This is a genomic window from Microbacterium sp. 11MF (assembly GCF_000383475.1).
GTDB classification, from domain to species: domain Bacteria; phylum Actinomycetota; class Actinomycetes; order Actinomycetales; family Microbacteriaceae; genus Microbacterium; species Microbacterium aquilitoris.
On the sequence record NZ_KB911461.1, the window covers coordinates 164,591 to 221,447 of the forward strand.

The 56,857-nt window shown below is 71.3% G+C and carries 49 protein-coding genes (2 of these 49 cut by a window edge); 16 read left to right on the forward strand and 33 right to left on the reverse strand.

Annotated features, from left to right (window positions below; translation table 11 throughout):
• The 3 genes in view from H286_RS0112890 to H286_RS0112900 are tightly spaced (at most 49 nt apart) and all read left to right on the forward strand, a layout consistent with a single transcriptional unit that may run on beyond the window.
• A protein-coding gene (locus tag H286_RS0112890; RefSeq protein WP_020098479.1) for a GlxA family transcriptional regulator crosses the window boundary here: on the forward strand, nt 1-824 show its 3' portion. Its footprint begins 145 nt before the window's first position; 824 of the gene's 969 nt are visible here — the last part of the coding sequence; its start codon lies beyond the left edge, outside the window; the stop codon is at nt 822-824.
• Nucleotides 825-873: 49 nt separating this feature from the next.
• A complete protein-coding gene (locus tag H286_RS14640; protein WP_020098480.1) occupies nt 874-3,087 on the forward strand; it encodes an ATP-dependent Clp protease ATP-binding subunit in 2,214 nt (737 codons plus the stop codon).
• Nucleotides 3,087-3,626: a GNAT family N-acetyltransferase gene (locus H286_RS0112900; protein ID WP_020098481.1), complete on the forward strand. Its 540-nt coding sequence runs from the start codon at nt 3,087-3,089 to the stop codon at nt 3,624-3,626. The genes H286_RS14640 and H286_RS0112900 overlap by 1 nt, the downstream gene beginning before the upstream one ends.
• Before the next feature lie 141 nt (nt 3,627-3,767).
• Here H286_RS0112900 and H286_RS0112905 read toward each other — a convergent pair whose 3' ends face one another.
• Nucleotides 3,768-5,084, reverse strand: a complete 1,317-nt coding sequence (locus H286_RS0112905) for an HNH endonuclease signature motif containing protein (protein ID WP_020098482.1) — start codon at nt 5,082-5,084, stop codon at nt 3,768-3,770.
• Between the two features lie 165 nt (nt 5,085-5,249).
• Between H286_RS0112905 and H286_RS0112910 the strand changes: the two genes are divergently transcribed.
• Nucleotides 5,250-6,080, forward strand: a complete 831-nt coding sequence (locus tag H286_RS0112910; protein WP_020098483.1) for a UbiA family prenyltransferase — start codon at nt 5,250-5,252, stop codon at nt 6,078-6,080.
• 29 nt (nt 6,081-6,109) lie between these two features.
• Here H286_RS0112910 and H286_RS0112915 read toward each other — a convergent pair whose 3' ends face one another.
• From H286_RS0112915 to H286_RS0112945, 7 genes are all read right to left on the reverse strand, one after another.
• Nucleotides 6,110-7,237, reverse strand: a complete 1,128-nt coding sequence (locus H286_RS0112915; protein WP_020098484.1) for an FAD-dependent oxidoreductase — start codon at nt 7,235-7,237, stop codon at nt 6,110-6,112.
• A complete protein-coding gene (locus tag H286_RS0112920; RefSeq protein WP_020098485.1) occupies nt 7,230-7,922 on the reverse strand; it encodes a methyltransferase domain-containing protein in 693 nt (230 codons plus the stop codon). The genes H286_RS0112915 and H286_RS0112920 overlap by 8 nt, the downstream gene beginning before the upstream one ends.
• Nucleotides 7,919-9,040, reverse strand: a complete 1,122-nt coding sequence (locus tag H286_RS0112925; RefSeq protein WP_020098486.1) for a type III polyketide synthase — start codon at nt 9,038-9,040, stop codon at nt 7,919-7,921. Before H286_RS0112925 ends, H286_RS0112920 begins: the two co-directional genes overlap by 4 nt.
• 56 nt (nt 9,041-9,096) lie before the next feature.
• On the reverse strand, nt 9,097-10,734 hold the full coding sequence (locus H286_RS0112930) for a sensor histidine kinase (protein WP_020098487.1): 1,638 nt from the start codon (nt 10,732-10,734) through the stop codon (nt 9,097-9,099).
• Nucleotides 10,735-10,803: 69 nt separating this feature from the next.
• Nucleotides 10,804-11,520: a hypothetical protein gene (locus H286_RS0112935; protein WP_020098488.1), complete on the reverse strand. Its 717-nt coding sequence runs from the start codon at nt 11,518-11,520 to the stop codon at nt 10,804-10,806.
• 71 nt (nt 11,521-11,591) lie between these two features.
• Nucleotides 11,592-12,164 (reverse strand): nitroreductase family protein, encoded by a 573-nt coding sequence (locus tag H286_RS0112940; RefSeq protein ID WP_020098489.1) that lies wholly within the window; start codon nt 12,162-12,164, stop codon nt 11,592-11,594.
• A gap of 46 nt (nt 12,165-12,210) precedes the next feature.
• Entirely contained in the window at nt 12,211-13,584 is a 1,374-nt protein-coding gene (locus H286_RS0112945; protein ID WP_020098490.1) for a glucose-6-phosphate dehydrogenase, read from the reverse strand.
• Nucleotides 13,585-13,653: 69 nt separating this feature from the next.
• Between H286_RS0112945 and H286_RS0112950 the strand changes: the two genes are divergently transcribed.
• Nucleotides 13,654-15,456 carry a glycoside hydrolase family 15 protein gene (locus H286_RS0112950; protein WP_020098491.1) on the forward strand — a complete coding sequence of 601 codons (1,803 nt, stop codon included), beginning with the start codon at nt 13,654-13,656 and terminating at the stop codon, nt 15,454-15,456.
• A gap of 104 nt (nt 15,457-15,560) precedes the next feature.
• Nucleotides 15,561-16,958: a serine/threonine-protein kinase gene (locus H286_RS0112955; protein WP_020098492.1), complete on the forward strand. Its 1,398-nt coding sequence runs from the start codon at nt 15,561-15,563 to the stop codon at nt 16,956-16,958.
• A gap of 55 nt (nt 16,959-17,013) precedes the next feature.
• Here H286_RS0112955 and H286_RS0112960 read toward each other — a convergent pair whose 3' ends face one another.
• Nucleotides 17,014-18,105 (reverse strand): ABC transporter permease, encoded by a 1,092-nt coding sequence (locus H286_RS0112960; RefSeq protein WP_020098493.1) that lies wholly within the window; start codon nt 18,103-18,105, stop codon nt 17,014-17,016.
• On the reverse strand, nt 18,102-18,986 hold the full coding sequence (locus H286_RS0112965; protein WP_020098494.1) for an ABC transporter ATP-binding protein: 885 nt from the start codon (nt 18,984-18,986) through the stop codon (nt 18,102-18,104). The genes H286_RS0112960 and H286_RS0112965 overlap by 4 nt, the downstream gene beginning before the upstream one ends.
• A 213-nt stretch (nt 18,987-19,199) precedes the next feature.
• Between H286_RS0112965 and H286_RS0112970 the strand changes: the two genes are divergently transcribed.
• Nucleotides 19,200-19,769 carry an NADPH-dependent FMN reductase gene (locus H286_RS0112970; protein ID WP_020098495.1) on the forward strand — a complete coding sequence of 190 codons (570 nt, stop codon included), beginning with the start codon at nt 19,200-19,202 and terminating at the stop codon, nt 19,767-19,769.
• A 54-nt stretch (nt 19,770-19,823) separates the two neighbouring features.
• On the opposite strand, the gene H286_RS0112975 is transcribed toward H286_RS0112970, so the two are convergent.
• The 3 genes from H286_RS0112975 to H286_RS0112985 all read right to left on the reverse strand — a co-directional run bounded on the left by H286_RS0112975 (nt 19,824) and on the right by H286_RS0112985 (nt 22,645).
• Nucleotides 19,824-20,495 carry a response regulator gene (locus H286_RS0112975; RefSeq protein ID WP_020098496.1) on the reverse strand — a complete coding sequence of 224 codons (672 nt, stop codon included), beginning with the start codon at nt 20,493-20,495 and terminating at the stop codon, nt 19,824-19,826.
• Entirely contained in the window at nt 20,492-21,739 is a 1,248-nt protein-coding gene (locus H286_RS0112980; protein WP_036324541.1) for a sensor histidine kinase, read from the reverse strand. The genes H286_RS0112975 and H286_RS0112980 overlap by 4 nt, the downstream gene beginning before the upstream one ends.
• Nucleotides 21,740-21,805: 66 nt before the next feature.
• The gene (locus tag H286_RS0112985) at nt 21,806-22,645 is read right to left on the reverse strand and encodes an exodeoxyribonuclease III (protein ID WP_020098498.1); all 840 of its coding nucleotides are present in this window, start codon (nt 22,643-22,645) and stop codon (nt 21,806-21,808) included.
• A 52-nt stretch (nt 22,646-22,697) separates the two neighbouring features.
• Here H286_RS0112985 and pyrE point away from each other — a divergent pair, with 52 nt between their 5' ends.
• The gene (pyrE, locus tag H286_RS0112990) at nt 22,698-23,276 is read left to right on the forward strand and encodes an orotate phosphoribosyltransferase (RefSeq protein ID WP_018187566.1); all 579 of its coding nucleotides are present in this window, start codon (nt 22,698-22,700) and stop codon (nt 23,274-23,276) included.
• A 5-nt stretch (nt 23,277-23,281) separates the two neighbouring features.
• Here pyrE and H286_RS15070 read toward each other — a convergent pair whose 3' ends face one another.
• Entirely contained in the window at nt 23,282-23,428 is a 147-nt protein-coding gene (locus H286_RS15070; protein WP_020098499.1) for a hypothetical protein, read from the reverse strand.
• Nucleotides 23,429-23,487: 59 nt separating this feature from the next.
• Here H286_RS15070 and H286_RS0113000 point away from each other — a divergent pair, with 59 nt between their 5' ends.
• Entirely contained in the window at nt 23,488-24,441 is a 954-nt protein-coding gene (locus tag H286_RS0113000; protein WP_020098500.1) for an SDR family NAD(P)-dependent oxidoreductase, read from the forward strand.
• A 3-nt stretch (nt 24,442-24,444) separates the two neighbouring features.
• Here the strand turns inward: H286_RS0113000 and H286_RS0113005 are convergent, their stop codons facing one another.
• Nucleotides 24,445-25,083, reverse strand: a complete 639-nt coding sequence (locus H286_RS0113005) for a metal-dependent transcriptional regulator (RefSeq protein ID WP_018187563.1) — start codon at nt 25,081-25,083, stop codon at nt 24,445-24,447.
• A gap of 10 nt (nt 25,084-25,093) precedes the next feature.
• A complete protein-coding gene (locus H286_RS0113010; RefSeq protein ID WP_020098501.1) occupies nt 25,094-25,864 on the reverse strand; it encodes a TetR/AcrR family transcriptional regulator in 771 nt (256 codons plus the stop codon).
• 93 nt (nt 25,865-25,957) lie between these two features.
• Here H286_RS0113010 and H286_RS0113015 point away from each other — a divergent pair, with 93 nt between their 5' ends.
• Nucleotides 25,958-26,980: an amidohydrolase family protein gene (locus H286_RS0113015; protein ID WP_020098502.1), complete on the forward strand. Its 1,023-nt coding sequence runs from the start codon at nt 25,958-25,960 to the stop codon at nt 26,978-26,980.
• An 18-nt stretch (nt 26,981-26,998) separates the two neighbouring features.
• On the opposite strand, the gene H286_RS0113020 is transcribed toward H286_RS0113015, so the two are convergent.
• Nucleotides 26,999-28,267, reverse strand: a complete 1,269-nt coding sequence (locus H286_RS0113020; RefSeq protein ID WP_020098503.1) for an Nramp family divalent metal transporter — start codon at nt 28,265-28,267, stop codon at nt 26,999-27,001.
• A 53-nt stretch (nt 28,268-28,320) separates the two neighbouring features.
• On the opposite strand from H286_RS0113020, the gene H286_RS0113025 reads away from it, so the two are divergent.
• Nucleotides 28,321-28,950, forward strand: a complete 630-nt coding sequence (locus H286_RS0113025; RefSeq protein WP_020098504.1) for a TrmH family RNA methyltransferase — start codon at nt 28,321-28,323, stop codon at nt 28,948-28,950.
• Nucleotides 28,951-28,960: 10 nt separating this feature from the next.
• On the opposite strand, the gene H286_RS0113030 is transcribed toward H286_RS0113025, so the two are convergent.
• From H286_RS0113030 to H286_RS0113040, 3 genes are all read right to left on the reverse strand, one after another.
• Complete coding sequence (locus H286_RS0113030) at nt 28,961-29,380, reverse strand: hypothetical protein (protein WP_020098505.1); 420 nt, start codon at nt 29,378-29,380, stop codon at nt 28,961-28,963.
• Nucleotides 29,381-29,441: 61 nt separating this feature from the next.
• Nucleotides 29,442-30,101, reverse strand: coding sequence for a response regulator (locus H286_RS0113035; protein ID WP_020098506.1), 660 nt, complete (start codon nt 30,099-30,101; stop codon nt 29,442-29,444).
• Nucleotides 30,094-31,722, reverse strand: coding sequence for a sensor histidine kinase (locus H286_RS0113040; protein WP_020098507.1), 1,629 nt, complete (start codon nt 31,720-31,722; stop codon nt 30,094-30,096). Before H286_RS0113040 ends, H286_RS0113035 begins: the two co-directional genes overlap by 8 nt.
• A 170-nt stretch (nt 31,723-31,892) precedes the next feature.
• Between H286_RS0113040 and H286_RS0113045 the strand changes: the two genes are divergently transcribed.
• Nucleotides 31,893-33,413: a CitMHS family transporter gene (locus H286_RS0113045; protein ID WP_020098508.1), complete on the forward strand. Its 1,521-nt coding sequence runs from the start codon at nt 31,893-31,895 to the stop codon at nt 33,411-33,413.
• 39 nt (nt 33,414-33,452) lie between these two features.
• On the opposite strand, the gene H286_RS0113050 is transcribed toward H286_RS0113045, so the two are convergent.
• Genes H286_RS0113050 through H286_RS0113075 form a run of 6 tightly spaced genes read right to left on the reverse strand, consistent with a single transcriptional unit; the run spans nt 33,453 to nt 40,093 of the window.
• The gene (locus H286_RS0113050) at nt 33,453-34,880 is read right to left on the reverse strand and encodes an AAA family ATPase (protein WP_020098509.1); all 1,428 of its coding nucleotides are present in this window, start codon (nt 34,878-34,880) and stop codon (nt 33,453-33,455) included.
• Between the two features lie 40 nt (nt 34,881-34,920).
• The gene (locus H286_RS0113055) at nt 34,921-36,240 is read right to left on the reverse strand and encodes an MATE family efflux transporter (RefSeq protein ID WP_020098510.1); all 1,320 of its coding nucleotides are present in this window, start codon (nt 36,238-36,240) and stop codon (nt 34,921-34,923) included.
• Nucleotides 36,241-36,284: 44 nt separating this feature from the next.
• The gene (locus H286_RS0113060) at nt 36,285-37,703 is read right to left on the reverse strand and encodes a rhamnulokinase (protein ID WP_020098511.1); all 1,419 of its coding nucleotides are present in this window, start codon (nt 37,701-37,703) and stop codon (nt 36,285-36,287) included.
• A complete protein-coding gene (locus H286_RS0113065; protein ID WP_020098512.1) occupies nt 37,700-38,557 on the reverse strand; it encodes an alpha/beta hydrolase in 858 nt (285 codons plus the stop codon). Before H286_RS0113065 ends, H286_RS0113060 begins: the two co-directional genes overlap by 4 nt.
• Before the next feature lie 7 nt (nt 38,558-38,564).
• Nucleotides 38,565-39,731 (reverse strand): L-rhamnose isomerase, encoded by a 1,167-nt coding sequence (rhaI, locus tag H286_RS0113070; protein WP_020098513.1) that lies wholly within the window; start codon nt 39,729-39,731, stop codon nt 38,565-38,567.
• The gene (locus H286_RS0113075) at nt 39,728-40,093 is read right to left on the reverse strand and encodes an L-rhamnose mutarotase (protein WP_020098514.1); all 366 of its coding nucleotides are present in this window, start codon (nt 40,091-40,093) and stop codon (nt 39,728-39,730) included. The genes rhaI and H286_RS0113075 overlap by 4 nt, the downstream gene beginning before the upstream one ends.
• Nucleotides 40,094-40,198: 105 nt before the next feature.
• On the opposite strand from H286_RS0113075, the gene H286_RS0113080 reads away from it, so the two are divergent.
• Nucleotides 40,199-41,200 (forward strand): LacI family DNA-binding transcriptional regulator, encoded by a 1,002-nt coding sequence (locus H286_RS0113080; RefSeq protein ID WP_028497521.1) that lies wholly within the window; start codon nt 40,199-40,201, stop codon nt 41,198-41,200.
• Nucleotides 41,201-41,218: 18 nt separating this feature from the next.
• Here the strand turns inward: H286_RS0113080 and H286_RS0113085 are convergent, their stop codons facing one another.
• Nucleotides 41,219-42,163, reverse strand: coding sequence for a hypothetical protein (locus H286_RS0113085; RefSeq protein WP_020098516.1), 945 nt, complete (start codon nt 42,161-42,163; stop codon nt 41,219-41,221).
• Nucleotides 42,164-42,338: 175 nt separating this feature from the next.
• On the opposite strand from H286_RS0113085, the gene H286_RS0113090 reads away from it, so the two are divergent.
• A complete protein-coding gene (locus H286_RS0113090) occupies nt 42,339-44,633 on the forward strand; it encodes a rhamnogalacturonan lyase (protein WP_442852497.1) in 2,295 nt (764 codons plus the stop codon).
• Between the two features lie 55 nt (nt 44,634-44,688).
• Here the strand turns inward: H286_RS0113090 and H286_RS0113095 are convergent, their stop codons facing one another.
• Together H286_RS0113095 and H286_RS0113100 are read right to left on the reverse strand one after the other, a co-directional pair.
• Nucleotides 44,689-45,993 (reverse strand): cellulase-like family protein, encoded by a 1,305-nt coding sequence (locus tag H286_RS0113095; RefSeq protein WP_020098518.1) that lies wholly within the window; start codon nt 45,991-45,993, stop codon nt 44,689-44,691.
• A complete protein-coding gene (locus H286_RS0113100) occupies nt 45,990-49,211 on the reverse strand; it encodes a DUF5107 domain-containing protein (RefSeq protein ID WP_020098519.1) in 3,222 nt (1,073 codons plus the stop codon). The genes H286_RS0113095 and H286_RS0113100 overlap by 4 nt, the downstream gene beginning before the upstream one ends.
• Nucleotides 49,212-49,304: 93 nt before the next feature.
• Here H286_RS0113100 and H286_RS0113105 point away from each other — a divergent pair, with 93 nt between their 5' ends.
• A complete protein-coding gene (locus H286_RS0113105; protein ID WP_020098520.1) occupies nt 49,305-50,168 on the forward strand; it encodes an AraC family transcriptional regulator in 864 nt (287 codons plus the stop codon).
• Between the two features lie 48 nt (nt 50,169-50,216).
• On the opposite strand, the gene H286_RS0113110 is transcribed toward H286_RS0113105, so the two are convergent.
• A complete protein-coding gene (locus H286_RS0113110; RefSeq protein WP_020098521.1) occupies nt 50,217-50,999 on the reverse strand; it encodes an alpha/beta fold hydrolase in 783 nt (260 codons plus the stop codon).
• Between the two features lie 256 nt (nt 51,000-51,255).
• Between H286_RS0113110 and H286_RS0113115 the strand changes: the two genes are divergently transcribed.
• Nucleotides 51,256-53,388: a beta-galactosidase gene (locus tag H286_RS0113115; protein ID WP_020098522.1), complete on the forward strand. Its 2,133-nt coding sequence runs from the start codon at nt 51,256-51,258 to the stop codon at nt 53,386-53,388.
• Between the two features lie 270 nt (nt 53,389-53,658).
• Here the strand turns inward: H286_RS0113115 and H286_RS0113120 are convergent, their stop codons facing one another.
• The 3 genes in view from H286_RS0113120 to H286_RS0113130 are tightly spaced (each overlapping or abutting the next) and all read right to left on the reverse strand, a layout consistent with a single transcriptional unit that may run on beyond the window.
• Nucleotides 53,659-54,618, reverse strand: a complete 960-nt coding sequence (locus tag H286_RS0113120; RefSeq protein ID WP_020098523.1) for a serine hydrolase domain-containing protein — start codon at nt 54,616-54,618, stop codon at nt 53,659-53,661.
• Nucleotides 54,615-56,063, reverse strand: a complete 1,449-nt coding sequence (locus tag H286_RS0113125) for an aldehyde dehydrogenase (NADP(+)) (RefSeq protein WP_020098524.1) — start codon at nt 56,061-56,063, stop codon at nt 54,615-54,617. Before H286_RS0113125 ends, H286_RS0113120 begins: the two co-directional genes overlap by 4 nt.
• Nucleotides 56,063-56,857, reverse strand: the 3' portion of a protein-coding gene (locus H286_RS0113130; RefSeq protein ID WP_028497522.1) for a mandelate racemase/muconate lactonizing enzyme family protein. Its footprint extends 294 nt past the window's final position; 795 of the gene's 1,089 nt are visible here — the last part of the coding sequence; its start codon lies beyond the right edge, outside the window; it ends in the stop codon at nt 56,063-56,065. The genes H286_RS0113125 and H286_RS0113130 overlap by 1 nt, the downstream gene beginning before the upstream one ends.

A 56,857-nucleotide genomic window follows, 5' to 3' on the forward strand; every position in this document is an offset into this window, starting at 1 on the left:
TCCCCAGCAACCTCGCGTTCTCCATCAACGTCGATCACGATCTGACGTTCGCGGACGAGGCGGACGTCGTCGTCATCACGCCGATCCCCCGGGAGGCGTGGGGCAGCGTGGACGAGCGGGTGCTCGACGTGATCCGCAGGGCGGTCGCGCGAGGCGCGTGGGTGCTGACGGTGTGCAGCGGGGCGTTCGCGGTCGCGGCATCCGGTGTCCTGTCGGGGCAGCGCGCGACGACGCACTGGCGCTACGCCGAGACCATGGCGAGCATGTACCCCGACATCGAGGTCGACCCCAACGTGCTGTACGTGCAGTCGGGGCGGATCATCACGAGCGCCGGGACGGCGGCCGGGCTCGACGCGTGCCTGCATCTTCTGCGGCTCGAGCTCGGGGCCGAGGCGGCGAACACGATCGCGCGGCGCATGGTGGTGCCCCCGCAGCGCGACGGCGGCCAGGCGCAGTTCATCGCGTCGCCGTTGCCGGTGTCGACCTCGCTCTCGCTGACGCCGGTGACCGAGTGGATGCTGGAGAACCTGCGGCGCGACTTGTCGGTCGACCAGCTGGCGGCGAAGGCGCACATGTCGCCGCGGACGTTCGCGCGGCGGTTCAAGGCCGACTACGGGACGACGCCGGCGGCATGGTTGGGGCGGCAGCGGATCCTCCATGCGCAGCGCCTGCTCGAACAGACCGACCTCGGACTGGACGCGATCGCGTACGAGTGCGGCTTCGGTTCGGCGGCCGTGCTGAGGCAGAACTTCGCGCGGGTGCTCGGGACGACGCCGACGGCATACCGGTCCCGCTTCGCCTGCGCCGCTGTCATGGCGTCGTGATAAAGTTGAGCCTGACGGACTCAACCTTTTATCGAGCTTTCAGGAGCAGATGATGAACGCACAACCGGCATCCGGCCAGGGCGATCAGGGCAGCGCCCTGGAGCAGTTCGGCATCAACCTCACCGACCGTGCGCGGCAGGGCAAGCTCGACCCGGTCATCGGACGGGACGGCGAGATCCGCCGGGTCAGTCAGGTGCTCACGCGGCGCACGAAGAACAACCCGGTGCTCATCGGCGAGCCCGGCGTCGGCAAGACCGCCGTCGTCGAAGGGCTCGCCCAGCGCATCGTCGCGGGAGACGTCGCGGAGTCGTTGAAGGGCAAGGAACTCATCGCGCTCGACATTTCCGCGCTCGTCGCCGGGGCGATGTACCGCGGGCAGTTCGAGGAGCGGCTGAAGAGCGTCCTCAAGGAGATCACCGACTCCGAAGGGCGCGTGATCACCTTCATCGACGAGCTGCACACCCTGATGGGGGCCGGCGGCGGCGAGGGTTCGGTCGCGGCATCCAACATGCTCAAGCCCATGCTGGCGCGCGGGGAGCTGCGCCTGATCGGTGCGACGACCCTCGACGAGTACCGCGAGTTCATCGAGAAGGATGCCGCGTTGGAGCGGCGCTTCCAGCAGGTGTACGTCGGCGAGCCGAGCGTCGAGGACACGATCGCGATCCTCCGCGGGCTCAAGGAGCGGTACGAGGCGCACCACAAGGTCGCGATCTCGGACGGCGCCCTGGTGGCGGCGGCGGCGCTGTCGAACCGGTACATCCCGGCGCGGCAGCTGCCCGACAAGGCGATCGACCTGATCGACGAGGCCGCCTCGCGCCTGCGCATGGAGATCGACTCCGCGCCGCTCGAGATCGACGAGCTGCGTCGTCACGCGGATCGGCTCAAGCTCGAGGAGCTGGCGCTCAAGAAGGAGAAGGATGACGCGTCGAAGGAGCGTCTCGCGGCGCTGCGCGACCAGCTCGTGAAGGTGCAGCAGCAGCTCGACGACCTGCAGGCGCGGTGGGAGCGGGAGCGCGCGTCGCTGAACGCGGTCGGTGATTACAAGACGCGCCTCGATGCCCTGCGCGTCGAGGCGGAGCGCGCGCAGCGCGAGGGCGATCTCGAACGTGCGTCGCGGCTGCTGTATGCGGAGATCCCGGCGCTCGAACGCAAGCTGGCCGAGGCGGAGATCGCGGAGGGCGCTGTCGGCGATGGGGCCGAGCGGATGGTGGGCGATCGGGTGACCGAGGAGGACATCGCCGAGGTCATCGCGGTGTGGACCGGCATCCCGGTCGGAAAGCTGCTGCAGAGCGAGAGCGCTCGACTGGTGCACCTCGAGTCGGAGCTCGGCAAGCGCCTGATCGGGCAGAAGCCGGCCGTGAAGACGGTGGCGGATGCCGTGCGTCGTTCGCGTGCGGGGATCAGCGACCCGAACCGGCCGACCGGGTCATTCCTGTTCCTGGGGCCGACGGGTGTCGGCAAGACCGAGCTTGCGAAGGCGCTCGCGGAGTTCCTGTTCGACGACGAGCGCGCGATGGTCCGCATCGACATGAGCGAGTACGGCGAGAAGCACGCCGTCGCGCGGCTCGTCGGTGCCCCTCCGGGGTACGTCGGGTACGAGCAGGGCGGTCAGCTGACCGAGGCGGTGCGGCGCCGTCCGTATTCGGTGGTGCTGCTCGACGAGGTCGAGAAGGCGCACCCTGAGGTGTTCGACGTGCTGTTGCAGGTGCTCGACGACGGACGGTTGACCGACGGCCAGGGGCGGACGGTGGACTTCACGAACACGATCCTGATCCTGACGAGCAACATCGGATCACCGGTGCTGATCGATCCGACGCTGACGGACGACACGAAGCGCGAGCAGGTCATGGCGATGGTGCGGCAGGCGTTCCGGCCGGAGTTCCTGAACCGCCTCGACGACGTCGTGATGTTCACACCGCTGACCGAGTCGGATCTGGCTCAGATCGTCGAGCTGGCGGTCGATGCGCTGCAGCGGAGGCTGCACGCTCGCCGGTTGACGCTCGCGGTGACGCCGGACGCGCGGGCGTGGCTCGCCGAGCGCGGCTACGATCCGCTGTTCGGGGCGCGACCGCTGCGGCGGCTGATCCAGTCCGAGATCCAGGACAGGTTGGCGATGGCGCTGCTGTCGGGCGGCGTGCACGACGCTGATGTGGTCCGGATGGATGTCGCGGTCGACGGCTCGCAGCTGGTGCTGACGAGCAGCGGGCCGACGCCGCCGGAGGAGTCGGGCGACGACACCATCGAGGCGGAGCTGCTCGACTGATGACGCCGGTCGCGCTGGGGCATGGCGTGGTCCTGCGCGAGGTCGTCGGATCGGATGCGGCTGCCCTCGCCGAGGCGTACCGCCGCAATCGAGAGCGGCTGGCGCCATGGGAGCCGGAGCGAGCCGAGCGCTTCTTCACGGATGCCGGTCAGGAGTCGGCGATCGAGGTGATGCTGCGCGAACGTGAGGCGGGGACCGGCGTTCCGTTCGTGCTCGAGGCGGGAGAGTGGATCGTGGGGCGGGTGAACCTCTCGGGCATCGTGCGCGGACCGTTCCAGAGCGCGAACCTCGGGTACTGGATCGACGGCGAGCTGGGTGGACGAGGTGTGATGACCGCCGCGGTGGATGCCGTGGCTCGAGTCGCCGCTGAAGATCTCGGCCTGCACCGCATCCAGGCGGCGACGCTGCTGCACAACGCGCCGTCGCAGTCGGTGCTGCGCCGGTGCGGCTTCGCGGAGATCGGCGTCGCGCCGAGGTACCTGCGGATCGCGGGGCGGTGGCAGGACCATCTGCTGTTCCAGCGGATCCTGGAGGGCTGAGCCGGTCGCATGTCGGTTCGCGGCGGTGTCGGTTCTGAGCGGTGTCGGTTCGTGGACGTGCCGGTTCGCGGGCGAGAGGCCCGTGCGCGAGCTGGGGTAGGCGCCCGCGGTCCACGCAGTGCGGGGCCGGGGAGCGGCGGTTCAGAACGGAGCGGGGTCGCCGGGCGTTGTTTCGGCAGGGGTGAAGGCGACGGCCGGGGTGGGTGCGTCTTCTCTGTAGGTCCTGCCGAGGGGTGAGGTCCATTCGAGGACTCCACCCGACAGTTGTCGGACTCTCCAGGCGGTGAACTGCTTCATCGAATGGTGTCGTTGGCATAGGTGGGCGAGGTTGGAGAGTTCTGTCCCACCGCCGAGGGCGTGGTCGTGGGTGTGGTCGACTTCGCAGCGGATGGCGGCGACGCGGCATCCGGGGAACCGGCAGTGCTGGTCGCGGGCTTGCAGGAACCGTCGCATCCCGGATGGGACACGGTACGAGTCGGTGGCGACGGTGACTCCGGTGGTGGGGTCGTGAAACAGGCGCTCCCACACGTGCGTCGCGCCGGCGAGTGTGCGAGCGGTGGCCGGGTCGATGGGCGAGCGGCCGGTCAGGTCGCACGGCCCGTCGTCGACACCGGTCAGGGTCGCCGCGGGGATGAGTACTTGCACGCGTGCGCGGATCGCGCCGAGCGGTCCCGCCGTCGTGTCGCGCGTGTCGTCGAGCGCCGGGGTGCCGGCGAGGAGGAGATCGGCGAACACGTCGGCGCGGACCTGATCGATCGAGCGCGCATCGGTCGCGACGATTTCTGAACCTGTCGCGCGTTCGCCCCGGGTGTCGATGATCGCTCGTGCCTGCTGTGTCAGCCGGTCGTGGATGCCCTCCGCGATCACCGTCGGCAGTGTCGCGATCACGTCCGACATCCCATCCCGTCCTGGCGTTAGTCGCACGCACCGGCCCGCCGCAGCTTCCTCGTGTCGTTCCGCGAAGGTCCGGGGGTGCATCCGGTGGGCGAGGATCTCGAGCTCGCCTCGAACCCGGTTCGGTGTGTCGCCTTCGCACCGTTCGATCGCGACCTTCTCGAACTCCGCCCACATCTCGGCGGGCAGGTTCAGCCCGGTCTCGACGATCGCCCTCACGTGCGCCTGTACGATCCGCCCGGACTCCCACGCGGCCACCGCCGCCGGGAACCCTTCGATCGTCACCCGGGCTTCCCTGATCCGGCGTTGCACCGTCCGGTCGGTGATGCGCATCGCCCCAGCGACCTCGGCCGAAATGGACCGCAGCACCATGTCGTGCAGGGTGACTTTCGCGTTCGGGGGCGCGCCCTGCTCCTCCGCCAACCGGCCCGCGGCAGCGAGCACACGCAACTCCCGGATCTGCACCCGAGCGACCTCAAGGGCAACGTCCTCGACGTCCGCAACGATCCCCGAGATGGCGGCGAGATACGACTCGCCACCGGGGGTTTCCGCCGCATCCGTCATACCTGAACCCTGCCACCAACCTCCGACATCCAGACCCCGAAAACCGCTTAAAACACACGCTCCGCACACGGCCGAAGGTGAGAAACGTCTCATCTGCGAAGGACCCACCCTCGGTACCTGAGTAGGCCCCAGCCAAGCCCTGTCCGGAGCGTGAAAGGATCGAGCATGCGAACCGCACGGGCCCTCTGGGGTTCCACTCACCCGGGCCCCTCGCTCGTCGTCACCGTGTTGTCCCTCGCCCTCGGCATCGCCGCCGGTCTGGAACCCTGGCGGCTCATCGTCCTCGTCGTCGCGGTGTTCGCCGGTCAGGTCTCGGTCGGTCTCTCCAACGACGCGATCGATCTGTTCCGCGACGCGACCGTCGGCCGCTCCGACAAGCCCCTCGTCCGAGGCGACACCCGCGTCCGCACCGCGTGGATCGCGGCGGGGATCGCACTCGGGGTGGCCGTCCTGCTCTCGGCGGTGCTCGGCTGGGGCATGCTGTTCGCCCACGTCATCGCCCTCGTCTCGGCCTGGAGCTACAACGCCGGACTCAAGGCGACGCCCGCATCACTGCTGCCGTTCCTCGTCAGCTTCGGGATCTTCCCCTCGCTGGCGACGCTCTCGGCGCCCGCCCCGCAGCCGGCTGCACTGTGGGCCGCCTTCGCGGGGGCCATGCTCGGCGCCGCCGTGCACCTCACCAACGTCCTGCCCGACCTCGACGACGATCGGCGCACCGGCGTCCGCGGTCTGCCGCACCGGATCGGGCCCGCGGCATCCGTCATGCTGGCGGTCGTCGGCATCGTGGTCGCCGCGATCGCCGTCCTCATCGGCAGTCTCGTCGAGGGCGCCTCACCGCTCGCGATGATCGCGTTCGCTCTGCTCGTCACGGGAATCGCAGCAGCGGTGATGATCCGGATGCGGCGTCGCGGCCCCGACCGCACCGGTTTCCGTCTCGTGATGCTCGCCGCGCTCGTCCTCGCCCTCCAGCTCGTGGTGGCGTCGGGCGCCGCATGATCCGCGCACTGGCGGAGTAGTTCCGACACTCACCGCGCGGCGGCGTCGAGCCCCATCGCGTAGGCGTGCGGCACGAGCGACCCCGTTGCGGCGAGGAGCGAACCGAGAACCCGCGACCGGACAGCGTCGGCGCTGCGTGACACCGGTCGACCGAGCCCCATGTTCACGGCCGCCATCCGGCCGGCGACGCGGGACGAGCGCAGGCGGTCGCGTTCCCACTGGGCGAGATCCGCCTCGGGCGCCGACCCGAGCCGCATCCATGCCGCGAGAAGGGGCGCGAGGGTCGCGGCATCCAGCAGACCCAGATTGAGGCCCTGCCCCCCGATCGGGCTGATCTCGTGCGCCGCATCCCCGATGACGAACAACCGGTCGCGACGCATCGACGGAGCGAGCACGCGCCGCACGCCGAACGCGGTCGCCTCGCTCACGACGTCCGCGGCCTCGGCTTCGCCGCGCGTACGCATCGCGTCCTTCAGCCGGCGAGCCAGCGCATGCGGCTCGAGCGATCCGCCGGCATCCCACGCGACGAACCGGCGCCGCCCGTCCGGCAGCGGGAACGACTCCAGCACGCCTCCCGGGGCCAGGTGCACGAGGGCGGTCTCGGCGTCCTCACGCGGTGGGAGGGCGGCATCCGTCATCAGATACCGATCCGGGTATGCAGTCCGCCGCAGCGCATCGGGGCGGTACACGAGGTCGCGCACACTGACACCCCCGGCGACCACGACGATCGGCGCGACCCGCTCGCCGCGATCGGTCTCGACCCGCACGCGAGCGCCGTCGGGCGCCACGCGCGTCACCGTCACGCCGCGTTCGGGATGCGGGCCGTCGCCGCGCAGGGCCGCCTCGGTCTCGACCTGCGGCAGTGTCGCGACGTACGGGTGCCGCGCGTCGAGCCGCCCGAAGTCGACCACGCCGATCGCGCGCCCGCCGCTGCGCGCCTCGCCGCGGCGCACGCGGACAGCCCGGGTCAGGATGCGGTCGGTCGCCCCGCCGGCTTCGAGTGCAGCGAGCGTCGGGGCGTGCAGACCGATGGCCCGCGATCCGCCGCCGGCGGTGGGGCGGCGTTCCAGCACGGCGGCGTCGACGCCGAACCGCGCCAGCTCGGCCGCGAGCAGCGTGCCGACCGGGCCGGCGCCGATGACGAGGACCTCAGCCATCGCCGTCCGCCACCGCGAGCAACCGGAACGGCGCCGGCGAGGCCACTCGCCACGGCTCGCCCAAGGTCGATTGGAGCTCGCCTGCGCGGTAGCTGCGGCGGATCGACCGCAGTCCGTCGGTACGGAGGAACGTCCCGCGCTCGAGTGCCGTGATCCCCATGCCGTAGAGCGCATACGCCAGCGCGCCGCGCTCGATGTCGGCGTGCATCACGGTCCCGGCGGCGAGCGCCCGGGTGTCGACGGCGAACTCGGTCAGCTCATCCGCCTCGAGATGATGCAGGACGTGGTTCGACAGGACCAGGTCGAACGTCTCACCTGCCGCACGGAGGCTCGCGGCATCCGTGGCGGCGAAGCTCACCCGATCGCTCGCGCGCGTCCGCGCCACCTCGAGCGCCCGCGGGTCCGGATCGATCCCGAGCCAATACACGTCGAGCCCGTCGCGCTCCGCCCACTGCGCGAGTCGCGCGATCACGTCTCCGCCGCCGCTGCCGACGTCGAGCACGCGGGCGGGTCGCCCGAGGCGCTGCAGCCGGGGGCGGATGCCGAGCCGCCAGACCCGGCCCCACCCGCCGATCGCTCGGTTCACGAGGTCGAAGCGTTCGAGGGTCGCCGCGAGCGCGACCGGATCGCAATCCGGGTCGTCCATCAGTTCGCGGAGGGCCGCGTCGCGTTCGGCGAGGTTCATGCCGCCGCCCGCCGGAATGTCAGCCGAGCCGCCTCGAGGGTGAGCCCGGGGCCGAACGCGAGCGTCGCCACCCGGTCGCCGTCGTCGAGGTCGCCGGCGAGCAGCGCGCCGAGGATGAACAGGATCGTCGCGCTCGACATGTTGCCGTAGTCGCGGAGCACGTCGCGCGACACCGTGAGCGCGTCGGCGGGCAGGGCGAGACCCGTCTCGACGCGATCCAGCACGCTGCGCCCGCCGGGGTGGACCGCCCAGGTGTCGACGCCGTCGTCGCCGAGGAACGACTCGACCGCGCCGCGGATCTCGCGACCGATGATGCGCGGCACCTCCGCCGAGAGGATCATCTCGAATCCGGTGTCGCCGATCGTCCAGGCCATGTCCTTCTCGCCCTCGTCGGTGAGCACCGTCGCGAACCGATCGAGCTCGAACGAGACCCCGGTCGCGCGCGACGCGTCCGCACTGACGATCGCCGCGGCGGCACCGTCGGCGAAGACGGATGCCGAGACGATCTCGTCGTGGTCCGCCGGGGTCCGCACGTGCAGTGAGCAGAGCTCCGCGCAGACGACGAGCACCACGGCGTCGGGGTGGGCGGCGCAGATCTGCGATGCCGTTCGGAGCGCGGGCACGGCGGCCGCGCACCCCATGAACCCGAGATGTGAGCGCGCGACGGTCGTCGGAAGCCCCAGGTCGCGGACGAGGCGGTAGTCCGGCCCCGGCGCGAACATCCCCGTGCACGACACGGTCACCACGTGGGTGACCTCGGCCGCATCGACGGATGCCGCAGCCAGAGCCTTACGCGCCGCCTCGGCGAACAGCGGCGGGGCCAGTCGGATGTACGCGTCGTTGCGCGCCCCGGTCGAGGGCGACAGCAGGTCGCCCGTCGCGGTGACCGTCGGCATCCGCTCGTCGCCTTCGGGCGCGGCCGTCGCAGCGGCGGCTGCGGCGAGATCGTCGAGCACCGTGTGGCGGGTCTCGATCGCCGAGGCGTCGAACGCGGCGCCGATGAGGCGCTTGGTGAGGCGATCGGCGCCGGGTTGCCCGGCGAACAGATCGCGCACCTGGTCCTGTCGCAGGCGGGCGCGGGGCACGGCGGTGCCGATCGACAGGATCCGGGTGGTCATTGCCTCACCGTAACCGTCGGAGGCGTGCGTGGCGCCGCGGGTTGACCGTGGCGGACCTATGTGGGCTGTCGCAGAGGCAGGCGGAGGGTGAACGTCGCCCCGCGGCCCGGGGCGCTGTCGACCCGGATGCTCCCGGAATGCGCGACCGCGATGGTCCGGAGGTTCGTCAGGCCCAGGCCGAATCCCTGCACCTGACGGGCTCGGGCCTCGGCCGTGCGGTAGAAGCGGTCGAACACGCGCCGCTGCTCGGCGTGGGTGAGACCCGCGCCCGGGTTCGTGACGGCGATCTCGACGACTGCGCCGTCGGTGCGGCAGGCGACCGTCACCACGCCGTCCGGCTGGCCGAACTTGACCGCGTTCGTCACCAGTTCGGTGACCGCGACGAGCAGCTGCCGAGCGTCCGCCTCGACGACGACGGTGCCCGGACCGACGATGTCGATGCGCATTCCGCGGGCGGATGCGGCGACCCGCGCCTCGCCGACGGCCTGCCGCACGACCTCCGCGACGTCGACGGGGGCGATCGTGAGCTCCTTGACCGTCTCGGTCGCGTGCAGCAGGTCGCCGACGCGGTGGAAGAGGTCGTCGGTCTTGCGGGAGACGATCTCGATGTAGCGCTGCAGCTTCTCATCAGACGGGTCGGCGGCGTCGGCGAGCAGGTCGAGGAAGCCGGTGATGCTCGTGATCGGCGTCCGCAGCTCGTGCGAGACGGTGCGCAGGAACTGTTCACGCACCTCGACCGCGTCCGCCAGCTCGGTGACGTCGTACGCGACGACGACGGTCCCCAGGAGGCGTCCGTCCTCCCTGTGCACCTGGCCCGAGGATGCAAGGATCGCAACCTGCGAGTCGGCCGGGCCCAGCCACTCGACGTGGTTGTCGATGACCTCTCCGCGCAGCGCCCGCGGGATGATCTGCTGGTCGTACGGGATCTGGCTCACCCGATCGGCGGCGAGCACGTCGTCGCCGGCGTAGGGCGGTTCGTCGAGACGGAACCCGACCATCTCGACCATGCGGTGGGCGAGCGAATTGGCGATGTCGAGGCGTCCCTCGTTGTCGTAGAAGGCCACTCCCGCGTTGACCGTGTTTAGGATGCCGAGCGCGATCGCCTCGGCATCCTTCGCCTCGCGGAGCGCCTCGTCCTGCGCCCGCGACGCCTCCGCGAGGCGGACGCTGTTGCGGTGGAGCTGGCGGGCGGCGAGGAACACGACGACGGCGATGCCGACGATGAGGATCGGGAAGGCGAAGACGTTCGCCCAGTCAGCGGCCGTCGTCGGCCAGACCCCCGTGTACACGTAACGGAAGGCGATGACGAAGACGGCGCCCATGACCGCCACCGCGATGCCGTACCACGGGAAGCCGTAGGCGAGCCAGAGGATCGGGAAGAGCGCGAGGATCGTCACCGCGGGGACGAAGGGCATCAGTTCGGCCCGGAACAGGGCGACGGTGAGGAGGTCGGCCACCGCGATCAGGATCATCCACGCGCGCGGCAACCTCTCCCACGGGACGACCGCCGCGGCGAGCGTCGCCACGGCCGCGACGGCGAGCCCCGTGAGCAGCGCGACCGTCCGCAGGCTGTCGGGGTGCGAGATCGCTCCCACCAGGGCGATGAAGACGACACCGATCGCGAAGGGCAGTTGCGCACGCAGGAAGACACGCATCCGACCGGATCGGCTGGCTTCCATCTCGAACAGCGGCACCGTCGCCTCGTCCTTCCTTCGACCGAACGTCAGGTACCCGAACGGTATCCCACTCCGGCCGATCCGCGATCACCGATCAGCGACCCACACTTCGACGCCCGATTCGCCCAGGGTGAAGTTGATCGCCGTCCCGGGCGCGTACGCCTGCCGGGCGGCGGGCGGGCTCAGCGAACTGACGACGGCCGTCACCGAGACGGGGAACGGGCCAGCCCCGCACGTCGAGAGGGTCTCGCCGATGGTCGGGTCGGCGGCCTCCTCGGGGCTCACGATGCTGAGGCACCGCACGGGATTCGGGTCGGCGGGGGTCCCGACGGTGTTGGTGAACACCGAGAAACCCCGGAAGTCCGCGTACCGGCGACTGTCGGAGTCGTTCTGCGGGCGCAACGGCACGAGCTCGGACAGTCGGGTCACCTCGGTCGCATTCGGATACCGCGGCACGTCGCGCGGGATCGACAGGGTGACGGCCGCGGTCGCCGCGACGAGTCCGACGGCTCCCACGGCCACGGCGGCGGGTCTCACCCAGCGCGGCCAGCGCCGTGGGGTCAGATACGGGCGCTCGGCATTGCCGCCGGTGAGCGCGCCGGGCGGGTCCGTCTCGGCCGGACCGGGGGCGTCCGGGGCGCTCTCGTCCTCGTCGTCTGCGCCGGGCGCGACGCTCGGCGCCCGCACCGCGCGCGTTTCGAGCTCGCGCAGGCGCTGCAGCGCTGCGGCATCCCCTGCGATGTCAGCGGTGCGCCCGTAGGCGCGTTCGCGCAGGCGGGCCAGCTCGGCGGCGTCGTCGTCCATCGGGACTACTAAACCAACAACGCGACCCCATCGGGGCGGAATGATCGAGAAGCGGCGCGCGCCGCGACCGGTCAGTCGTCGACGAGCACCGATTCGGCGACGGGGCGACGTTCGCGGGGGGCTTCCTCACGGGCGCGCAGGTCGTCGCCGGCCGCGTCGATGTCGCCGAGCGGGCCGACGGCCATCACGGTGATCGCGCGCTGGTCGTCAGCCAGGCCGAAGGCCTCGGCGACGCGGTCGGCGTGGAACCCGCCCATCTGATGCGTGCTCAGCCCGTTCGCGTGCGCCTGGATCGTGAAGTGCGCCGCAGCCTGGCCGACGTCGTACGCCGCCCAGCGCAACTCCTTGCCGTCCTGCTGGGTCGTCGCGACGAACACGACGAGAGCCGCCGCATCCGCCGCCCATGCCCGGTTGAACCCCATCAGGGTGTCCACCACGCTCGCGTGGGATGCCGTTCCCCGTCGCGCGACGATGAAGCGCCACGGCTGCGTGTTCGACGCGGACGGCGACCACCGTGCGGCCTCGAGAGCGGACGCCAGCGCCTGCTCGTCGATCGGCGCGGACGCGTCGAAGATCCGCGTGCTCCAGCGCTCGGTCAGAACGTCGAGGATGGGGGCGTCGGTGGATGCGGTGCGATTCGGCATCCGTCTATTCCATCACCACCGACGATGCCTCGGCCTCGCCGAGCCCTTAGGACGTGGCCCAGTCGGACGGCCCGGAGGTGCCGGCGGAGTATTCGTCGAGAGGGACGCGCCCGTCCCGCCAGGCGTCGATGACGGGCTGGACGATGTGCCAGCAGTCGACGGCGGCGTCGCCGCGCACTGACAGCATGGCATCGCCGTCGAGGATGCCCGACAGCACTTCGGCATACGCCTTCAGCGCCCCTGCGCCGAGTTCCGCCTCGAGCGTCACCTTCTCGAGTTCGAGCGGGTCGGCCTCGCCGTTGACGTTCAGGTCGAGCGCGATGGAGTCGGGCCCGAGCGAGAAGCGCAGCACGGTCGGGCCGGGGTCGCCGGTGAACCCGCGAGGGAGGTGCCGAACGGGGTGGAAGCGCACCTCGACCTTCGCCTCGGCGTTCCCGAGGGCCTTGCCCGAGCGGAGCGTGATCGGAACGCCCTGCCACCGGGCGTTGCGCACCTCGACCGTCATCTCGGCGAGCGTCTCGGTCTCGCGGCTCGGATCGACCCCCGGCTCGTCGACGTACGACGGGAAGTCCCGCCCCTCCACGGTGCCGGCCGTGTACCGCGCCCGGCGCGACGCCGCGACCGGGTCGTCGCCCCACACCGCCGTCGCGCGAAGAGCGGCGCCCGTCGCGTCGCGAAGGTCGCGCTGATCGAGGGATGCCGGGGGCTCCATCGTCGCGAACGCCATGACCTGCAGCAGGTGACTCTGGATCATGTCGGTGAGCGCGCCGGCCTTGTCGTAGTAGCCCGCCCGGCCTTCGAGTCCCAGCGGTTCGTCGAACTGCACGAGCATCGAGGCGATGTGGTCGGCCGACCAGGCCGGTTCGATGAGCCGGTTCGCGAAGCGCGCCCCGAGCAGGTTCAGGACGGTGGAGCGGCCGAGGAAGTGGTCGACGCGGAACACCTGCGACTCGGGAACCAGCTCGGCGAGCGTCGCGTTGAGGTGCTCCGCAGATGCGGCATCCGACCCGAACGGCTTCTCGAGTGCGAGGATCGTGCCCTCGGGGATCGTGACCGAGCGGAGCGCATCGCACGCCTTCGCGGCGACGGCGGGCGGCACGGCGAAGTAGAGCGCGGGCCGGCCCTCGGCGGCATCCAACAGCTTCTGCAGTTGATCAGCGTCGGTGATGTCGGCCCGCGTGTAAGTCGTGTCCGACAAGGGCTCGAAGGCGGACTCCGAGTCGGTCGTGGCGAACGCCTTTTGCACGGTCTCGCGCCACGCGTCATCGCTCCACTCCTCGACACCCGCCCCCGCCAGCCGCACGCGGCGTTCGGGCTCGCGTGCGAGCAGCTGCCCGAGCGCGGGGAGCAGCAGCCGCGAGGTGAGATCCCCCGAGGCGCCGAGGATGAGCAGGGTCGTGTCGGCCGTCATGGGCGTCACCCTAGCCCGCTCCCGATGACGACACCCGTCGCGCCTCGTCTCTTGCCCCGCCGCCCGCCGCGAACGACAATGACGTCGATGCCTGCTCCGATCGAGTCCTATGCCCTGCTCAGCAACTGCCGGACGGGAGCCCTCGTGTCGGATGCCGGGAGCCTCGACTGGCTGTGCCTTCCCCGCTACGACGACGCGTCGATCTTCGGAGCACTCCTCGGCGACGACGAACACGGTCGGTGGAGTCTCCGCCCCGCGGACTCCGCCGCCACGTCTACCCGCCGCTACGACGGCGACACCTTCGTGCTCGTCACGCGCTGGCAGACGCCGACGGGCAGCGCCGAGGTCATCGAGTTCATGCCGATGCACGACGACACGGATGCCGTCGTCCGACGCGTCGTCGGCATCGAAGGCACCGTCGCCTTCACGAGCGAGCTGCGCCTGCGTTTCGATTACGCTCGGGCGCTCCCCTGGGTGCGGCAGATCGGGCACGCGGACGCGCCGGTGTTGCTCGCGATCGCGGGTCCCGACGCCGTCGCCGTGCGCGGCCCCCGGCTGCACCCGGACGGCACGATGCACCGCGCCGTGTTCACGGTGGCGGCGGGCGACACCGTCGACTCTGTTCTCACCTGGGACCGGTCGTACCACCGGCATCCCGTCGGGATCGACGTCGACGCCGCGATCGCGCACACCCGCAGGTGGTGGAGCGACTTCGCGGCGGGCGTCGAGGACGGCGGACCCTGGGGAGCCCACGTGGTGCGCTCGATGCTCGTACTCCGTGCCCTGACCCACACCGAAACCGGCGGGATCGTCGCCGCCGCGACGACCTCGCTCCCCGAGGACCCCGGTGGCTCGCGCAACTGGGACTACCGGTTCGTCTGGTTGCGGGATGCCGCCCTCACCCTCGAGGCCTACCTCGCCCACGGCTACACCCGGGCACCGGAGCGCTGGCGCGATTGGCTGCTGCGCGCGATCGCCGGCGACCCCGCCGACGTGCAGATCATGTACGGCCTCGGCGGTGAACGGGACCTCCCCGAACGCGAGCTGACGAGCCTGCCGGGCTACGAGGGATCCGCGCCCGTCCGCGTCGGCAACGGCGCCGTCGACCAGTACCAGGGCGACGTGATCGGCGAGGTCCTCGTCGCCCTCGAGGCCGCCCGCCTCGCCGGGGTGACCGAGACTCCGTCGTCGTGGTCGTTGCAGCGCGCGCTGCTGGCGCAGGTCGTCGCGTGGGTCGACCGCGCCGACCACGGCATCTGGGAGATGCGGGGCGACCTGCACCACTTCACGCATTCCCGCGCGATGGTGTGGGCCGCGCTCGACCGCGGCGTCCGCGCGGTGCGCGAGCACGGTCTGCCCGGCGACGCCGACACGTGGGAGCGGCTCCGCGATCAGGTGCGCGCCGAGATCGATGCGACCGGGGTGGATGCCGCGGGTGGCCACTTCACGCAACACGACGGCACCGACGAGGTCGACGCCTCGCTGCTTCTCCTGCCCGTCGTCGGGTTCTGCGCCGCCGACGACCCGCGGATGCTCGCCACCGTCGCCCGCATCGAGCGCGACCTCCTGCGCGACGGTTTCGTCATGAGGTATCGCACCGCGGCGGGGACCGACGGGTTGCCCGGCGACGAGCACCCCTTCCTCGCGTGCTCTTTCTGGCTCGTCGAGCAGTACGCGGCGACCGGACGCATCGAGGATGCGACGCGCCTCATGGACCGGCTCTGCGCCGTCGCGAACGATGTGGGTCTGCTCTCGGAGGAGTACGACCCCGGGGTGGGACGCCACATCGGCAACACCCCGCAGGCCCTCAGCCACCTCGCGCTCGTCGGGGCCGCGGACGCGCTCGCCGGGCACACCGGCCGCGCCGCGCATCGGACCTGACCGGGGTCGACACCGTGGCATCCGATCGTCCGTCAAGGCCGTGCGCGGCGCCGCGGCGCTGACTATCGTCGAGGGCACCGCGTCGGAACCCGGAGGAGGACGCGATGACGGACACATCCGAGCCCCTGCCCGGCGACGTGCTGGCAGAGCGCTACCGCCTTGTCGCGCAGATCGGACAGGGCGGCATGGCGCGCGTCTTCCGCGCCGACGACACGGCACTGGGGCGCCGCGTCGCCGTCAAGGTGCTCCGCCCCGGTGTCGAGGGGGCGGTCAGCGCGCCGGATCGGGCGCGCAGCGAGGTCACCTTGCTCGCCTCGCTCAACCACCCCTCGCTCGTGACACTGTTCGATGCGCACCTCACCGGTTCGCCCGACTACCTCGTGATGGAGTTCGTCGACGGCCCCACGTTGAGTGCGCGCATCGCGGAAGGCCCTCTGCCCACCGCCGACGTCGCCGCCCTCGCCGCAGAGCTCGGCGAAGCCCTGCACGTGGTCCACTCCTCGGGTGTCGTGCATCGGGACGTGAAGCCGTCGAACGTGCTCCTCGCCTCACCGCACCTTCCCGGCGGGCGGCCCCGCGCCAAGCTCGCCGACTTCGGCATCGCGCTCCTCCTCGACAGTGCGCGGGTGACGACGCCGGGCACGATCATCGGCACCGCCGCCTATCTCGCCCCCGAGCAGGTCGAGGGCCGCGACCCTTCGCCCGCGTCCGACGTGTACGCCCTCGGTCTCGTCCTGCTCGAGGCGCTCACGGGTGAGCGTGCCTATCCGAACACCGACGGGGTGGGCGCCGCCCTCGCGCGCCTGACGACGCCGCCGACCGTTCCCGACACTCTCAGCGAGGGGTGGCGTTCGCTCCTCTCACGCATGACGGCGACCTCGCCCGAGGAGCGGCCCACGGCCCTCGAGGTCGTCCACGCCGCGGAGCGGCTGCGGACCGAGCCGATCGACGGCGCGCCGCCGCTGCCTCCGGTGCGTGCGGCGGTGGCCGCCGGCATCCCCGCCGCCGGCGCTGCCGATTCCCGTCGGTTCGATGAGGAGACCACGGGAGATGCCCCGACCCGCCGCTACCCCCGCCCTTCAGTGACGGCGGCGACCGTCGCGCTCGCCGGCGCCTCGGCGGCATCCGGAGCCTCGGCCGATCGGCCCGAGAAGCGACGGTCGCGTCGCCCGCTCGTGATCGGACTCGCCGCCGCCGCGGTCGCACTGATCACGGCGGGGAGCATCTGGGCGGGATCGCTCGCCGGTTCGCCGCAGCCCGCCTCGACGGACCCCGCGCAGACGGAGCCACAGGAGTCGGCCCCCGCCGAGGTCGTCTCGACGGATCCCACACCGACCCCGACTCCGACCGTCACGACGACGAACGTCGATCCCGCTCCAGCTCCCGACGACGACGCGGCCGACGAAGCGGCGAAGGACGCCGAGAAGGCGGCCAAGGACGAGCAGAAGCGGGTGGAGCGCGAGGCGAACAAGGACCGCAAGGGGCCGAAGGACAAGCCGTGAACGAAGGAACCGCCCCGCCGCGGCTGCGGACGGGACGGTTCCGATCGAGGGGGACTCAGCGCGAGAGCGCGTCGCGGAGCTTGACGCGGGCACCCATCCGAAGGAGCGAGTTCTCGTAGATCTTCGCGCCGACGAGGATCGCTCCCACGCAGGCGGCGAGCATGACGGCCAGCGCGAGCAGCGGCTCCCACCACTGCGCCTCGCCGACGAAGATCCGCACCGGCATCCCGACCGGAGCCGAGAACGGGACGTACGACATGATCGTCAGCACGACAGGGTTGTCGTTGAAGAAGATCACGAGGAAGTACGGCGCCATCACGATGTAGGTGAGCGGTGTGATCGTCGGTCCGATGTCCTCCTGGCGCGACACCAGCGCACCCGCCGCGGCGAACAGCGCCGCGAGCAGCACGAACCCGAAGAGGAAGAAGACCGCGAACCAGGCGATCGGCCCGCCGAGACCGGCGATGAGGAAGTCCTGGCCCGTCACGGTCAGCCCGATGATCGCGACCGCGGCGATGCCGACGATCTGCCCCATCGCGAGGATCGTGTTGCCGAGCACCTTGCCCGCCAGGAGTGCGCGGGTCGGGATCGCCGAGATGAGCAGCTCGACCACACGCGTCTGCTTCTCCTCGACGACGCTCGTCGCGATCGTCGTACCGAAGGTCAGCGCCGCGGCGAAGAACACGCCGCCGAAGGCGATCGCGATGATGTAGCGGAGGAATCCGTCGGTGCTCTCCGGCTCGAGGATCTCGACCTTCGGGGCGATGCTCAACTGCTGCAGCAGGCTGTTCGACACCGACTCGTCGAAGACCACGGTGTAGCCGAGCGGCTCGTCGCCGCCGGGGATGACGGCTGCATCGACCGTGCCGTCGCGGACGAGATCGCGGGCCTCCTCGGCGGAGGCCGCATCGGTCACGTCGAACGCCTTCGGGTCGGTGATGGCCGACGCCGTCTCGGAGGTGACCGCGATCGGCGTGCGGCTGTCGCTCTGAGCCGAGAAGCCCGCCCAGAGGACACCGGCCAGCACGATCAGGAACATGACGGCGGTGGAGATGATGAACGACTTCGAGCGCAGCTTCGAGCCGAGCTCGCGCTCGGTGACGAGCCAGACGCTCTGGCCGAACGAGGGGGAGGCGGACGTGTTCACTGGATGACCTCCGTGAAGATCTGGGCGAGGGTGGGGCGGCGCGGCGCGAACGTGGTCACGTCGCCCGCGGCGACCGCGCGCTGCAGGACGCGCTGGACGGTCTCGTCGGAGTCGGCCTCGAAGAGGGCGTAGCCGCCGTCGAAGTCGATGACCTCGACGCCCGGCTCGTCGCGGAGCCATCCGGCATCCGTCCCCGAGACGAGCTCGACGCGGCGGGTCGTGTGCTCGGCACGGAGCCCCTCACGGGTGCCGGCCGCGCGGATCGTGCCGCCCGCGATGATGACGAGGTCGTCGCACAGGCGCTCGACGACGTCGAGCTGGTGCGATGAGAACAGCACCGAGGCTCCCTGCGCCGCGCGGGTCTGCAGGACGTTCGCGACGACGTCGACGGCGATCGGGTCGAGCCCCGAGAACGGCTCGTCGAGGATGAGGACCTCGGGGTCGTGCACGAGGGCGGCCGCGATCTGTGCGCGCTGCTGGTTGCCGAGCGAGAGGGTCTCGACGTTGTCGCCGAGGCGCTCGCCGAGCCCCAGCTCCTCGAGCAGAGCGGTCGCGCGGGTGGCGGCATCCGTCTTCGAGAAGCCGTGCAGACGGGCGAGGTAGACGATGTGCTCGAGCACCTTCATCTTCGGGTACAGCCCGCGCTCCTCGGGCATATAGCCGAACAGGCGCCGGTCGGCGGCGGTGACGGGGGCTCCGTTGAGGGTGACCTCGCCGGCGTCGCGACCGAGCACGCCGAGCATGATGCGCATCGTCGTGGTCTTGCCGGCGCCGTTGCCGCCGACGAACCCGGTCAGCCGGCCGGGCGCGACGTCGAAGGCGACGTCGTCGAGGACGCGCCTCGACCCGTAGCTCTTGGTGATCCCGCGTAGCTGCAGCATCCGTTCCTCCTGTGGTCGGTGCGCCACCGGCGGCGGCACGTGTCCCACGTTAGGAAGATCGGATGCCGGGGACCTCCCCCCGGCGGGTGAAACCCGTCCCCTCCCCACGGGGGAGAGGCGTTGTCGGTGCATTCATAGGAATAGGGATGCCGGGGGTCTCGTTGGGTTCTGCGATGCCCACCGGTATCCCCATCCACTCTCTTTGGAGGACCCATGACGAATCGCACCATCGGCTACATCGTCGGCAGCATCTCGTCGACGTCGATCAACCGGACCCTCGCGAAGGCGCTCGAGCGTCTCGCTCCCGAGGGCACCACGCTGGTCGAGATCCCGATCAAGGACCTGCCCTTCTACTCGGTCGACCACGACGGGAACTTCCCGCAGGTGGCCGTCGACTTCAAGCAGGCGATCGCGGACGTCGATGGCGTCATCATCGTGACCCCCGAGTACAGCCGCTCGATCCCCGGCGTGCTGAAGAACGCGCTCGACTGGGCTGCCCGTCCCTACGGTCAGAACGCCTTCCACCACAAGCCGACCGCCGTCATCGGCACGTCGGGCAGCGGTGTCGCAACTGCTGTCGCGCAGCAGCACCTGAAGGCGATCCTCAGCCACTTCAACGCGCCGACGCTCGGCCAGCCCGAGGGCTTCATCCAGACCACGCCCGGCCTGTTCGCCGAGGACGGCGAGGTCACGAACGACGCGACCGCCGGCTTCCTGACCGGCTACCTCGAGGCGTTCAACGACCTCGTCGACCGCTACGCGAAGGTCCCCGCGAGCGCCTGACCCTCGCTGCCGGAAGAAGCGGCCCCACCCCGACTCGGGTGGGGCCGTTTCTCGTCAGGCGAGGCCGTAGCGGTGCGCCCAGACGACGGCGGCGACGCGGTCGCGGGCGCCGAGCTTCTGCAGGACGTTCGACACGTGCGTCTTCACCGTCGCCTCGCCGATGTAGAGCTCGCGGGCGATCTCGCCGTTGCTCATCGCCTGCGCGAGCAGCCGCAGCACCTCGACCTCGCGGTCGGTGAGCTCCACCGGAAGGCGGGGCGCGGCATCCGTCTCACGGGGGAGGGATGCCGCCGGTTCCGTCGCGGTCGACGCGAACCGCGCGATCACCCGGCGGGTCACCGACGGCGACAGCAGCGCCTCGCCCGAGTGCGCGAGGCGGACGGCGCTCGTCAACTCCTCGGGGCCGGCGTTCTTGAGCAGGAATCCGCTCGCCCCGGCCGAGAGCGCCTGGAACAGGTAGTCGTCGCGGTCGAAGGTCGTGACGATGACGACGGATGCCGCGACCCCGGCATCCGCCACGATCTGCCGCGTCGCCTCGAGGCCGTCCATGTCGGGCATCTGCACGTCCATGCAGATGACGTCGGGCTGGAGCGTGCGGGCGGACTCGATCGCGGCGCGACCGTCGCCGGCCTCGCCGACCACCTCGATGTCGCCCGCCGCCTCGAGGATCATGCGGAACCCGGCGCGCATGACGGCGTGGTCGTCGACCAGCAGCACCCGGATCATGCCGGCACCGCCTGCGACAGCGGCACGCGCACGCGCACGAGGAACCCGCCGCGCGGGCGCGCCCGCGCCTCGAGCGCCCCTCCGGAGGACGTCGCACGTTCGCGCATCCCGACGAGGCCGAGGCCCGCCCGTCCCGAGATCGGCGCGCGGCCCTCGTTCGAGACCTCGAGTTCCACCGCGTCGTTGGCGTAGCGCAGCCGCACGTCGGCGGTCGCACCCGGACCGCCGTGGCGGCGCGCGTTCGTGAGCGCCTCCTGCGCGATGCGGTACAGGTTCACCTGCACGAGTTCGGGTGTCGGCACGGGGGCCCCCACGACCGAGAGCGTCGTCGGCAGGCCGTTCTCGTTGGCATGGGCGACGAGGTCCGGCAGGGCGTCGAGGCGGACGGTCGAACCCCCGGGCGCCTCGGTCTCGGGTGTCCGGAGCGTCTCGAGCAGCTGGCGCAGTTCGGTCAGCGCCTGGCGCGCCGAGGACTCGACGCCGGTCAGCGCGGTGCGCGCGGCATCCGGATCCCGGTCGAGCACCGTGCGCGCGGCTCCCGCCTGCACGCCCATCGCAGAGACGTGGTGCGCGACGACGTCGTGCAGCTCGCGGGCGATGCGCACCCGGTCGAGGGCGACCGCCTGGGCGGCCGTCCGCTCGCGTTCCCGCTCGAGCTCGGCCGTGCGCTCCTCAAGGGCGGTGCGCTCCGTCGCGCCCGTGTAGGCGCGCTCGCCGAACAGGTACGCCCCGCCGAAGAAGGCCACGTTGACGAGGAACTGGATCATCGCGAAGGCCGCGAACGGGGAGAACGGCCCCTCCTGCGACAGGCCGCCCTCGGAGGAGGCGGCGCTCTGGAAGATCGTGATCATCAGCCACACGAACATCGCGACGATGAGCAGGATGCGCACGAGCGCCGCGCGGCGACGATCCGCCACCCAGGAGCCGACCGTGTACATCCCGACGAACAGGGCGACGTTGCCGACGTAGAGCTCGGGGATGCGCGCCGAGACGCCGACGAAGAACACGACCGAGACGACGATCAGGGCCGTCATCGGGTAAAGCCGCCGGAACGCGAGAGGCGCGGTCATGGCGAAGGAGTAGAGGAGCCCCCAGACGAGGTCGGGTTGCGCATCGTTGTAGATGCCCGAGACCGAGCCCAGGGCTGTGCTGATCATCGCGGCGACGAACAGTCCGGCGGCGAGCCAGGCGTCCTGGCGGCGTTCGGCCGCGGTCGCTGCGCGGCGGAGCATCGATTCGGGCATGCTCTCCACGCTAGAGGGGGTCGCAGGCCCCGGCATCCGTCGCGCGGGGGAGCCGCCGGGCCGGCGTCAGAAGATCATCGGACGATCGTCGTCGTCCTCGCCGTTCAGATCCAGGTCGACCACGACCGGCACGTGGTCGCTGGGGATCTCGCCCTTGCGCTCGTCGCGGTGGATGGATGCCCCGACGACGCCGTCGGCGAAGGCCGGGGAGCCGAGGATGAAGTCGATGCGCAGGCCCTCGTTGCGGGGGAAGCGCAGCTGCTTGTAGTCCCAGTACGTGTAGCCGGTCGGGACGAGCGGGCGCACGGTGTCGGTGAGTCCGGCGTCGAGCAGCGCCTGGAACGACGCGCGCTCCTCGGGGGAGACGTGGGTCGACACGCCCTGAACGATCGTCGGGTCGCCGTTGTCGGCATCCGTCGGGGCGATGTTGAAGTCGCCGACGAGCGCGAGCGGCAGGTCGGGGTGAGCCGCGAGCGTCGACTGCGTGTAGGCGCGGAGGGCCTCGAGCCAGTGCAGCTTGTACGTGAAGTGCGGGTCGTCGAGTCCGCGGCCGTTGGGGACGTAGAGGCTCCAGACCTTGACCCCGTCGATCGTGGCGCCCAGCGCCCGCGCCTCCTGCGGGGCATCCGGTCCCTCATGCCCCTTCAGGAACCCCGGCATGTCGGGGAACGCGTACTCGACGTCGGTGATCGGCTCGCGGCTCGCGATCGCGACGCCGTTCCACTGATTCAGGCCGTGCGCCTCGACGTGGTACCCGGCCTCTTCGAACGCCTCGTACGGGAACTGCTCGGGCTTGCACTTGATCTCCTGCATCGCGAGCACGTCGATGTTCTCGCGCACGGCGAAGTCGACGGTGCGCACGATGCGCGCGCGGATCGAGTTGACGTTCCAGGTGGCAAGCCGCATGGTCTCCAGCCTAGATCGGGCGTCCGACGCCGCCGGTCGTAGACTCGGAGCCGTGACCGTCGCCTCCACGCCCGCACTCGAAGCCGACCGCCAGCGCCTCATCTCGCTCATCCAGGAGGAGGCCGTCTTCCACGGCGACTTCACCCTGTCGAGCGGCAAGAAGGCGTCGTACTACGTCGACATGCGCAAGCTCACGCTCGACCACCGCGCCGCGCCGGCCATCGGGCGGATCATGCTCGACCTCATCCGCGACGTCGACGGCATCGTCGCGGTCGGCGGTCTGACGCTCGGCGCCGACCCGATCGCCAACGCCGTCATGCACGAATCTGCGCGCACCGATTCCCCGCTCGACGCGTTCGTGGTCCGCAAGGAGCCCAAGGACCACGGCCGCGGCCGTCAGGTCGAAGGAGCGGATGTCGTCGGCAAGCGCGTCATCGTCGTCGAAGACACCTCGACCACCGGCCAGTCGGCACTGAAGGCCGTCGAGGCGCTCCGCCGCGAGGGTGCCGAACCCGTCGCCGTCGCCGTCATCGTCGACCGCAAGACCGGAGCGCAGGCCGCCGTTGAGGCGGAGGGTCTCACGTGGCTCGCCGCGATCGACCTCGACGACCTGGGACTGCAGCCGCAGTAATCGGTCTATTTGGGCTTGAGGTCGTCCCAGGGTTTGCGGTCGTCGCGATCGTCGCCGCGTCGGCGCACCGCACCCACGATGATGACCACGAGTGACGTGACCAGCGAGAGTCCGACGACGGCGAACAGCAGATTCTGCTCGATTCCGTTCATGCCTCAACTCTCCCACGAAGGGATGCCGCGACGCGGCGCCCGAGCGTAGGGTCGAGGGTGTGGCGCGAAACGACTGGGACCCCAACGATCTCCCCGATCTGAGCGGCCGTCGCTACCTCGTCACCGGGTCGAACACGGGCCTCGGATTCTTCTCCTGCCTGCAGCTCGCCGGCGCCGGTGCGCACGTCGTCATGACGGCGCGGAACCCGTCGAAACTGTCACGTGCGCGCGCCGCGATCCTGGCGCAGGTGCCGGATGCCGACCTCGAGACGCTCGCGCTCGACACCAGCAACCTCGGCTCGGTGCGCGCCGCCGCGGCGACCGTCCGCGGCCGCGTGGGACTGCACGGCGTGCTGTTCAACGCCGGGATCGTGCACCCGCCGAAGACCCGTGAAGTCACCCGCGACGGCCACGAACTCGTCATCGCCACGAACGCCCTCGGCCACTACGCGCTCGCCGGTGCCCTCCTTCCCGCGCTCGCGGCGGCGCGGGGCCGGATGGTGTGGCTCGGCTCGGTCGCGACGAAGCTCTTCCCGTGGGATCCGATCGACCCCGAACTCGTCGACGACTACACGCCGTGGCGTGCCTACGTGCAGTCCAAGGTCGCGACCTCGGCGCTCGGTTTCGAAGCCGACCGGCGCCTGCGGGCGGCATCCGTCCCCGTCGCGAGTCTCGTCGCCCACCCGGGGTACTCCCTCGGCGGTCGTACCCGGCGGATCGCGGGGGTCAGTGTGCCGTCGCGACGCAAGCGGTTCATCGGCGGGCTGCAGGCCGCGGTCTCGCAGTCGAAGGAGAGCGGCGCGTGGGCTCCCGTCCGGGCGCTGATCGACCCCGACGCCGAAGGCGGGCAGTACTGGGGGCCGGCGCGCACGTACACGGGGTCGCCCGTGCTCGTCCGCCCGTCGCGGGTCACGATCGATCCCGACGTCGGCGCCCGCATGTGGCACTACGCCGAGCACGCGACGCGGGCCGAATGGCCCTACCTCAAGGGCCGCAAGCTGCGCCTTCGCTGACGCTCAGGCGGTGAGCCAGACCGCCCGCGCGGCGGCCGGCGGCAGGTCGATCGTCGGGCCGCCGTCGACCTGGACGGCGTCGCGCCCCGTGGCGGTGACCGTGTGGCCGACGTCGAGGCCGACCTCCTCGAGCGAGCGCAGCAGCGCGGGGTCGCGATCCGAGACCCGGAGCACCCGTCCGGTGTGCCCGATCGTCGCCTCGGCGAGCAGGACGAACGGCTCGCGCTCGACGCTGCCGTCGGGTGCCGGGATGGCGTCGCCGTGCGGGTCGAACCGCGGATGCCCCAGCCGCGCGTCGATCCCCGCGAGCAGCCGATCGCTGATCGTGTGTTCGAGGACCTCGGCCTCGTCGTGCACCTCGTCCCACGCGTAGTCGAACTCGCGCACGAGCCACGTCTCGATGAGGCGGTGCCGTCGGATCACCGCGGTCGCGCGGCGGGTCCCGGCATCCGTCAGCGAGATCGGGCCGTAGGGACGGTGCGACACGAGACCCTGAGCGGCGAGCTTCTTGATCATCTCGGTCACCGACGAGGGTGCGAGTCCGAGTTCGGCGGCCAGCACCGAGGGAGTGACGGGATCGGTCTGCCACTCGGTGTGGTGGTAGATCGTCTTCAGATAGTCGTCGACGGTGGACGCGGGCACGCGCCCCAGATTATCCGCCGACCGATCGCGAACCGAACGCGGCGACATCTCGAGCCACCGCCCCCCGCCCAGCGTCACCACGACTGACCCACTCGCGAAGAAGCGCCCTCTCGGCCGCACTGAGATCCGTCAATTCGTCGGCGACAGCCCGGAGTTGGATCAGGAGAGCATCGACAGGACGGGCGGACGTTTCACCCCGGCCCTCGACGATGCGGCCGAGGATGGCGTTCAGCATGTCGTCGGACAGGGTCGACATGCGCTCCGCGTCGGCCGGCGAGGTGAGCAGTGAGCGGATCACTCCGTCACCCGCCGCGCGGATCAGATCCACTGCTCTTTCCTCGGTGACCAGCAGGACTCCCGCCGCCGCAACTGCTCGGACGCGCACTGTCAGCACGTCGGGGATGTCCGACGGCGGGGAGGCCTCGGCTCCTCGATTCGCCCGGGTGGCGTCGTTCATGAGGAGATACAGACCCGGATTGGCGAGCCCGAAGTCGATGTGTGCTCGCCATGCTGTCCTTAGAGCAACGACGGGGTCGGCGTCGTCGTCGGCGACATCCTTCGATCGGGCATAGGTCTCGAGGACGTAGGCGGCGACCGCCCGCACCAGACCCTGCTTGTCTTCGAACAGGCGGTAGATCGTGGGGGCCTGCACGCCCGCCCGCACAGCAACGGCGCGGGTGGTCATCGCGGCTGCGCCGCCCTCGGCGATGAGCTCGCTGGCCGCGAGGAGGATCGTCTCCCGCAGACGATGCCGTTGGGTGTCCTCTTCCTCGGTGCTCATGGTTACGACGATACCGTCTCGATGTTACTGTCGATATTATCAGCGATAACACTTCGCCGATATCACCGATAGAGCTCAGAAGGATGGTCAGCCATGTCGCAAAAGATCACGATCGTCGGACTGGAGGAGCACATCGCGCTTCCCCTCGTGCTGGACGCCTGGGAGCGCTCCGGCGTCCAGCCCAACCCGCACGGCGGGTGGGGCGATGCCCCCTTCGCGCGCCGACTCCGCAGCACCGGGGAGGAACGCCTGGCCGACATGGACGATCAGGGGATCGACATGGCCGTTCTCTCACTGAACTCGCCCGGGGTCCAGAACCTGTCTGCCGCGGACGCGCCCGTCGTCGCCCGCGACGCGAACGATCACCTTGCCGCGATCGTCGCGGAACGTCCCGACAGGTTCCAGGCCTGGGCCACGATCCCTACAGCCGATCCGACCGCGGCAGCCACGGAGCTCGAGCGGGCCGTCACCCGACTCGGCATGGTCGGCGCGATGCTCTACGGCCGGACCGGCGATGTCCTGGCGGATTCGCCGGCGTACGACGAGCTGTACGCGAAGGCCGTCGAACTCGGCGTGCCCCTGCACTTCCACCCGCAGGTGCCCACTCCCGGTGTCATCGACTCCTACTATTCGGGTCTCGGCCCCGCCGGGATGGGACTGGCCACCGCCGGCCTCGGGTGGTACTTCGACCTCGGCATCCAGTACATGCGGATGATCTTCAGCGGCGTCTTCGACCGCCACCCCGACCTGCAGGTCGTTGCCGGGCACTGGGGCGAGTTGGTGATGTTCTACCTCGACCACACCGGCATCATGACCCACAACGCGCACCTCGAGCGCCCGCTGCTCGACTACTGGACGCAGAATTTCTGGATCGCCGGCAGCGGCACCGTGTCGGAGCGTTACCTGCGCTGGACCGCCGAGGTCGTCGGCACGGAGCGTATGGTCTACTCCACCGACTACCCGTATACGTTCGGCACCCGGCCCGGCGGGTTTCCTTTCCTCGACACCTCGGCCGGGGTCGGGCGCAGCTTCCTCGAGGACTCCCCCTTCACCCACGAACAGAAGGTCGCCATCGGATCCGGAAACTGGGAGGCGCTGCGGGCCCGGCGGCGATGACGGCCAAAGGTCGTGTCGTCACGAGCCGAACAGGGTGAGCCAGAGCAGCAGCCCGTTGAGCGCGACGAGGAAGACCGACGCCAGGATTCCGGCGGCCGTCGTCCACGCCCGGTTGCGGTACGCGCCGAGCACGTCCCGCTTCGCGGTGAGCGAGACGAGGGGGATGAGGGCGAACGGGATGCCGAAGCTCAGCACGACCTGGCTGATGATCAGCGCGAGCGTCGGGTCGACGCCGACCGCGAGGATCGCGAGCGCCGGCACGAGCGTCACGAGGCGGCGCGCGAGGAGCGGGATGCGGACGCGCAGCAGCCCGTGCATGATCTCGGCTCCCGCATACGCGCCGACCGCGCTGCTGGCGAGGCCGCTCGCGAGGAGCCCGACGGCGAACAGCGTCGCGACGACCGGACCGATGCCGTTCTGCAGCGCCGCGTAGGCGCCCTCGAGACTGTCGGTTCCGGGGACCCCGGCGAGGTTCGCCGCCGCCAGCAGCAGGATGCCGAGGTTCACCGTCCCCGCGACGGCCAGGGCGATCGTGACGTCCCAGCGCGTGGCGCGGAGCACCCGGCGGGTGTCGAGGGCCGCGCCGGTGGCCGCGGCATCCGCTCGCCGGCTCTCGGCCGGATGGAAGCGGTCACGGGCGAGCGAGCTGTGCGCGTAGATCGCATGCGGCATGATCGTCGCCCCGAGGATGGATGCCGCCAGCAGCACCGATCCGGTCCCCTCGAATCGCGGGAGCAAGCCGCGGGCGACGCCGGACGCCTCGGGCGGGCCGATGAAGACGCCGTAGGTGAAACCGACCGCGATGATCACCATCAGGCCGATGATGACGAACTCGAAGGTGCGCGCGCCGCGGCGGGATTGGATCAGCAACAGCGCGATCGAGACGGCGCCCGTGATGAGCCCGCCCCACACGAGCGGCACGCCGAACAGCAGCCACAGGGCGACCGCACCGCCGATGATCTCGGCGACGTCGGTCGCCATCGCGACGAGCTCCGCCTGCAGCCAGTACGCGCGGCGAGCGGTGTGCGTGCGGAAGCGGGCGCCGAGGAGTTCGGGAAGGCTCCGCCCCGTCACGATGCCGAGCTTCGCCGACAGGTACTGGATCAGCCAGGCCATGACGTTGCCGAGCACGACGACCCACACGAGCAGGTAGCCGTAGCGGGCGCCGGCGGTCATGTTGCTCGCGACGTTCCCCGGGTCGAGGTAGGCGACCCCCGCGACGAGTGCCGGCCCGAGCAGCCACGCCGCGCGGGTGCGCGGACGTGCGGTCCCGGGATTTTTCGGCATACCGAAAAATCTAGCGCACGAGGCCACCACGGTGCCCCGACTAACCTGGACCGGTGCCAGACCCGACCGAGCCCGACGCCGAGCCGCAGCTTCCGGTGGGGGTCGGGCCGTGGCCGGGCGAGTGGCCCGACGATCCGCACTACGACCGCGACCTGCTCGAGCACGGTGACCGCCGCAACGTCGTCGACCGCTACCGGTACTGGACGATGGCGGCGATCGTGGCGGACCTCGACGAGAAGCGGCATCCGTTCCACGTGGCGATCGAGAACTGGCAGCACGACATGAACATCGGCTCGATCGTCCGCAGCGCCAACGCGTTCGGCGCCGCCGAGGTGCACATCATCGGCAAGCGCCGCTGGAACCGCCGCGGCGCGATGGTCACCGACCGGTACCAGCACGTCCGCCACCACGAGGACGTCGCGTCCTTCGCGGCATGGGCGGATGCCGCGGGCCTTCCGGTCCTCGCGATCGACAACGTCGACGGCTCGGTTCCGGTCGACCGGGCGGACCTGCCCGAGCGCTGCGTCCTGCTGTTCGGGCAGGAGGGGCCGGGGCTGTCGCCCGAGGCGCTCGCCGCGGCATCCGGCGTCGTCGAGATCACCCAGTACGGGTCGACCCGGTCGATCAACGCCTCGGCCGCCGCGGCGGTCGTCATGTACGAATGGTGCCGCCGCTACGCGTGAGCCCGCGTCGTCAGGCCACGGCGTACCGGCGGGACCGCAGGTAGAAGGCGGCGAGCGTCACGGCGAGAGCGGTTGCCGGCACGGCGAGGACCGAGCCGACGAGCAGGAGCAGTCCCGCTCCGATGTTCGCGAATCCTCCCGCCGCAGCATCCTGGAGGGTCGTCACGGCGCCGAGGAAAATCGTCGCCCCCACGACCAGGTATCCCACCGTCGCGAAGGCGGAGACGACGGTGCTCAACCGGTGCAGCCACACGCCGACGATGCCGGTGACGATGGCGGTGCCGGCGGCGCCGGCGACCACGACGAGCTCGGCGAAGGTGCCGTCCGCTGTCAGCAGGTAGGTCGCGAGTGCCGCGGCTCCGATGGTCAGTGCGAGACCCGATGCGACCATCAGAGCGGTCGCGAGTGTGATCCTGCTGGTGTTCTTCATGGTGGAGTCCGTTCCCCCGAGCGGTTCCTGCCCGACACGGCCGTCGTGGCGTGGTGTCACCTTAGCCCGCGGCATCCGCCACGCGGAAGCGGTGCTCGGGGCGGCCCGTCGTGCCGTATCGCAGGCTGATCTCCACGAGCCCGCGCGACGCGAGCGCGGTGAGGTGGCGCTGGGCCGTTGCGCGTGAGATGCCGCTGCGCTCGGCGACCTCGCTCGCCGACGCCTCGCCGTCGGCGAGGGCGCCGAGGATGGTCCGCTCCGTCGCCGACCGCGACACCGACGCCTGGTCGGGGGCGCCGCGCATCGCCGTCGCCGCGCGGTCGATCTGGTCCTGCGTGAGCGGGGCGGCGTCGGAGAGCAGGTTGCGGTAGCGCGCGTACCGGTCGAGGCGATCGGCCAGCGTCCGCGCGTCGAACGGCTTCACGAGGTAGGCGAGGGCGCCGGCGCGGAAGGCGCGCCGCACCGTCCGCGCGTCCGTCGCCGCACTCAGCACGAACGCGTCGACGCCGCATGAGCGCACGACCTCGATGCCGTCCCCGTCGGGCAGGTACACGTCGGCGAGGATCAGGTCGGGGGTATCGGCCCGCACGGCACCCAGCGCCTCGGCCGCGGTGCGGACCGGCTCGAGCGCGGTGAATCCGCGCACCCCCGTCACGATGTCGCGGTGCACGCCGGCGACGCGGAAGTCGTCGTCGATGATCAGCACGCGGATGTCACTCATCGTCGCTCTCCTCGATCTCACCCGGTCCCGCCGGACCCATCACCGCGGGTAGACGAGCCCCGAAGATCGCGCCGCCGTCGCGGCCGCCCGCGTCGATGATCCAGACCTCGCCCCCGCGTCGCCTCGCGAGCTCACGGGACAGCGGCAGCCCGATGCCGTGGCCGTGCACAGCCGTCTCGGTCTCCGACACCGTGCGCGCGGCGAACACGTCGCCGGGCTCCGTCACGCCGCCTCCCGAATCCGCCACCGTCAGGACGAGCTCGCCCCCGTCGAGCTCGTCGAGGAGGGTCACCTCTACCCAGGCGTCCGCCGACGAGGATGCCGCGGCCGTCACCGCGTTCCCCACGAGGTTACCGAGCACGGCGAGGGTGTCCTCCACCTCGCGCAGCGTGCTGCGCAGCAGGGTGTCGGGCCCGACGCGCAACTCGACGCCGCGTTCGCGGGCGCTCTCGGCCATCGCGCCGAGGAACGACTGCAGGACCGGGTCGGTCACGGCATCCAGCCCGGCCACCCGCAGGTCGACGGCGCCGCGACCCGAGACCTCGCGCAGGAAGTCGCGGGCCTCCTCGCCGCGGCCCGCGTCCAGCAGACCGGATGCCGCGTGCAGGCGGTTCGCGAACTCGTGGCGCTGCGCGCGCAGCGCGTCGGTCAGGGTGCGGACGCCGTCAAGACGCTCGGTGAGGGCGAGCAGATCGGTCCGGTCGCGGAGGATCGCCGCGGTGCCGAGTGCGCGGGAACCGCGACGCACCGGGCGGACGTCGACATAGACGATGCGGTCGCCGACCGCGAGTCCCGACGGCGCGCCCCCCGTGAGCGCATCGCGCACCGACGGGTCGACCGGGACGTCGCGAAGGGCGGTCCCAGGCGCGGCGGCGACGCCCAGCATCCGCGTCGTCGCCTCGCTCCACACGCGCACGGTGCCGTCCGGGTCCACCGCGACGACACCCTCGTCCGCGCTCTCGAACACGGCGGTCTGCGTCTGGACGAGTGCCGCGAGCTCTTCGGGCTGCAGCCCCAGCGTCACGCGCTCGAGCCGCCGACGCATCAGCAGCGCCGCGACCGCGCCGAGGGCGAGGGCCAGCACGACCGCGACGGCGATGCCGGTGAGGAGGGCGGGCAGATCGCGGAACACACTGGCTCGCTCGAATCCGACGCTCACCTCGCCGACCGGCCGGTCGCCGTCGCCGGGCGCGTACACCGGCACCTTGGCGCGTGCGGATTCGCCGAGCGTGCCGGACTCCCACGTCACGACCTCGCGCCCGGCGAGGGCGTCGACGAAGCTCGTGCTCACGACATCGCCGAGCCGGTCCGGGTCGGGGTGGGCGAGACGGATGCCGTGATCGTCGGTGATCACGACGAACAGCACGTCCGTACGGTCCGAGACGGCGGTCGCGTACCCCTGCAGAGGGCCACCGCGAAGCTTCGCGGCATCCGGCGTGCCGGGGTCGGCGGAGTATTCCGCGACCAGCTCGCGGACGTCGGGGGTCGCCGCGACGCTCCGGGCGATGTTCAGCGCCGAGGACTCCGCTTCGGCGCGCAGCTGCTGCACCCCGAGGAAGAGGAAGACGCCGGCGCACGCCGCCACGACGCACACCTGCGTGACGAGCTGGAGGACCAGCATCCTGCTCCCGAACCGCACCCGACCACCTCCTGCGCACAATGAGCGAAAGCCACGTTACGCGCACAACGCGGGGGAATGAGCCTTAGCGCGCGCCCTGGCTCACGGCATCCCTACGATCGCGGGACCAGGCACCGAACCCGCCGGAGCCGCTTCACGACGAAGGAGTCGCGATGAGCATCGTGCATACCGAGGCAGCCGAGTACCCGGTGGCCTTCACCCCACCCGACACCGTCCTGGTCATCCTGGGCTTCGTGATGGTCCTGACCTTCATGGCGCTGATCATGACGAGGCGCCTCACCCCCATGGTCGCGCTCATCACCGTGCCGACGATCTTCGGCCTCTTCGCCGGCGCGGGTCTCGGCCTCGGCGACATGGTCATCGACGCGATCGGCGACCTCGCCCCCACTGCGGCGCTCCTCATGTTCGCGATCATGTACTTCGGCATCATGATCGACGTCGGGTTGTTCGACCCGCTCATCCGCCTCATCACCCGCCTGCTGGGCGACGACCCCGCCAAGGTCGTGCTCGGCACGGCGATCCTCGCTGGTGCGGTCTCGCTCGACGGCGACGGCTCGACCACCTTCATCATCACGACGTCGGCGATGCTGCCCATCTACCTGCGGCTCGGGATGAGCCCCGTCGTCCTGACCTGTGTCGCGGGCCTCATGAACGGCACGCTGAACATCGTCCCCTGGGGCGGCCCCACGGTGCGCGCTGCCTCGGCGCTCGGCCTGCAGCCGACCGACATCTTCGTCCCCATGCTGCCCTCGCTGGCCACCGGCCTCGTGATCTCCCTGCTGTTCGCCTGGTTCCTGGGGCTCTCCGAGCGTCGCCGCCTGGCCGGATCGGTCGACACGTCGCGTCTCGAAGCCACGGCCGGCGACGGACGCCTCGGCGCTCCCCGCCTGTTCCGCGGCGCCGAGAACAAGCCCGGCGCGCTCGCGCACCTGCGCACCGGCAACATCGTCACCGTTCGCGGCGCCCGCAACGCGGTCGACGCCGCGAAGCTCGTCGACACGGCTGACACCGCGATGGCCGATACCCTGCTCGACCCGAACCGTGCCTCGCTCCGGCCGAAGCTCATCTGGTTCAACCTCGTGCTGACCCTCGCCGTCATGGTGATGCTCGTGCTCGACATCTACCCGCTGGCCTACGTGTTCATGGTCGGTGCGGCCATCGCACTGATCGTGAACTTCCCCCGGCTCAAGACGCAGGCCGATGAGATCGTCGCCCACGCCCCCAGCATCGTCGGCGTCGTCTCGATGGTCCTCGCCGCCGGCGTCCTGGTCGGCGTGCTGAACGGCACCGGCATGGTGTCGGCGATGGCCAGCTGGGTGACCGAGGTGATCCCGCCGTCGCTCGGACCGTTCATGGCCGTGATCACCGGCATCCTGTCGATCCCGTTCACGTTCTTCATGTCGAACGACGCCTTCTACTTCGGCATCCTGCCGATCCTCGCCGAGAGCGCGACGACCTACGGCATCGAACCCGTCGAGATGGCGCGCGCCTCGATCACCGGCCAGCCCGTGCACCTGCAGAGCCCGCTCGTGCCCGCGATCCTGCTGCTCGTCTCGCTCGCAGGCGTCAACCTCGGCGACCACCACAAGAAGGTCCTGTGGCGCGCTGTGATCGTCTCGCTCGTCATGCTCGCCGTGGGCGTGCTCGTGGGGTCCATCCCGCTGATGGCCTGAGTCCTGGCGCGGGTCAGGCGAACACGCGAGAGGGGCGCATCAGTAGTCCGCTCCGAAGCGGATGCTGCTGGTGACGCCGTGCGGGCCTGCCGCGTCGGCGGCGGCCTCACCGCCGAACAGCACGCGGGAGATTCCCCGGGTGTCGTCGATCATGGCGTCGAGCGCGGTGGCCAGGTCGCCGTCCGTGACGTCTCGGTCGTCGGACACCGCCCGGAGCACCGCGCGTCGGATCACCTCCTTCACGAAGGATGCGGTGACGCCTTCGGCGCGCTCGGCGGCGCGCTCCAGCGCCTCGGCGGAGAACGGCAGGTCGCTCCCGTACACCTGGAACAGCCGCTGACGGGCGGACAGTTCGGGCAGCGGGATCTCGAGCGCGAGGTCGACCCGGCCAGGGCGTGCGGCGAGGGCCGGCTCGAGGATCTCGGCGCGGTTCGTCGTCAGGATGAAGGCGACGTCGGCGTCGCCGTCCAGACCGTCGAGAGCGTCGAGCACCTCGAACAGCAGCGGCTGCAGTCCGAAGTCGCCCCGATCGGCGGCCACGAGGTCGACGTCTTCGAGGACGACCAGAGCGGGGCTCATCGCACGTGCGAGTGAGGCGGCCTCGCCGATCAGCCCGAGTGCGGCGCCCTGCAGCAACACGACCGTCGTTCCGGGCGTCTCGTGGATGAGGTGGCGGATGGTCAGGGTCTTGCCGGTTCCGGGAGGGCCGTACAGCAGCACGCCCCGCTTGAGGTGCTGGCCGCGGGCACGCAGCTCGTCGGCGCGATCCCCGATCTCGACGACGTGAGCGCAGATGCGGTCGAGCAGGCCCTCGGGCAGGATCACCTGATCGGCGGTGATCGTCGGCCGCTCGAGGAACGTCATGCCCCCGACGCCGCTCGCCCCGTACTCGCTCCGCGCGAAGCTCACGACGTTGCCGCGGACGACGCTGAGCTCGTTCATGAGCCGACGGATCTCGGCCAGAAGCCTGGGCGCGACCTCCGGCGTCGCGGTGATGACGTCGAGTGTCGCCTCGCTGCGGCCGGCCCGCGGGTCGGCAGCCCGTTGCAGCGCCGCGACCGGCACCCCCTCGAAGCGGAAGAGGTGCACTGCAGTCGACTTGGTCTGCCGAGTCGTCGTCGGACCGGTGGCGACGGTCACGTACTCGACCGGGCCCGGCTGGATGCGCGCGTAGGGCGATGCGAGGAGGCCGGCGAACTCCTCGTGCTGCAGGTGCTGCCCGCCGCGGATGCCGACGACCTCGGCATCCGTTCCCCCGATCGCATCGACCGCGAGATCCAGGTCGACGAGACGATGCGGCGGGACCGCTTCCGTGACCATCGGCAGTTGGGCCGGGTCAGCGCCCAGGTGGTCGCGCACCCGCTCGCCGAGGGGGGTCAGCGGGGCGGTCTCGACCTCCGGCATCCGATTCACCCGCTGGATGAGGCGGTGGAAGTCGCGGAGGAAGTCGTCGTCACGGGAGTCCATGCCCGCACTCTAGGGGAGTGGGGTGACACGCGAGACTTGCTCAGACCGCGGCGGTCATCCACTCCGAGCGGCGCACACGCCAGCCGAGGGTGCCGAGGCGCGCGAGCATGTAGACGCCGAAGAAGCACGCCGCCAGCCAGGCGAGGCCGCCCGATCCGCCCGGGTGCAGGGCGATCACGATCGCGAGGGCGGGCAGGTACGGCAGGAGATTGAGGCCGCCGGCGATCGCGAGGTACTTGGCGTCGCCGGCGCCCATGAGCACGCCGTCGAGGACGAACACCACTCCGCACACGGGCTGTGCGATCGCCAGCACGAGAAGGGCGGGCACGATGAGGGCCGCGAGTTCGGGGTCGCCCGTGAAGGCGAGCCCGATCACGCCGGACAGTGCCGCGATGATCACCCCGACGATCACTCCGAACCATGCGCCCCACGCGACCGTCCGGCCGAGCACGCGCCGGACGAACGGTTCGTCGCCGGCTCCGAGCCCGCGCCCGATCAAGGCCTGCGCCGCGATCGCGAGCGCGTCGAGCGCGAAGGCGGCCGTCGAGAAGATCGTGAAGGCGACCTGCCACCCGGCGAGCTCGGCGGTGCCGAGCCCCGTCGCGACCGCGACCGTCGCGAGCAGGGCGACGCGCAGCGACACGGTCCGCAGGAACAGCCACCCGCCCGACCGCGCCGACCCGCGCACCCCATCGCGCTGAGGCAGTACGGATGCCGCGTGCCGCCGCGCGAGCCGGCCGATGACGACGACGTAGGCGGCGACCATGCCCCACTGCGCCGCGACGGTGCCGGCGGCGGAGCCCGAGATGCCCCATCCGAACCCGTAGATGAAGAGCCAGTTGAGCAGGGCGTTGGCGCCGAAGCCGAGACCGGCGATCCAGAGCGGGGTGACGGTGTCCTGCATCCCGCGCAGCAGGCCGGTCGCGGCGAAGACGATGAGCATCGCCGGCAGTCCCCACATCGACAAGCCGAGGTAGGCGATCGCCTGGTCGGTCACATCGGGACCGGCGTCGAAGAGCCCCACGAGCCACGGCGTCGCGAGCGACCCGACGAGGGCGAGCAGTGCGCCGAGCCCGAGCGCGAGCCACAGGCCGTCGATGCCGACGCTCACGGCGCTCTTGCGGTCGCCGGCTCCGAAGCGACGAGCGACGGCGGGCGTCGTCGAATAGGCGAGGAAGACCATCAGCCCGACGATCGTCTGCAGGATGGCTCCGGCGATGCCGAGACCCGCGAGCGGAACGACGCCGAGGTGGCCGATCAGGGCGGCATCCACGATCAGGAACATCGGCTCGGCGACCAGCGCGCCGAGCGCGGGCACGGCGAGGCGCAGGATCTCGCGGTTCAGGGTCGGCGCAGGCATGATTTTCAGCCTAGGGGTGACGAGTGGCTCAGCTCGCCCGGCGGTCAGCGAGCACCGGGCTCGTATCGACGGGGCTCGTGCGTGCGGGCGACGAGGTCCCGCAGGGCTTCGAGCGAGCCCGAGACGAGACCCGCGGCCCGCGCCTGCACGAGGATGTTGCCGAGCGCGGTCGCCTCGACCGGGCCCGCGAGCACCGGGACGCCCGCCCGATCGGCGGTGCGCCGGCACAGCAACTCATTGAGCGAGCCGCCGCCGACGATGTGGATGACGCGCACGTCGACCCCGCCGATACGGCCGGCCTCGTGCGCGGCGTCGGCGAAGGCCTGCGCCAGCGACTCGATGATGCTCCGGGCGATCTCGGCCCGGCTCTGCGGGGCGGCGGCGCCGTGCTCCTCGCACCACGCCGCGATGCGCGACGGCATGTCGCCCGGGGGCAGGAACCGCGCGTCGTCGACGTCGAACACGGCGACCGGGCCCGGCACGTCGGCCGCCGCGGCCAGCAGGTCGGCGAGCTCGATCTCGTGCCCCTCGCGCTGCCACCCGCGGACGGTCTCGCTGAGGATCCAGAGACCCATGACGTTGCGGAGCAGTCGGGTGCGTCCGTCGACGCCGCCCTCGTTCGTGAACTTCGCCTCGCGGGCCGCGTCGGTCAGCACCGGGCGGTCGACCTCGACGCCCACGAGTCCCCACGTGCCGCACGAGATGTAGGCGGCATCGCCCGACGCCATCGGTACGGCGACGACGGCGGACGCCGTGTCGTGCGACCCGACGGCGGTCACGGCGGTCCGCGGTGCGCCGAGGCTCGCGGCGACCTCGGCGGTGAGGGATCCGAGTGTCTCGCCGGGGGAGATGAGCGGGGTCAGCAGATGCTGGGGGATGCCGAGGGCGGCCGCCAGGTCGGCATCCCATTCGCCCGTGTCGGCGCGCAGGAGACCGGTCGTCGACGCGTTCGTCCGTTCCGTGCGCGCCTGGCCCGTGAGCCAATACCCGATGAGGTCGGGGATGAGCAGGGCGTGCTCGGCGAGGCGCAGCACGGAACGGTCCTCGGCGGCGAACTGGTAGAGCGTGTTGAACGGCAGGAACTGCAGGCCGTTGCGGGCGAACAGTGCCTCGTGCGGGTGAGAGGCGTGCACCGCCTCGACGCCCCGCGTCGTGCGCTCGTCGCGGTAGTGGAACGGCTCGCCGAGCAGGCGCGAGCGCGCGATGAGGCCGTAGTCGACGGCCCAGGAGTCCACGCCGATGCTCGCGACGTCGTCGCGCAGCGCCTCGCGGAGTCCGTCGAGCACCGAGCCGTAGAGGCCCAGGATGTTCCAGTGCAGGCCGTCCGAGACCCGCACCGGGTCGTTCGCGAACCGGGCGACGGTGCTCGTCTCGAGCGTGTCGGAGCCGACGTTGCCGACGATCACCCGGCCGCTCGTCGCACCGAGGTCGACGGCGACGACGGTGCCCCCCGCGGTGCTCACGGGTTGAGGGCCGCCAGGCGAGCGGCGAAGCGGGCCAGCGTGAGGGATGCGGCATCCCCCTCGTCGGGACGGTTGAGGTGGCCGTGGTCGGTGCCGGGCTCGATCACGTGCTCGACGTCGCGGCCGGCCGACGCGAGGGTCCGCGCGAAGTGCTCGCTCGAGACGCGGAGCTCGTCAACGTCGCCGGCGACGATGAGCGTCGGCGGGAACTCGGCGAGGTCCTCGTGAGTCGCGAGCCCCGGGATGGCCGCCAGCGGCGCGTCGACGACCGATCCGCCGAGGTAGTTCTCGTACATGCCGCGAACGGCATCCGGCCCGAACCGGTCGGCCGCGGGTCGGGCGTCGAGCGCGGCGCGGAGCTCGCCCTCGGGTGCGGGCTGCTCGGCCAGCAGCGTCGGGTAGGCGAGCAGGACGAGCGCGGGCAGGTGTCGATCGTTCTGGATGAGGCGGAGGACCGCACCGGTCGCGATGTTCGCGCCGGCGCTCGCGCCGCCGATCGCGAGCCGTGCCGGATCCACGCCGAGCGTCGCGGCCTCGGTCAGCAGCCAGTCCCAGGCCGCAAGGGTGTCGTCGGATGCCGCGGGGAACCCCGCGCGCTCGCGCCCGGGTTCGGTCGCGGGAGCCTCCCACCCGTCGGGCAGCGGCGCCAGGCGGTAGTCGACGGAGACGACCGTGGTCCCGGCATCCGCCAACGTCCGTGCGACGTGGTCGGCCTCGGGCATGTCGATGTCGCCGGCGGCGAACCCGCCGCCGTGCAGCCACACCAGTCCCGGGGTCGGGCGCTCGAGGATGCGGGCGGGGTAGACGCGGACGAGGCCGCCGGCAGCGCCGTAGGGGGTGGGGATGTCGCTCATCGGTCGATCATGCACCCCAGCCGGCCTGCGTGCCGCCGACGCGCTCGTCGGCGATCTTCTGCAGGTGACCGGATGCCGCGAACGCGGCCATCGGGTCGGCGGGAAGCCCGCGCGACTCGCGCCACTCGGCGAGGGCGGGGCGGACGTCGGTGTAGAAGGCGTCCATGAGGATGCCGTTGGCGCCGAGCACGTCGTTGGCCTGCTGTGCGGCATCCAGGGCGTCGCGGTCGATGAGCAGGGCGCGCGCCGTCATCTCCTGCACGTTGAGCACCGAGCGGATCTGGCCGGGGATCTTGTCCTCGATGTTGTGGCACTGGTCGAGCATGAAGGCGACGTCGGGGTTGTTCAGTCCGCCGCCGCGGACGACCTCGGTGAGGATCCGGAACAGCTGGAACGGGTCGGCCGAGCCCACGATGAGGTCGTCGTCGGCGTAGAAGCGCGAGTTGAAGTCGAAGGACCCGAGCTTTCCGAGACGCAGAAGCTGCATGACGATGAACTCGATGTTGGTGCCGGGGGCGTGGTGGCCGGTGTCGAGGCAGACCATCGCCTTGTCGCCGAGGGCGGCGACCTGGGCGTAGGACGTGCCCCAGTCGGGAACGTCGGTGTGGTAGAACGACGGCTCGAAGAACTTGTACTCGAGGACGAGGCGCTGCGCGTCGCCGAGGCGGGCGTAGATCTGCTGCAGCGAGTCCTGCAGGCGGTCCTGGCGTCCGCGCATGTCGTTCTGGCCGGGGTAGTTCGATCCCTCGGCGAGCCAGATTTTGAGGTCGCGCGACCCCGTCTCGTGCATGATGTCGATGCACTCGAGGTGGTGGTCGATCGCCTTGCGGCGGATCGCCTCGTCGTGATGGGTGAGTGCGCCGAACTTGTAGTCCTCGTCCTGGAACGTGTTCGAGTTGACGGTGCCCAGCTGCACGCCGAGGTCCTCGGCATGGCGGCGGAGGGCGGCGTAGTCGTCGACCTTGTCCCACGGGATGTGCAGCGCGACGGTCGGAGCCAGCGCGGTGTAGCGGTTGACCTCGGCGGCGTCCGCGATCTTCTCGAACGGATCGCGCGGCGTGCCGGCCGTCGCGAAGACGCGGAACCGGGTGCCGGAGTTGCCGAACGCCCAGCTGGGCAGTTCGATGGCCTGCCCCTCGAGCTGGGTGAGGATGTCGTGTGACAGCGTCGTCATGAGGGGTCGCTTTCTGAGGGGGCGTCGGCGGTGGCCGCCAACTGGTCGTGCAGGTTGAAGACTTCGGCGAGTGGGGTCGCCGCCTGGTCGGGGCGGCCCTCGAGGCCGACGAAGTAGCGGGCCATCTCGGCCTCCCAGCGTGCGGTGACGGGGGAGGCGGCGAGGTAGGCCTGCGCCGCGGTGTCGTCGTCGACCTCGTAGTAGCCGAACAGGCGCCCGCCGTCGCCGAGGAACAGGGAGTAGTTGCGACGACCGGATGCCTCGATCTCGGCGAGCATCTCGGGCCAGACGGGCGTGTGGCGCGCGACGTATTCGTCGATCAGGGCAGGGTCGATCTGCAGCTGGAAGGCGACGCGGGTCATGTCACTCCTTCGTGAGGCCGGTGCATCGTCGGGGAAGCGTTTCATGAAACGATTCAAGATTCAGAACAGTAACGTGGGTCCGAAGCATCCGTCAAGGCAGGTCATGTGGCAGTCAGTGTGAAGGACGTCGCTCGCGCGGCAGGAGTGTCGGTGGGGACCGTGTCGAACGTCCTCAACCGGCCGGCGAAGGTATCCCCGGCGACCGTGGAACGCGTGCACGCGGCCATCTCCGCGCTCGGGTTCGTCCGCAACGACGCCGCGCGCCAACTGCGCGCCGGACGCAGTCGCACCGTCGGGCTCGTCGTCCTCGATACGGCCAACCCGTTCTTCGCCGAAGTCGCCCGCGGCGCCGAAGAGCGCGCCGCCGCGCACGGCGTGACGATCCTCCTCGGCAGCAGCGGGCAGGATGCCGCCCGCGAGAACGCCTACCTCGACCTGTTCCGCGAGCAGCGCGTCAACGGCGTGCTCCTCACCCCGTTGGCCCTCGACGACGCACGCGCCGAGACGCTCGAGACCGCCGGCGTCCCGATCGTCCTCCTCGACGCCGAAGCGGACGGCGACCTGCCGTCCGTGGCCGTCGACGACGTCGAGGGCGGATACCTCGCCGTCCAGCACCTGTTGCAGCAGGGGCGTCGCCGGATCCTGTTCGCCGGGGGACCGGCATCCGTCCGCCAGGTGGCGGACCGCCTCGAGGGGGCGCGGCGCGCGCTCGCCGAGGTGCCCGAGGCGTCGCTCGAGGTCGCCGCGACCGACGAGCTCACAGTGCTCGCAGGGCGGCTCGTCGGCGAGCAGCTCGCCCGACGCGACGCGGCCGAGCGGCCCGACGGCGTGTTCTGCGCGAACGACCTGCTGGCCGTCGGCGTGCTGCAGGGTGCCGGCATCCTCGGTTCGTTGCGCGTCCCCGAGGACCTCGCCCTCATCGGCTACGACGACATCGATTTCGCGCAGTCGACGGTCGTTCCGCTCAGCTCGATCCGTCAGCCCGCGCGCGAGATCGGCGCCGCGGCCGTCGACGCGCTGTTCGCCCTGCTGGAGGACCCGGATGCCGAGCCGCAGCGCATCCGCTTCCGCCCCGAACTCGTCGTCCGGGCGTCGACCGGGGGCTGAGGCGCGGGCGACCGGGCGTCAGCGCGCGGCCGAGCGCACCAGCGAGGTCAGGAGCGCTGCCGCGTACTCGCGGTTGTCGGCGGTGATGGCGGGCACCGCCGGGGCGCGATGGTCCGACGCGATGCGGAAGCCTTTGGCCTCGGCATCCCACGTGATCTCCGTGATGTCGGCGAGCGGCGTCCGGTTCACGTCCTCCATCAGGTCGCGCGAGTAGAGCGCGGCGTCGGTGATCGCGATCCCGTAGACGCCGGCGAGTGTGGCGCTCGACAGCGAAGCGAGGGGGCGGTCGGATGCCGGCAGCTTCCATTTCGCGGAGAGCTTGGCGAGGTGCTTCGCGTCCTTGGGCCGCGAGGGAAGCGAGAAGTCGGAGGACAGCCTGCTGGCGAGCACCAGCTCCTCGACGGTGGCGGGCGCCTCGACCGGCGGTTCGGTGACGGCGACCGTCCCGCGCACCGTGTCGATGACGGCGGCCAGATAGCGCGCGACCGCAGGACGGTCGTCGGGTGCCAGCACCCGCTCGGTCGGGGCGAGATCGACCGGGGCGTCGCGCACGCGCAGGGCGGTCCCCTCGATCCGGATCTCGGACGTCCCCAGTGAGGCGAGGCTGAGGGGGATCGCGTCGAGGTCGTCGACGCCCTCGACGTAGAGGGAGCGATCGGTCACGAGCACACCGCGGGAGTGGCGCCGGCCGAGCAGATCGAGGGTGTGGAAGCCCCAGAACAGGACCGGTAGATCTCCGTCCGAGACGGCTCCGCGCAGGTACATCTGCTCGACCGCCTTCCAGAACACGGCTTCGGCGTCGGCGTAGTCGGGGTGGTCGGTCTGGCCGGCGCGGAACACCAGCCGGCTGATCGCCTCGGGCGTCTCGACCGCCGACACCTCGGCGATCAGGCGGTCGAACAGCTCCCGCCTGCCGGGGCTGAGGGTCTGGAGGTACTCGGTGAGGTTGCTCGGCCCAGGCATGGCTCGTCCCGTCGTCGGTTCCGGATGTCGTGGCCATTGTGGCCGGTCCCGGGGTTTCGCGGGAAGGGGAGGCGCGAGCGCTCCCGCGCCCCCGTTGACACGATTCAACACCGCGCATAAGCTCGGCGAACGACTGGGGAAAACGCATTCCATCACGAGTTCAAGGGTGAACAGCATGAGAAGACCCGTCCGCACATCCGTCGTCGCCGCGCTCGCCGCAGCGGCCCTCCTCATCCCGGCGCAGGCCGCGATGGCGCACCCCGGCCATGGGCCGGGAAAGCCGAAGCCTGGCACGTCGCCACAGCTCGAGAAGCTCGACCGGGGCCTCGTCGCCCTGCCGGGTGAGGACGGTGTCCACCTCACCTGGCGCCTCTTCAAGAGCGAGGCGACCGGCGCGTCGGCGACGGGCCTCACCGGCACCGACTTCGTCGTCAAGCGCGATGGCAAGCGCATCGCGACCGTCACCGATTCGACGACCTATGTCGACCCCGACGGCACCGACCGCTCGACCTACACCGTCTCGCCGCTGCAGGGCAAGCGCGAGGGCAAGCCGTCCGAGAGGGCGACCGTGCAGGGGTCGCCGTTCCTCGACATCCCGCTCACGAAGCCGGCTGACGGCGTGACCCCCGCGGGCGAGGCGTACACGTATTCGGCGAACGACGTCTCGGTGGGCGACGTGGACGGCGACGGCGCGTACGAGTACGTCGTGAAGTGGGACCCGTCGAACTCGAAAGACGTCTCGCAGGTCGGCTACACGGGCCCGGTCTACATCGACACGTACGAGCTCGACGGCACGCTGCTGAACCGCATCGACCTCGGTGTGAACATCCGCGCCGGCGCGCACTACACGCAGTTCCTCGTCTACGACTTCGACGGCAACGGCAAGGCCGAGATCATGATGAAGACGGCGCCGGGCACGAAGAGCACGGAGTTCAAGAAGGGCAAGGCGAAGAAGTCCGAGTACGTCACGATGCCGAAGGCCGACCGCAAGGCCGGCTACTCGCACTCCGACGACTACCGGTTGAGCGCCGACGACTACGCCGCGCACCTCGCTGGCGTGTTCCAGGGCTGGTCGGATCGCCCCGAGGTCGTCTCGGGTCAGTGGCCCGCCACGATCGAAGAGGCGCTCGGCACCGAACCGACGCACGACTACCCGCTGTCCCGTGCTGACGCCGAGGAGCTCGTCGACTACTTCATCGACGTCTATGCCCCCTCGCGATCTGCCCGCAACGTGCTGCGGAACTTCGAGGGCTTCATCGTCGACGGCCCCGAGTACCTGACGGTGTTCGAGGGCAAGACCGGCAAGGAACTCGAGACGGTCCGCTACGAACCGGGTCGCGGTGACGACGGCCTGCTTTGGGGCGACTATGCGATGTCGCGCATCGAGCCGGGCAACCGCGTCGACCGCTTCCTGTCGGGCGTCGCCTACCTCGACGGAAAGCGTCCGTCGGCGGTGTTCGCCCGCGGCTACTACACGCGCTCGACCGTCGCGACGTACGACTGGAACGGCAAGCACCTGACGAAGCGCTGGTTCGTCGACAGTGGCCACGTCCCGATGACGAACCCGTTCAACGACGGTCCGCACGGCCGCGACGGCACCGATCCCGAGTACGGCACGCTCACGACGCAGGGCTTCCACAGCTTGAGCGCCGCCGACGTCGACGGCGACGGAAAGCAGGAGATCGTCTACGGCTCCGCGACGCTCGACGACGACGGCAGCCTGCTGTACTCGTCGTTCGACACGATGCCCGAGGGCAGTGCGACGCCCGGCGAGAACGTGCGTCTCGGTCACGGCGACGCGATGCACGTCGGCGACTTCGACCCGAACCGCCCCGGCAAGGAGATCTTCACGGTCCACGAGGGCGGCGCGTACGCCCCGTACGGCACGGCGATGCGGGATGCCGCGACGGGTGAGGTGCTCTTCGGCGCCTACTCCGGAAAGGACACCGGCCGCGGGATGGTCGGCGACGTCCGCCCGGACGTCCCGGGCATCGAGGCGTGGTCGAGCATGCCCGCGGGGACGGATGCCTCCGGCCTCCTCTCCGCGGACGGCGACGTCCTGCAGTCCACCAACCCCGGCACGAACATGTCGATCCGCTGGGCCGGCGACCTGACGACGCAGATCGTGAACGGCGCGCAGACCGTGACCCCGACGATCGACGACTGGACGCGCGGGACGATGCTCACGGCATCCGGCACCCTCACCAACAACGGCACGAAGGGCAACCCGTCGCTGGTGGCGGACGTCCTCGGCGACTGGCGTGAGGAACTGCTCGTGAGGACGGCCGACTCGTCGGCGCTGCGCATGTACATCTCGACCGAGCCGACCGAGCACAAGCTCTACACGCTCATGCACGACCCGCAGTATCGGGCCGAGATCGCGCGTCAGCAGACGACGTACAACCAGCCCGCGTACACGGACTTCTATCTGGCGTCCGACATGTCGTTCGCGAAGGTGCCGCTGCGCTGAGTGGTGACGTGAGAGGGGGCGGATGCCGGTGGCATCCGCCCCCTCTTCGCGTGCGTCAGCGGGCGCGGACGAGCGCGTTCACACGCTGCTGCCACTCGCGCAGCTGCCACATCGGGTGGTGCGGGGCGGCGTTCGAGCAGAGGACGACGCCCCACACGCCGCGGTCGAGGGCGGTACGGATGCCGTGTTCCGCCAGCTCGCGCCCGGTCTCGGACTCCTCGAACCCGCCCTGCAGCGGCGTGTAGCCGACCCAGCCCTCGCCGATCACCGCGGGCACACCGTGCCAGCGCGCCCACTCGGCGATCGCGATGACGCGGGACTCGATCTCGCGGTGCATCACCTCGGCGTAGCGCGGGTACTCGGTGTCGAGCCAGGCGTCCCAGGCCGCGGCATCCACCCAGTCGTAGCCGTAGATCATCTGGTCGGTGACGACCGTGGCGCGCAGCTTCCACTCGGCGGGCCGGCCGTACTCGGCGGGCGTGGGCGCATCGGCGCGCACCAGGGCGCCCAGGTCGGCGTTCGGGAAGTCCCCGCTCCCCTCGGAACGGATGTCGATGCGCTTCTGGAGGGCGTCGAGCACCCCGTAGCTGTAGACGTGGCACTGCGCGGCCGAGAGGGTGGCGGGCAGTTGGTGCATCGCCAGGTGCGGCGGCTTGCCGATGCTCGCCGTCACGATCAGGTCGGGATGCCGCTGCTGCAGCCCTTCCAGCGCGGTCGCCCCGCCGTCGGTCACCGCGGGCAGGATCGAGAAGTCGACCTCGTTGTGGATCTCGACGAGGGCGATGAGGTCGCGGGCGCCCTGTTCGTCGATCCACGCGAGCATCCGGTCCCACGCCTCCGCGAGCACCCGGTAGCGGTCCTCCAACGGCACGGCCTCGACGGCCTCGAACCACCGGGGTGACGCGGCGAACGCGCAGGACTGCTGATACTCCCAGCTCGACAGGATCAGCACGAGGCCGTGCCGCCGTGCGGCGGCGAACAGTGCGGCGAGGTGTGCGCGCACGTCGATCGCGTAGCCGCCCGGGGTGTCGTACCACCGCGTGCGCTGCCCGTAGTACCCGCCGGATGCCGCGGCTCCGAGCCCCTCGATCGTGAGGTCCCGGGAGAGGTCGTCGAGGCCCAGGTTGCCGAACAGCAGCAAGGGAGCGGCGCAGATGCGGATCGCGTTGTAGCCGAGCGACGCGGCGTCGGCGCACGCGGCATCGAGGTCGGCGTACACGTCTCCCTCGCCGGCGCGGGTGTACCAGGAGAAGTCCCACAGTGTGATCGCGAGACGGTCCGGGAGGTGTGCGGGAACGGGTCCTGTCGGTCCGTACGGGTTTTGGGGAAGGTTGCCCGACCCCAGGTAGCGATCGGTCATGCGTTCATCCTCTCGTTCGCGATGGTGCGGCCGTCGGCGGCCAGGTCGCGCAGCGCGGCGGCCTGCGTCCGGCGACGGTCGGCGGTGTCGAGATCGAACACCAGGAGCTCCGGCAGCGAGGTCGCGAAGTAGTCGACCTCGTCGGGTGCGGCCTCGATCTGTGCGGCACGCGCATCGAGCGCCTCCCAGATCGCCTCGGCGGCGGCGGTCTCGCCCAGACGTGCGTGGGCGACGCCGATCCAGAACGTGGCTTCGTCGGCGGGACGCGGAGCGACCGCGAGGGGCGTCGCCGCACACGCCCGCTCCCAGGCGGCGCGGGCGGCCGCGTCGTCGCCCGCGAGGCGGTGCGCGTCGCCGAGGGCCACGAACCGTTCGGCCTGAGGGACGGCGGGATGCCGCCCCTCGCCGAGATTCGCGGGAGCGTCGATCCCCGCTTCGAGCAGGGCGACGGCGGCATCCGCTCGGCCCTCGGCGCAGGCGCGTCGCGCGAGCAGGCACGCCGCGCGGTCGTAGGCGGCCAGCACGATTCCCTCGCCGCCTTCGAACGGACGGAACACGCGCGTCGTCAGGATCCGCCACGCGTCGTCGACGCGGTCGGCGTCGAGCAGAAGTCCGACATGGGTGACCGCGAGGTCGTCGCGGGCGTCGAGTGCGGCGGGGTGGCGTTCCATGAGCGCGAGGCGGGCGGAGGCATCCGTTTCCGTCAACTGCGCGAGCAGGTCGCGTTCGAGGACGAGACGCGGGTCGGGGCGGTGGGCGAGCGCGGTCTCGTAGTGATCGGCTGCCCGGGCGGGGTCGCCGCCCGTGCGGACCGTCGCGAGGGCGAGGTTGCGCAGCAGGACCGGGTCGTCGCAGCCCAGGTCCCGCGCGCGCTGGAAAGCCGCGTGGGCGTCGTCGTCGCGCCCGGCGTCGAGCAGCCAGGCGCCGAGCATCGCCGCGGCGGCGGAGGACCCGGCCGCGGTGCCGGCGACGAGGGCATCGAGCTGGTCGAGTCCTGCGGGGAAGGCGCCGCCGAGGTCGAGGAGGTCGGCGGCGGCGCGCTCAGTCGCGGCCAGATCGGGGCGCCCGGCGGCATCCGCCCAGGCGGTGCGGAGGATCAGGCGGACCGGCTCGAGGTTGCCGAACCCGGCGTCGCCGGTCGCCTCGCGCTCGGTCGCGGCGAGGGCTTCGTCGAGCGCGCCGGCCCGGGCGAACTCGGCGCCGGCGTCGAGCGCGGCGCGCGGGTCCGACGGTGCGGAGCCCGTCAGGCAGGCGGTGATCGGGTCGAGGGGGTCCGCCGCGATCAGGGCATCGAGTGCTGCGTCGTCGTCGCGCCCGAGCCGGCGCAGCGCGAGTACGCGGAGGCGCCGGGCCTCGGCGATCGACCCGGCGGCGTCTGCCCGTCGAAGGGCGTCGGCCGGTCGACCGTCCGCCAGGGCAAGACGGGCGCGAGCGAGGGATGCCGGTGCCGCCCACACCGCGTTCCACGCCGCGCGCGCGAACCGCCGGTCGGCGTCGGCGCGCTCGCCGAGACGCTCGAGCGCGAGCCCGAGCAGGTAGTGCGCCTCGCCGTCACGGGGGTTGAGGTTGCGTCGGGTCTCGCGGGCGACCGCCGCCTCGAGGTGATCGCGCGCCGCGGCGTACTCGCCCCGCGCGAGGTGCCACGATCCGAGCATCGTGCGCGCGCGGGCGTCGTCCGGATCACGCCGGAGTGCTTCGTGGAGGTAGGGGAGGGGCGACCGGGAGGGATGCCGGTACTGCACGAGATGCGTCGCGGTGAGCAGCAGCTCGTCGGTGCCCTCGATTCGCTCGGCCGGCTCGGGCGCTGTCGCGACCCAGGGCTCGATCGGTTCCGCGTCGCGCCGGAACCATCGGACGAGGGTCGCGTCGCCCGCGACCAGCGCCACCGCGACTGCCGTCCCGGCGACCTCGACAACGGCGGGGGAGTCGGGTCCGACGGAGACCTGGAACATCTCCCGTCTGTCGTCGACCTCGACCTCGAGGTGTGCCGCCTCGTGCGCGCGCGTCGTGATCACGCCGATGCGCGATCGGCCGCCCTCGGTCGTGACCGAGACCGCGGCATCCGTCGTCGCCTGCCGCACCGGACCGATGGCGTGCACGGGGAACCAGTGCTGCGAGAACGTCTTCGTCTCGCCGGGCATGAGCCAGGCGAAGTCGGGCTGGTTGTCGGTGTAGACGCCAGCCATGAGCTCGACGTAGGGGCCGTCGGTGTCGGTCAGCTGGTCGTCCCACGCGCGTCCGATCGGCCCGTCGCCCCATGTCCACTGCTTCTTGCCCGGTGAGATCGCGGGGTCGGCCCAGTGCACGAAGCCCGCATCGGCGGCGTGGTCGTAGCCGCCGAAGAAGCCGTCGTCGGTGTCGGTGATCATGTACGACGTCGGCACCGGGATGTTGCTGTAAACATCGATGCGGTCGGCGTCCGGGCGCTCGGCGGCGAGGGCGGGGTAGTCGACGCCGTAGTACGGCCGGTCGGCGCGGGGGAACGCAGTGATCGCGCGGCGGGCGTGATCGGCGACGTAGCTCACGTCGTCGGGGAAGAAGGATTGGTACTGCTCGTGCGACCGGGCGGCGACGTTCGCCCACCACAGGAAGGTCTGCGGAACGTCGGTGCGGTTGTGCAGACGCACGTCGAGCTCGATGAGGGAGGACCCCGGGCGCAGCCGCACGCCGTGAAGACCCCGCATCCGCTGCAGCGGGTCGAGGTCGCTTTGCCAGACGACCGCCGCGCCGTCGTCCTCGCGCTCGATGCGGCTGTCGACGGGGAGGAACGTCGCCGGGCGATGGTGCTGTGGCCAGTTGAACTCGACGCCGCCCGAGATCCACGGGCCGGCGAGGCCGACGAGCGCCGGTTTGATGACGTTGTTCCGGTAGAAGAAGTCGTAGCCGGCGACCTTGTCGTACCCGATGTGGATGCGGCCGCCGAGCTCGGGCAGCAGCATCAGCCGGACGTAGGCGTTCTCGAGGTGGATCGCCCGCCACGCGCGGGGACGCTTGTCGTGCGAGATCGACTCGATCATCGGCAGCGGATAGACCCGTCCGCTCGAGCCCTGGTAGACGCGCCGGTCGAGGAACGCCGGGTACGGGTCGGGTTCGCCGGGCTCGTAGGTGTCGATGGTGACGTTCTCGCTCCAGCACGCGACCCCGCCGACGTCGAGCAGCGCCTGCTGGTCGGCGGGGGCGTCGGGAAGGCGGATGCGGCTGGGCGCGGCGTCGGGCATGGGGCGAATCTAAGCGCGGTGGCGAGCTCGGGCCATGGGTTCGCGTGCGGTCGACATGGACGATTCGACGATGCGGTGCGGCAGGATGAAGGGATGCAGCGCGCGGACGGGTTCGAGCGGCAGCGGCTGAGCGTCGTGCCGCGTCCCGTCGTCGAGGCAGCCCTCGCCAAGCCGGTGACCCGGCGGATGGTGGTGACGGATGCCGGGTACTTTCCACGCGCGGCGGGCCACGGCCGGCATCGCCCTGCGGGTGCGCCCGAGACGATCGTCATCGTCTGCGTGTCGGGGGCCGGATGGGTCGAGGCGGGCGGTCAACGGACGCGCATCGGGTCGGCGACGGCGATCGTCATCCCTGGCGATGTGCCCCATTCCTACGGAGCGGATGCCGCGGATCCCTGGACGATCTGGTGGTGCCACGTGCGCGGCTCGGACGTGCCGGAGCTGGTCGAGGCGGTCGGGGTATCGATCGACCGGCTGGTGCTGCCGCTGCGCGCCGTCGACCGGGCGACCGCCCTGCTCGACGAGATCTCGACGTCGCTGGCGCGAGACACGACGCCCGCGCGGATGGTCGCGGCATCCGGGATGGCGTGGCGGTTGTTCACACAGCTCGCCGTCGACCGTCTGCTGCCGGAGCACGGGACGCCCGTCGAGCGGGCGCTGCGCTACCTCGAGCAGCGCATCGACGGCACGGTGCACGTGGGAGAGCTCGCGGCGATGGTCGGGGTGTCGCCCTCGCACCTCGCTGCCCTGTTCCGCGATGCGACCGGCGGCGGGGTCATCGCGCACCACCTCGCGCTGAAGATGGCGCACGCCCGCCACCTGCTCGATACGACCGACCTGCCCGTCGCCGAGGTCGCGCGTCGCGTCGGGATGGACGATGCGTTCTACTTCTCGCGGAGGTTCCGCGTCGCCCACGGGGTGTCGCCGACGGCGTATCGGGGGCAGGGGAAGGGCTGATCGGTCCACTTTCGCGGGCGCAGTCGTCGTCTGAGCGCGCCGCGGACGCTAGTGGGTGCCGTCGAGGATGAGTCGGGTTGCTTCATCCGCCGCGTCCCATTGAGGGAAGTGGCCGCAGCGCTCGAACCAGTGCAGTACGGCGTCCGGGAACAGTTCTGTGGCTCGAGAGGCCTGACGGGGCACCGTAACCAGATCACGCCGCCCCCACCCGATCGTGACCCGGCCAGGTACCGTCCCGGCCGGGGCGCCCTGTTGCTTGGGTCCCTTTGTGAGGGCGTTCATGGCGGCACCGGTCGACGGCGAATCGGCCAGTCCGCGCACGTCCGGCAGCACGGTCTCGGGCGAGAGGGCCCACGGCCGCGCCGACAACTGCGCCAGCAGCAGGGTCCGTCCGACGGGGTTGCCCAGCAGGGCCGGCAGCATGCCTCGCAGCGCTCTGACCAGAGCGATCGAGGGCCGCAACGTGGCGCCGAAGACGGCGAGCTCGCGGTGACTCCAGAAGCCGCCCGGGTCCAACGCCACAGCGTCACCGCCGACCCCTCGCCGCGCGAGCTCGAGCACGATTCGGCCGCCCATCGACTGGCCTGCGGTCGAAACCCCGTCCAGCCCCTGCTCGCGGATGAAGTCCGCGACAGAGTCGGTCAACGTGGCGATCGAGACCTCACCGGCCAAGGCCGGAGTCTCACCGAACCCGGGTAAGTCGACGGCGATGACCTCACGATGTTCCGCCAGTTGGTCGAGGATCGGGGCCCAAGACCGCCACCCTGCACCCAGGCCGTGTACGAGTAGCAGAGGGCTGCCGTTCCCGCGTCGAATGTGGTTCAGCGTCACCCATGCAACGCTATCCCGCGCGGGTCTAGGGAGGGCCGGATCGCCAGAAGCAGCCATCGCCCCTGCGTGTGCGTGCGTTCGATCCGCATCCGCGTTTCCATGGTCGCGAGTTCGGCCCGCTTCGGAGAGTCCTGTCCACGGTGGCAGCGAGGGCGACCGCCGCCGACGGCATGCCTGGACGATCCGACGGCCTCGCCGCGCCACGTCGGCTCGCGCTCCTAGGCTCGGACCCGTCCCCGCCCCCGTTGGAGTCTCGATGACGCGCGTCCACGCCCTCACCGTCCACCCGCCCGCCACGACCGAGCTCGCGGGCATCCGCCCATCGGCGGGTGATGACTCCGGCGTCGAGGTGACGGTCCAGTCCGTCCGGCAGGGCGGCATCCCGATCTTCCCGATCACCGGCGAGATCCACTACTCCCGCATCCCTCGCGGGGAGTGGATGCCGGTGCTCACCGCCGCCCGCGCCGGCGGCCTCACCCACGTGTCGACCTACGTCCTCTGGAATCACCACGAGCCGGAGCGCGGACGGCCGGACTTCACCGGCGGACTCGACGTGCGCGCCTTCCTTGAGACAGCGCGCGACGCCGGTCTCGGGCTCATCCTGCGGATCGGCCCGTACGCCCACGCCGAGGCGCGGCACGGCGGTCTGCCGGACTGGCTCGTCGACTCGGGGCTGCCGCTGCGCACCAACGACCCGGCCTACCTCGGCGAAGTCGAGCGGTGGTACGCCCTGCTCGCCGAGCAGGTTCGCGGCATCCCGCTGTTCTCGATCCAGGTCGACAACGAGCTCTACGACGGTGCCGATCACCTCACCCGGCTGCGCGAGATGGCGGAGGGGCTCGGCCTGCGCGCGCCCGTCTGGACGGCGACCGGGTGGGGCGGAGCCCAGCTGCCGGACGGATTCCTGCCGGTCTACGGCGGATACCCCGAGTCGTTCTGGGTCGACGCCGACGTCGAGCCCGATCTGCGCAGCCACGCGAACTTCTACCCGTCACCGCGCCGCGACGACGATTCGATCGGCGCCGACCACCGCGCCGGCGAGCCCGTCGCCGAAGCGGTGCGGTCGCCGCATCCGTTCACGACCTGCGAGCTCGGGTCGGGTATGACCTCGGCGTACCACCGCCGTCTCGACGTGCCGGCCGCTGATGTCGCGGCCCTCGCGATGGCCAAGCTCGCCTCGGGCAGCGTCTGGCAGGGGTACTACATGTACGCCGACGGCCGGAATCCGCGCCGCGGGCTGCAGGAGTCGCACGCCGCGGCCGGACCGAACGACTTTCCCGAGATCGCCTACGACTTCGGTGCGCCGGTCCAGGTCGACGGCGCGACGCGGCCGAGCTGGGCGGCGCTCCGCCGCCAGCACCTCATGCTCGCGCGCTGGGGCTCGGCGCTCGCCGCGATGCCGGCCTTCTTCGCCGAGGACGCCGTCGACTCGCCTGACGTCTCGGGGCTGCGGTGGTCGGTGCGCTCCAACGGATCGAGCGGTTTCGTGTTCGTCGTGAACCGGCATCCCGGGGTCGACCTGCCCGCCCAAGAGGGTGTGCGGTTCGAGGTGGGTGAGACGGTGTTCCCCGAGGTCGACATCCCGACCGGCGCGGTGTTCGCCTGGCCGTTCGGGATGCCGCTCGGCGACGCGACCGTGCACTGGCTCACCGCGCAACCGGTGACCGAGGTGCTGTGGCGGGGAGCGCCGCTGCTGGTCGCGGCGGCGACCGACGGCATCCCGCCTCAGCTCTCAGCCGACGCGGACGTCACGGAGGTCGCCGCGGACCGTGGGCGCATGTGGGAGCTGACGCGCGGCGGTGGAGTTCTCGCGCGGGTGCTCGTGCTCGATGACGCGGATGCCGACGCGATCGCGGTCGCCGACGGGCGGCTCGTCTGGGCGCCCGGCGCGGTCGTGACCAACGGCGGTGAGGTGACGTTCGCGGGGGATGCCGCCGTCGCGCCCCGGGCCGAGGTGCTCGACGACGGCGGGTGGGTGGCAATCGAGGTCGAGCCCGGACAAGCCGCGGAGGTCGCGGTGACGCTCGAACGGTCCGCCGGGGCGCCCCCGGCCGGCGCCGAACAGGGCGGTCGCGCGTCGATCCCGACGGAGTGGGATGCCGCGGCGGTCGTGACGCTGGCGGTCGACCCGGCCGACGAGCGCACGTTGCGCCTGGAGTGGATCGGCGATGTCGCCCGCGCGTGGGCCGCCGACCGGCTCGTCTCCGACGCTCTGTGGACCGGTCGCCCCTGGCGCATCCCGGCACACCTTCGCGGCGACGCGACCGAGCTGCGGATCGAGATCCTGCCCGGGAAGCCGTCCGCACGTGTGCGCTTCCCCGGCCAGGTGCCCGTCGGGGCGGGGATCACGCGCGCGGAGCTCGAGCCGCGCGCGAGCGTGCGTATCTGACGCGTTCCTCGACAGCGCTGTCTGGTGCCGAAAGCGCACCGGCGGCCCGGTTTACAGGGGGGCGCTCTGGGCACGAGGGGGCGCTCTCGCGCGTGTGCGGCGCGGGCCGGTGCAGGATCGCGCGCGGGGAGCCCCAGTATCGAGCGCGCGGGTAGCGTCGCGAGACTCAGTCGCGAGAGCGCCGCCTGTTGCCGAGAGCGCTGCAGGATGCCGGGCACGTCAGGGCGCTCTCGGCACAACGGGACGCTCTCGCGGGCTGAGTCACACCCCTCAGCGCGCGGAAACCACCGCGTTGTCGAGCGCGTCGAGGTCGACGCCGGGGCGTGAGACGGCGTTGGTGAGCAGCACCCACGCGATCCCCGCACTCGGATGCACCCAGAACTCGGTGCCGGCCCAGCCGCCGTGGCCGTAGACGTCCTGGTCGATGAGGCCGGGCGCGCGCGTGCGGAGGTTCCACGTGAACCCCCAGTCCTGCCCGCGCTCGGCGATGTACGGCTCGAGCCGAGGGATGTCGTCCGTCAGCGGTCGCCGCATCATCGCGAGCGTCGCCGGCTGCAGGATGCCGCCGGTCGCCCCGCCTTCGATCCGCAGCAGCTCCGAGCCCAGCCGCAGCAGGTCTTCGGCGCGGCCGACCATGCCGGCGCCCGGATGCCGCAGCGCTGCGAAGCGCGCCATGTCGACGCCCGACGCCGCAGCATCGACGACCTCGACCGAGCCGGTGTGGTCGAGGCTGAGCCCGTCCGCCCCGATCTCGCCGGCCCACTGGGTGACGGCATCCGCCCAGTCCCGTCCGGTCGCGTGCTCGACGAGCGCGGCGATGCCTTCGAACGCAAGCGACGAATAGCGTGAGGCGCTGCCCGCGACGAAGTCCCGCCCACGGGTGATCAGCTCGTCACGCAGCGGCGTCACGGGATCCAGCGGCGGCTCGGCGATGCCGGCGGTGTGCGAGGCGAGGTGACGCAGCAGCACCGAGTCGTCGCGACCCTCGCCGAACTCCGGCACAGCATCCCGAAGCGGCGTCTCGGGTGTCAGCAGCCCGCGCTCGATCGCCCGCGCCGCGGCGATCCCCAGCAGGGGCTTCGTGATCGAGAAGAGCGGGTACCGATCGGATGCCGCGGCCCCGAAGCCCTCGAGCGCAACCGTCCCCTCGGCCGTGGCCACACCGAGCACGGCCGACGGCAGCCGGCCGGCATCGACGTGCCCGCGGACGAGGTCGAACGCCGCGCTCATGCGGACGGCACCTGCAGCACGCCATTACGGCGGTGCGGCAGCCGAGCGAGCGATGCATCGCGGAGCGCCTCCGGCAGCAGCGCGTCGGGCGCGTCCTGGAACGCGACCGGTCGCAGGAACCGGCGGATCGCGGTCGCGCCGACCGAGGTGTGGAGCGACGTCGTCGCGGGCCACGGTCCGCCGTGCTGCTGCGACCACGTCACGGCGACGCCGGTCGGCCAGCCTGCGAACAGTACGCGTCCGGCGCGCAGCTGCAGCAGCTCGAGCACCTCGGTGACGTCTTCGCCCGCCTCGCTATGGAGGGTTGCGGTGAGGCTTCCCGGCACGGCACGCAGGGCCCGCAGCAGCTCGGCGTGGTCGCTGTAGCGGACGAGCAGCGTGACCGGTCCGAACACCTCGGCGATCAGCGTCTCGGGGCGCTCGGCGACCGCCGCGGCATCCGTCGTCAACACCACGGGGCGGGCGCCGTCGGGCGTCTCGGCGCCCTGGGCGAGCACCTCGACCGACGGGTCGGCCTCGAGGTCGCGGATGCCGTCGGGGAATGCGGTCGTGATGCGCTCGGTCAGCAGCGGCCCACCCGCCGCGCCGGCGACGGCGTCGGCGACGAGCTGCTCGATGCCGGCATCCCGCGGGATGAAGACGACGCCCGGCTTCGTGCAGAACTGGCCGGCGCCGAGGGTGAACGAGCCGACGAGGCCCGTCGCAAGCGCCTCACCGCGCGCGGCGGCCGCGCCGGTCGTGACGACGACGGGGTTCACGCTGCCGAGCTCGCCGTAGAACGGGATCGGGTCGGGCCGTCCGTTCGCGAGGTCGAACAGCGCGCGGCCGCCCGAGAGCGAGCCGGTGAACCCGGCCGCCTGGATGGCGGGGTGCTGCACGAGCGCGTTCCCGGCCTCGCGGCCCTCGATGAGGGCGAGCGATCCGTCGGGCGCCCCCGCGGCGCGAAGCGCCTCGATCGCGATCGCGGCGGTGCGCTCCGACAGCTCGGGGTGGCCGGAGTGCGCCTTCACGATGACGGGGTTGCCCGCCGCCCACGCCGAGGCGGTGTCGCCGCCGCAGACCGAGAAGGCGAACGGGAAGTTGGATGCCGAGAACACGGCGACCGGGCCGACGCCGACCAGCAGGCGACGCAGCTCCGGGCGGGGCGGGGTGGCCGCGGCATCCGCGTCGTCGACCGTCAGCTCGAGGTAAGAACCCTCGCGGACGACCGCGGCGAACAGGCGCAGCTGACCGGTCGTGCGACCGACCTCGCCGCGCAGGCGCACGGCGCCGAGGCGCGTCTCACGGTCGGCGATCGCGACCAGCTCGTCGGCGTTCGCGTCGAGCGCGTCGGCGACGGCGCTCAGCCAGCGGGCGCGATCGTCGGCGGACGACGTGCGCCAGATCGGCGCGGCGGCCGCCGCAGCGTCGGTGAGGCGGGCGAGCTCTTCGGGTGACGTGGTCATCACAGTCCTTCCGGGTGGGTGAAGCGCAGTCCGAGACCCTCGTGGGGCACCTCGGTCAGGGTTCCGTCGACGATGGCGACGGGGGAGGGGCCCTCGAGCGCACCGAGGGCGCCAAACGCAGCGTCCTCGATGTCCTCGACGAGGACCTCCTGCGGCAGGACCAGCGCGAGCTGGCCCGACAGTTCGGGCAACAGGTGGGGGTGCAGGTCCATGCCCGCAGCGTGCGCGTCGCCCGCGATCTCGAGGAACGGCGTGATCCCGCCGACGCGGACGATGTTCGGCTGCACGACCTGCGCGGCGCCCGAGCGCACGAAGTCGTCGAAGCGGTAGCGGGTGTGGACGTTCTCGCCGAGGGCGATCGGCACTCCCGATCCGGCACGCAGGCGCCTCGCGAGCTCGATGTGGCCGGCGAGGTCGTCGGCGCGCAGCGGCTCTTCGATCCAGGCGATGTCGGATGCCGCGAGTGCCTCGACGGCGGTCGTCGCCCGGTCGAGGTCCCACCGCTGGTTCGCGTCGATCATGAGTTGCCGGTCCGTTCCGATGACGTCACGCACCGCCGCGACGCGCGCGACGTCGCGCGCGAGATCGGGGCTGCCGACCTTCATCTTCACGGCGTCGAAGCCGGCATCGACCCAGCGCTGCGCCTGGGCGAGCAGGTCGTCGAGCTCGTAGTGCAGATTGATGCCGCTGCCGTAGGAGCGCACCGATTCGCGACGGCGACCGATCGAGGTCGACACCGAGAGGCCGGCGGCGCGGGCCGCGGCATCCCACAGCGCGAGGTCGAGACCCGCGAT

Bases quoted from the DNA above. Each gene is read 5' to 3' on its own strand.
- H286_RS14640 (WP_020098480.1), top strand. From the start codon at position 874: ATGATGAACGCACAACCGGCATCCGGCCAGGGCGATCAGGGCAGCGCC.
- H286_RS0112900 (WP_020098481.1), top strand. From the start codon at position 3,087: ATGACGCCGGTCGCGCTGGGGCATGGCGTGGTCCTGCGCGAGGTCGTC.
- H286_RS0112905 (WP_020098482.1), bottom strand. From the start codon at position 5,084: ATGACGGATGCGGCGGAAACCCCCGGTGGCGAGTCGTATCTCGCCGCC.
- H286_RS0112910 (WP_020098483.1), top strand. From the start codon at position 5,250: ATGCGAACCGCACGGGCCCTCTGGGGTTCCACTCACCCGGGCCCCTCG.
- H286_RS0112915 (WP_020098484.1), bottom strand. From the start codon at position 7,237: ATGGCTGAGGTCCTCGTCATCGGCGCCGGCCCGGTCGGCACGCTGCTC.
- H286_RS0112920 (WP_020098485.1), bottom strand. From the start codon at position 7,922: ATGAACCTCGCCGAACGCGACGCGGCCCTCCGCGAACTGATGGACGAC.
- H286_RS0112925 (WP_020098486.1), bottom strand. From the start codon at position 9,040: ATGACCACCCGGATCCTGTCGATCGGCACCGCCGTGCCCCGCGCCCGC.
- H286_RS0112935 (WP_020098488.1), bottom strand. From the start codon at position 11,520: ATGGACGACGACGCCGCCGAGCTGGCCCGCCTGCGCGAACGCGCCTAC.
- H286_RS0112940 (WP_020098489.1), bottom strand. From the start codon at position 12,164: ATGCCGAATCGCACCGCATCCACCGACGCCCCCATCCTCGACGTTCTG.
- H286_RS0112950 (WP_020098491.1), top strand. From the start codon at position 13,654: ATGACGTCGATGCCTGCTCCGATCGAGTCCTATGCCCTGCTCAGCAAC.
- H286_RS0112955 (WP_020098492.1), top strand. From the start codon at position 15,561: ATGACGGACACATCCGAGCCCCTGCCCGGCGACGTGCTGGCAGAGCGC.
- H286_RS0112965 (WP_020098494.1), bottom strand. From the start codon at position 18,986: ATGCTGCAGCTACGCGGGATCACCAAGAGCTACGGGTCGAGGCGCGTC.
- H286_RS0112970 (WP_020098495.1), top strand. From the start codon at position 19,200: ATGACGAATCGCACCATCGGCTACATCGTCGGCAGCATCTCGTCGACG.
- H286_RS0112975 (WP_020098496.1), bottom strand. From the start codon at position 20,495: ATGATCCGGGTGCTGCTGGTCGACGACCACGCCGTCATGCGCGCCGGG.
- H286_RS0112980 (WP_036324541.1), bottom strand. From the start codon at position 21,739: ATGCCCGAATCGATGCTCCGCCGCGCAGCGACCGCGGCCGAACGCCGC.
- H286_RS0112985 (WP_020098498.1), bottom strand. From the start codon at position 22,645: ATGCGGCTTGCCACCTGGAACGTCAACTCGATCCGCGCGCGCATCGTG.
- H286_RS15070 (WP_020098499.1), bottom strand. From the start codon at position 23,428: ATGAACGGAATCGAGCAGAATCTGCTGTTCGCCGTCGTCGGACTCTCG.
- H286_RS0113010 (WP_020098501.1), bottom strand. From the start codon at position 25,864: ATGAGCACCGAGGAAGAGGACACCCAACGGCATCGTCTGCGGGAGACG.
- H286_RS0113015 (WP_020098502.1), top strand. From the start codon at position 25,958: ATGTCGCAAAAGATCACGATCGTCGGACTGGAGGAGCACATCGCGCTT.
- H286_RS0113020 (WP_020098503.1), bottom strand. From the start codon at position 28,267: ATGCCGAAAAATCCCGGGACCGCACGTCCGCGCACCCGCGCGGCGTGG.
- H286_RS0113030 (WP_020098505.1), bottom strand. From the start codon at position 29,380: ATGAAGAACACCAGCAGGATCACACTCGCGACCGCTCTGATGGTCGCA.
- H286_RS0113035 (WP_020098506.1), bottom strand. From the start codon at position 30,101: ATGAGTGACATCCGCGTGCTGATCATCGACGACGACTTCCGCGTCGCC.
- H286_RS0113040 (WP_020098507.1), bottom strand. From the start codon at position 31,722: ATGCTGGTCCTCCAGCTCGTCACGCAGGTGTGCGTCGTGGCGGCGTGC.
- H286_RS0113045 (WP_020098508.1), top strand. From the start codon at position 31,893: ATGAGCATCGTGCATACCGAGGCAGCCGAGTACCCGGTGGCCTTCACC.
- H286_RS0113050 (WP_020098509.1), bottom strand. From the start codon at position 34,880: ATGGACTCCCGTGACGACGACTTCCTCCGCGACTTCCACCGCCTCATC.
- H286_RS0113055 (WP_020098510.1), bottom strand. From the start codon at position 36,240: ATGCCTGCGCCGACCCTGAACCGCGAGATCCTGCGCCTCGCCGTGCCC.
- H286_RS0113065 (WP_020098512.1), bottom strand. From the start codon at position 38,557: ATGAGCGACATCCCCACCCCCTACGGCGCTGCCGGCGGCCTCGTCCGC.
- rhaI (WP_020098513.1), bottom strand. From the start codon at position 39,731: ATGACGACGCTGTCACACGACATCCTCACCCAGCTCGAGGGGCAGGCC.
- H286_RS0113075 (WP_020098514.1), bottom strand. From the start codon at position 40,093: ATGACCCGCGTCGCCTTCCAGCTGCAGATCGACCCTGCCCTGATCGAC.
- H286_RS0113085 (WP_020098516.1), bottom strand. From the start codon at position 42,163: ATGCCTGGGCCGAGCAACCTCACCGAGTACCTCCAGACCCTCAGCCCC.
- H286_RS0113090 (WP_442852497.1), top strand. From the start codon at position 42,339: ATGAGAAGACCCGTCCGCACATCCGTCGTCGCCGCGCTCGCCGCAGCG.
- H286_RS0113095 (WP_020098518.1), bottom strand. From the start codon at position 45,993: ATGACCGATCGCTACCTGGGGTCGGGCAACCTTCCCCAAAACCCGTAC.
- H286_RS0113100 (WP_020098519.1), bottom strand. From the start codon at position 49,211: ATGCCCGACGCCGCGCCCAGCCGCATCCGCCTTCCCGACGCCCCCGCC.
- H286_RS0113105 (WP_020098520.1), top strand. From the start codon at position 49,305: ATGCAGCGCGCGGACGGGTTCGAGCGGCAGCGGCTGAGCGTCGTGCCG.
- H286_RS0113115 (WP_020098522.1), top strand. From the start codon at position 51,256: ATGACGCGCGTCCACGCCCTCACCGTCCACCCGCCCGCCACGACCGAG.
- H286_RS0113120 (WP_020098523.1), bottom strand. From the start codon at position 54,618: ATGAGCGCGGCGTTCGACCTCGTCCGCGGGCACGTCGATGCCGGCCGG.
- H286_RS0113125 (WP_020098524.1), bottom strand. From the start codon at position 56,063: ATGACCACGTCACCCGAAGAGCTCGCCCGCCTCACCGACGCTGCGGCG.